Genomic DNA, 55,050 nt, shown 5'->3' on the forward strand with positions numbered 1-55,050 from the left:
CTTATTTTTCTTATCACGGGCGGGCCTTCCGTTGCCTAGGGTTAGTTCATGCCTCATATTCTATACCGGCTGTCAATGCGTAAGTTCTAATAAGTTAAGAACGGTAGGATGGATTTTTCCATAGATAAAATGCAATTACCCCAGCATCAACCCCTGCAAAACCTTAATCTCATCCCTAATCTTAGCCGCCTGTTCAAACTCCAGGTTTTTCGCATGCTTGTACATCGCTTCTTCGAGTTGCTTCAACTTCTTGCCGGCCTGTTTCGGCGTCATCGCCGCCTTGTAATCGGCCGGGAATTCGGCGACTTTGTCCAGCAGCTTGTTGCCATTGGTCATGCCTGCGCCCGGAATCGAGACTTGCAGAATATCGGTGACGGACTTGAACACGGTTTTCGGCACGATATTGTGCTCAACGTTGAATTTATGCTGTTTTTCGCGCCGGCGTTCGGTTTCGTCTATCGCCTGCTGCATCGAGCGGGTGATTTTGTCGCCGTACAGAATTGCTTTGCCGTTCGCATTTCGCGCCGCGCGGCCTATCGTTTGCACTAGCGATACGCTCGAACGCAGGAAGCCTTCCTTGTCGGCGTCCAGTATCGCGACCAGCGACACTTCCGGTATGTCCAAGCCTTCGCGCAACAGGTTGATGCCGACCAGCACATCGAAATTACCCAAGCGCAAATCGCGGATGATTTCGACCCGCTCGACGGTGTCGATGTCGGAATGCAGGTAACGCACTCGCACTTTGTGTTCCATCAGGTACTCGGTCAAGTCTTCGGACATGCGTTTGGTCAGCGTCGTGACCAGCACCCGCTCTTTTACTTCGACGCGCTTGTTGATTTCGGACAGCAAATCGTCAACCTGCGTGGTTGCCGGACGCACTTCGACGACCGGATCGAGTAGGCCGGTCGGTCTGACCACTTGCTCGGCGAACACGCCGGAATGTTCTTTTTCGTAAGGCCCGGGCGTTGCCGAGACATAAATCCGTTGTGGCGCTCTCGCTTCGAATTCGTTGAACATCAACGGCCGGTTGTCCAGCGCCGACGGCAGCCTGAAGCCGTATTCGACCAGCGTTTCCTTGCGCGAGCGGTCGCCTTTGTACATCGCGCCGATCTGCGGCACGGTGACGTGGCTTTCGTCGATGATGACGACAGCGTTGGCCGGCAGGTAATCGAACATTGTCGGCGGCGCTTCGCCCGGCCCGCGGCTGGACAGGTGGCGCGAGTAGTTTTCGATGCCGGAGCAATAGCCGACTTCAAGGATCATCTCGATGTCGAACAGCGTCCGTTGCTCCAGCCGCTGCGCCTCGACCAGTTTGTTCATGGAATGCAAATGCTCAAGCCGGTCTTTCAGTTCGATTTTGATCGCATCGACCGCGGACAATAGTTGCTCGCGCGGGGTTACGTAATGGTTTTTCGGGTAGATCGTGTAACGGGCGATGCGCTGGGTGACTTCGCCGGTCAGCGGGTCGAATAGCGACAGCCGTTCCACTTCATCGTCGAACAGTTCTATACGCAACGCCTCGCTGTCCGATTCGGCCGGGAACACGTCGATGACTTCGCCGCGCACGCGGTAGGTCGCGCGGCGCAGGTCGATGTCGTTGCGGGTGTATTGCATTTCGGCGAGCCGGCGCAGGATGTCGCGCTGATTGATCATGTCGCCTTTGACCAGGTGCAGCACCATTTGGAAATACGATTCCGGCTCGCCCAAGCCGTAAATCGCCGACACGGTCGCGACGACGATGGTGTCCTCGCGCTCGATCAGCGCTTTGGTCGCCGACAAGCGCATTTGCTCGATATGCTCGTTCAGCGCCGCGTCCTTGTCGATGAACGTGTCGGAGGCCGGGACGTAGGCTTCCGGCTGGTAGTAGTCGTAATAGGAGACGAAATACTCGACGCTGTTTTCGGGGAAGAATTCTTTCATCTCGCCGTACAACTGCGCGGCCAGGGTTTTGTTCGGCGCCAGGATCATTGCCGGACGTTGCACTTCGCAAATCACGTTGGCCATCGTGAAGGTTTTGCCGGAACCGGTCACGCCGAGCAAGGTTTGATGTACTTCGCCGTCGCTCAGGCCCTCGACCAGGGCTTGGATCGCGGTAGGTTGGTCGCCGGCGGGTTGGAAGCGGCTGTGGATTTTAAACTGCTTTTTCATCGGAGATTCACAATAGTAAATGTAGGCCGAAATGGGCGCTACGCGGGCAATAGTCTTCCAGGTTTTACGACTGCCATGGATGGCCCCAGTAAAAACCTGGAAGGTCTAATCGGCAGTTTATACCCATGTGGACAATGCCGGTTCTTGCTATCGCTTAAACCAGTTTACTTGTACTCTGTGGGTATTCCGGCTTATGTCCGGGTTTTCAGGCAGGAACTTGGAAACCAGCGTAAAGTCACGGGTACAATGCCAATAATTTAATACCTAATGTTAGTAAGCCATTATACATAATGTATAATTCGCTTTACCTTTGACATTGATTTTATACGGGCAAACATGAGCATCAAACTTTCAAACAGAGTCCAGGCAGTTAAACCATCACCGACTTTGGCGATTACCGCCAGGGCGGCGCAGATGCGTGCTGCGGGTAAAGACATTGTCGGCCTTGGCGCCGGTGAGCCGGATTTTGATACTCCGGATCATATTAAGGCGGCAGGTATTAAAGCAATCGAAAGCGGCCAAACCAAATATACCGCCGTCGACGGCATCGCCAGCCTGAAAAAAGCGATTATCGCGAAGTACAAGAACGACAACGGTCTTGATTATGAAGCCAAGCAAATCCTGGTTTCGTGCGGCGGCAAGCAAAGCTCGTACAACCTGTGCCAAGCCCTGCTGAATCCGGGCGACGAAGTGATTATTCCGGCGCCGTTCTGGGTATCGTATCCCGACATGGTGTTGCTGGCCGACGGCGTGCCGGTGATTATCGAAACCACCCAGGAGCAGCGTTTTAAGATTACGCCGGAACAACTGCGTGCGGCGATCACCGACAAAACCCGGCTAATTTTCATCAACAGCCCGTCCAACCCGTCCGGCATCGCTTACAGCCTGGACGAACTGAAAGCGCTGGGCGACGTGTTGAAAGAATTCCCGAACATTATTATCGCCACCGACGATATGTACGAGCATACGCTGTGGGAAAAAGGCACGTTTGTTAATATCCTGAACGCGCATCCCGACCTGTACGACCGCACCGTGGTCATGAACGGCGTGTCCAAAGCCTATTCGATGACCGGCTGGCGTATCGGCTATGCGGCGGGTCCTGCCGATTTGATCGAAGCGATGACGACAATCCAATCGCAAAGCACGTCGAACCCGACCTCGATTTCGCAGCACGCCGCCGAAGCCGCGCTGACCGGCGATCAAAGCTTTATCGACGGCATGTGCGCCGAGTTCAAAAAACGCCACGATTACGTCGTCGCCGAACTGAACAGCATCGACGGCGTCGAGTGCATGGAAACCGACGGTACTTTCTACGTGTTCCCGAACGTCGAGAAGCTGTTGGCCCGATTGGACAACATCAACGACGATCTGGCTTTTTCCGAATACCTGATCGAACACGCCGGCGTTGCGTTGGTGCCGGGTTCGGCGTTCGGTACGCCGGGACATATCAGGATTTCTATAGCCACCAGCATGGCGAATCTGCAAAAAGCGATGGAACGGATTAAGAACGCGGTCTAAGTTATTTCCATAAGATGGGTGGAAGCATTAGCCGAAGCCCATCGTAATTAACTGTCGTCAACTGATTTAGTGTGTTACAACAGGGCGCATTTTCGGGCCGGTAAATACACCAAGATAAGTTATTGCCAAGGATATACCTCAACCGGCAGTTAAAAATGCCTTAAATGGATATGCACGGCTCCTGAAGTACTAGAAAATAGAAATTTTACCGCGTTGAGAAAAACGGTATGTCAGCAGCAGGTCTCACCCGGTTGCTAACCTGAGCCGGCATTAAGAAAGTTGCCGGTCTTCCCATTAAACAGATTAAAGTATTGCTTTGAAATAAACCATCCAGATCGGAGATTTAAACCATGACGTTGAATTACGGCAAAGAAACTGATTCGTGGCCTATTCATTTGTGCAAAATAGCACCATTTGCTTCCGGCGAAGTCATTGATGGCCGGGTTAAAGACGATAGTCGCTTGCCGCTCCGTCCATCTGTGCTATCCAAATATTGCGTTGTTTTGCTTGCGATGTTACTTGGCAATCATATGGCCTATGCTTGGAACGTGACGGTGCAAACCGATGCGCCGAACGCTGCCGCCGTCAGCCTGGAAAACGATACCTCACTAAGCAAAGTCGACGTTTATCTGACGTGGCTGGATCTGGACGATAAAACAGAAACCGGATACCGTAGCTGGATTCCGGCTTTAGGTTGGCAAAATGGATTGGTGCCTGAATGGAATGGTAAGGATTTAGCCCCGTTTTCATCTCAACCGGTCACTTCCTTACCGTCCGAATGCCCTGCGCAGCATCGCTGTTTTTTAGCCTGGGTAGCAACGCCTAACGGCGCCGATCCTTTGGACTGGAAGCGTTGGCGGGCTTCAAGCTTATTGCCGTTGAATGCGCTGGCCGCCACTGCCAGGTTGCCGGGACAACATTTTTTCCTGGCCAATAATTCTGTAAGCAGTACTTTTTCTGTAACTGCCGGTATCGCAACGGATGCGGCAGGAACGGCAACAACGTCCACTATAGAAAAGCCCGACGTGTTTCATCTTGAGGGCACGCGTTTATTTTATGCCAACGCCCAAGCCCAACGTCTGCAAATCATCGAGACGGCCAATGCAACAGCGCCGCAATTGGTTTCTTCCACGGTTTTATCCGGTTTCCCAAAAGAAATCTATACCTTAGGCCAATATCATTTGGTATTGCTGAATTCGGCAACTTCTTCGGCCGGCGCGCAAATAAGCGTGTTTCGCGAAAACGGCGACGGCAGCCAGAGCGAAATCAGCACGTTCAAATTATCGGGCCAATTTTTAGAATCCAGACGCCGGGGCGACGTGATCTATACGGTCAGTACGCACTATGATCCCGAACTGCGTTTAGTCGTGCAGTCCTTGGTTATTGATGCTAACGGTCAGCTCAGCGAGCGCGCTAACCAAGCCTGGAACGCCTATGATCCGCATGTTGCGCTATTTGCGGATTATTTAGTGATTACAGGAGGCATCCCCGGCAATTGGACTAACACTGAATTGCGCGTTTTCGATTTGCGCGATCCGGCGCAGCCCTTACGGGCATTGCCGCAAATAAACCTGTCCGGCAGGGTGCCGTCGGAGTTTCATCTCGACGTCAGCGGCAACCAACTGCGCGTGGTTTACAGTGCCGCCGATGCCAATAGCGGCAGCGTTCTGAGCGTATACGACCTGAATGCGGAGCTGGCTCAACTGGGATCGGTTGGCGGCATTGCGCCGAAAGAAGCGTTGTTTGCGACGCGTTTTGCGGAAAATTTTGCTTACGTAGTGACTTATGAGCGCAAGGATCCTCTATGGGTTATCGGGCTCAGCGATCCAACGAAGCCGGTCATTCTCGGCGAACTGCAAGTACCCGGCTGGTCGGAAAAGTTGTTCGTTCATGGCGACCGCGTTTTTGGACTCGGCGTCGACGATCAACCTTTCGGTAGTGGAACTTGGGCAAGACGAGTCGCTGCCAGCCTGTTCGATGTTTCCGTTCCGGCTGCGCCCGGATTATTGGGACGATTCACCGCAGTGACCGATGACTCGGTATATTCCTGGTCGCAAGCCCTGAGCGACGAGCGCGCATTATTATTAGATTGGGAAAAACAATATGCTTTGTTGCCGGTTGAATCATGGGGCAACACGCCGGGCAGTTATCTGCAATGGGTCGATTTTTCTTCCGGCGTTCCAAAAGACGGCGGACAACTCAAACTCAGTACTCAAGCCGAGCGTAGCGTTGCCTTGAGTTCCGAATTGTGGGGCGTATTGGGCAACCAATCGTTCCTGACGGTAGGCCGCAGCAATGGCGTTCCCCAAGTGTTGGGACAAGTGGAATTAGCGCGTAATGTAAGCTGGTTGTATCTTGACGAGGGTGAATTATGGTCCGGAGTCTACGGCAATCAAGGCTATTACCGCCTGTACCGGCAAAAAACCGCCAATCCGGACGAAGCTGAAATGAAATGGAATTTGGATCATAACTATAACCAGATATTGGCCACTAACAGCCATGTGTTTTTCTTTCGTTGGCAACCTTTTACATTAGGCGCGTTGGATAGAGTGCGCGGCGAGTTGCTGCCCACGCTGGCTCCGACTAACGACAAAAACAGCGTTTATGGGCAGGCTTTCGCTGATGGCGACCGTTTTTATATCAGCAATTCCACTTGGCAGGATGTTAAAGCGCTCGACAGCCAGTTGGCTTTGCCGGACAAAACCGGTAATACCGGGTATCTGTCATGGACGTTACAAGGATGGCAAGCTGCGGCGGCTGGTATGAAGTTCGTGGCCAATTACAATATACCGGGGCAACCGATAGGATTTGCTTCGGCCGGAGGCTTGTTGGTCAGCGAGAACGGCACCGATACCGAACCGCTGCGTATCGATCTGCTGACATTGGACGCCAACGGCAATGCCAGCCTGCGCGACAGCCTGACTTTGCCTTGCCCCGCTTATAGCAATACCTTGCTGCAAGGCGATACGTTGTATATATCCTGCGGCAACGCAGTGATATACAGCGGAGCTAAGGTTGACTCCGCTAATACCGGCAATAAGCTTCATGCGTTTCGCGTTGACGGCGCAACACTGACGCCGAGCGGTGAATGGGCTTTCGATGAATGGCCGCGGCCGCTGGCTGCATCGAATAACGGACTGGTATTGGTCGGGGCTGGCTTTTATCCAATCTATTACACGGATGTTGTTGGGATTGCTGCTATGTCTATCGGCACATTTCCGTCATGGTCGTCTTCTTGCCGCTTGTACGACATGACTTCGCTGGTCCCGGTGTTGTTGGATACGTTTGACAATTGTCCGGCGGCGCAGGACGTCGCGATGGACGATAAAAACGTTTATTTTGCCCACGGCTTTGCCGGCATTGAAACTCACCAAATAAAGAGAAAATAGGCCGTTGCGTTCAGCCAAGGCCGGGTTCCGGCCTTGGCTTATTTCAGTTCTAGCGATTGAATTTGCGTGCAGAAACAATTCGAACCGTAGAGCGCGATAACGAGTACACAGTTAAAATTCACCAAGTCCCGGTATTTTCCATCGCCAGCCATTTTTCCGAAGGCAGCAACGGCGCGTCTTTCTGCAACAGCTCGATAGAGATTTTATCCGGCGAGTGAATAAACGCCATGCGTCCATCGCGCGGCGGGCGGTTGATGACTATGCCGGCATCCATCAATTTTTGGCAGGTGTCGTAAATATTATCGACTTCAAAAGCCAAATGGCCGAAGTTGCGGCCGCCCTGGTAATCTTCGGTGTCCCAGTTATAAGTCAGTTCCAGTAACGGCGCATGCATTTTGTCAGCCTGATAGGTATCCTCCGGCGCATACAGGTAGACCAGCGTATAACGTCCTTCTTCGCTGTCTATTCTGTTGTGTTCGATTAAACCCAGCTTGTTGCAATAAAAGTCCAGCGATTCATTCAGGTCATGAACCCGAACCATGGCATGTAAATAACGCATAGTGTCTCTCCTTATGAATACTTGGTTTTAATTTCGGCATGGCGGAAACAATCGACGGTGTGATCGTTAACCATGCCGGTCGCTTGCATGTAAGCATAACAAATCGTGCTGCCGACAAACTTAAAACCGCGTTTTTTAAGATCCTTGCTCATTAAGTCTGAAATTGGTGTGGCAGCCGGAACCTCGGCAGCATTTCTCCAGGTATTGTGCAGCGGCTTGTGATCGGCAAATTGCCAGATATAGTCGTTGAAACTGCCAAATGCCTGTTGGATAGTCAAAAAGGCTTGCGCGTTGGTCACTGCCGCATTCACTTTCAGCCGGTTCCTGACTATACCCGGATTCGCCAGCAGCTCGCCGATTTTTTTGTGATCGTAACGCGCAATTCTTTCCGCATCGAAATTATCGAAAGCTTGTCTGTAGCCATCGCGTTTGTTCAGAATAGTCGACCAGCTCAAACCAGCTTGGGCGCCTTCGAGAATCAAAAACTCAAACAGCAGCCGGTCGTCATGTAGCGGCACTCCCCATTCATGATCGTGATAGTGTTCTTCATTAGGGCTGGAAAGTGCCCATGCGCATTTTTTCATTGTTGCTCCCGGCGAAAAGTAGATTTATTGCTGTTCGGGGTGTGGTTTGCAGTTCTTGCTCAAGCTAATGCCCGGCGGGTTGACAATCCGGGGCTCAAACCGCATCATCGATTCAGTTTATCTCTATTAGCCATTTTATCCCATGAGTAATGACAATCTGCAAATCCGCCGTATCGCTATCGATACTTATCATGAAAACGTCGCTTATATGCATCGCGAATGCAGCATGTACCGGGCTGAGGGCTTTCAGGCGCTGTCTAAAATCCTGGTTACCGCCAACGGTTCCAAAGTGCTCGCCGTTCTTAACATAGTCGACGACAGCTCCATTGTACTGGCCGGGGAGCTGGGCCTGTCCGAGCAGGCGTTCCAGCAGCTTAATGTCGCCGAAGGCAGCCTGGTTACGGTTAACCATGCCGAAAACCCAAAGTCGATGGATGCGGTGCGCCGCAAGATCAACGGCGAACGGCTCGATCAGGACGACTTCAACGAGATAACCAACGATATTGTCGAAGCCCGTTATTCCAAAATGGAAATGGCCGCGTTCCTGGTCGCGACCGGGCAAAACAATCTTGACCGCGACGAGCTTTTTTTCCTGACCCGCGCGATGCTGCGCTCCGGCGACACGATGAACTGGCATGAAGCGCTGGTCGCCGATAAGCATTGCATCGGCGGCATTCCCGGCAACCGTACGTCAATGCTGGTCGTGCCGATTGTCGCGGCGCACGGTATGTTGATTCCAAAGACCTCCAGCCGCGCGATTACCTCGCCGGCGGGTACGGCCGATACGATGGAAGTGTTGTCCGAGGTGAACCTGAGCCCGGAACAGTTGCACGACATCATACGCCAGGAGCGCGGCTGTCTGGCCTGGGGCGGCACGGCCAAGCTCGCGCCGGTCGATGACATGCTGATTTCTGTTGAACGGCCGCTGGGCATCGATTCGCAGGGACAAATGGTCGCGTCGATTTTGTCCAAAAAGCTGGCTGCCGGGTCGACGCATTTGCTTATCGATATTCCGGTCGGCCCGACGGCCAAGGTGCGGCACATGAACCAGGCGCTGGCTTTGCGGAAGCTGTTCGAGTTTGTCGGCGACCGGCTCAACATACACCTGGAAGTGATGATTACCGACGGCCGCCAGCCGGTAGGGCGGGGTATCGGCCCGATACTGGAAGCGCGGGATATTATGCAGGTGCTGCAAAACGATCCCGATGCGCCGTTCGATTTACGCCAAAAGTCCTTACAGCTGGCCGGCAGGATCATTGAATTCGATCCCGACGTACGCGGCGGGCAAGGTTATGCGATTGCCCGCGACATCCTCGAATCGGGGCGGGCCGGCGCTAAAATGAATGCTTTGATCCGAGCTCAAGGCGCGAAGGTAATCGATTTGCATCCGGGCAGTCTCTGTCATGATGTTTTGGCCGATAGTGCCGGGATAGTGACCAGCATCGATAACTTTCAAATGGCGAAAATAGCCCGGCTTGCCGGTGCGCCGAAGATAAAAAAAGCCGGCGTCGATCTGGTCAAGAAATTAGGTAGTCCGGTGGAAAAAGGCGATGTTTTATACCGGATTTATGCGGAGTTTCCGACCGATTTTAAATTCGCCCAGGAGGCGGCGATGCAAAACAGCGGTTACACAATAGGCAGTGAGGAACAAATTATTAAATCGTTAATTGCTTTTTAACCCGGAACAATCTCAGCCCATGATAATACTTGCTTTCCCCGATTATTTAAGCCAGGCGCGCCGTTTAGCGGCCAAGCTTGACGCGCCGCTGGCGGAGGCGGCGCTGCATCATTTTCCCGACGGCGAAAGCCTGGTTCGGCTGCCGCCGTCGCTGCCCGGACATGTCGTTATTTGCCGCAGCCTTAATCAGCCTAACGATAAATTGGTCGAGCTATTGCTGTCGGCCGCGACCGCGCGGGAACTAGGCGCCAAGCGCCTGACTCTGGTTACGCCTTATTTGGGCTATATGCGCCAGGACATCGCCAACCGGCCCGGCGAGGCGGTCAGCCAGCGCATCGTCGGCAAACTGCTTGGCGAGCTGTTCGACGATGTGCTGACCGTCGATCCGCATTTGCATCGCATCTCATCCTTAAACCAGGCGATTCCGATTAAAAACGCGATTAGTCTTACCGCTGCCGATCAAATCGGCGCGTTCTTAAAACAACAATTCAAGCATGGCGTATTGCTGGGGCCGGACAGCGAGTCGAAACAGTGGGTTGCGGCTATCGCCAAAAATATCGGCTTCGATTACGCGATTGCCGAGAAACACCGGCTAGGCGACAAACAAGTGGAAATGACGCTGCCGGACGGCGATTACCGTAACAAGCCTGTGATTATTGTCGACGACATGGCCAGCACCGGCAGGACGATGGCTAAAGCGGCCGGGTTGCTGCAAGCCAAAGGTTGCGGCGATATTTACGCGGTGGTTACTCATGCCTTGTTTTGCGGCGATGCTTACGATCATATCCTTAACGCCGGCATCAAAAATATCTGGAGCACAGACAGCATCGATCATCCAAGTTCCTGTATCAAACTCGACGCTTTGCTGGCCGATGCGCTGAAGGCAATTACTTGAGCTTGCCCTCTCACGAAACTTACGCCCTTTGGGTATAAAGCTGAGTTGAGCAGCTTGCCCGCTCAAACGAAACTTATGCCCTTTGGGTATAAAGCGTTGACAGAGCCCAGGCCAGTTAATAGACTGAACATTGTTAGCCCCCGATTTAATAACTTCAATAGGACCCATTTATGCGCATTAAAAATTGGCTGATTGCCGCCTTGTTTCTCGTATCACCGTCACTGTATGCACATACCGGAGGACATATCGAGCACAGCTTGATGAGTGGTTTATTGCATCCTTTAACCGGCATCGACCATTTGTTAGTGCTGCTGGCTGTAGGCCTGATTGCAGCCAAGCAGGGCGGCAAAGCGTTGGTTGCGTTTCCTGCTGTGTTTTTCGGATTGATCGCAGCCGGTGCGTTGCTTAATGCCGCAGCGGTGCAAATCCCGTTTGTTGAATCGTTAATCGCTTTGTCGCTGGTAGCGTTCGGTTTGCTGGTTACGATTAGCCAAAAACAGCGCGCTAAAATGCTCTTTTTGGGCGTATCGTTTTTTGCGGTATTTCATGGCTATGCGCATGCCTCGGAAATTCCGGCTGATTCCAGCGCTCTGCTGTATTTCTCGTCGTTAATGTTGATGAGCCTGGTCATTTGTCTTGGCGGTTGCGTCATCGGCATGACAGGCGGCAAGCGTATGAACTATTTGTTCTCATTAGTCTGCTTAAGCAGCGGTTTGTATTATTTAGCTGCCGGCTAGTGAGCCGTTATTAAAAGCTATTTGTAACTTCAGCGTATTTCTAATGGAACACGGATGACACGGATCGGGCGGATTTATACGGATTTTTAACTCAAGCCAAGTAAATCCGTGTTCCATTTCTCTATGTGCTGAATAGTTCAACTATTTTTTCAAATACAGTCTGAAAGACTGTCATCGCATCAAACGGGGACTGCTTGTAATCCCCGTTATCTCCTAAAGCAGGATCAGTTACATTGTCTAAGTCCGATAAAGAAGTTGTTTCCGCAAGAATCGATTATATCGATGTCTGGCGGTTTTTGGCCGTGGTCATGGTCATTCAATCGCATGTTTTTGTTTATAGCGGCTTAAAAGTAGCATTCTTGGCGCCTTACTTGGACCAGTTGGACCGCTTGGGTGAGTTGGGGGTCTTGGTCTTTTTCGTGATCAGCGGTTTCGTTATTTGTTCCGGTCTTATTGCCGAAAAAAAACGGACGGGTAGCATTTGTTTATCCGCATTTTATCTGCGCCGGTTTTACCGGATCATTCCGCCGCTTTGGCTGTATCTGTCCAGTCTTTTACTGCTTAACGCTGCCGGCGTTATTAAAATTTCATTAAAACAGGCGCTAACCTCGGCCGCGTTTTTATGCAACATGCCGTTTCCCGATGGTTGTTCGTGGTTTGCCGGACATACCTGGACACTGGCTTACGAAGAGCAGTTCTACCTGGTTTTTCCTCTTCTGATGCTGTTTGTGCCGTTGATTAATAACAGTTTGCGCTTTGCGTTGGCGATAGCCGGCATGACTATTATTGCTGTGTTATTGAACAGGGCGGGGCACCTGCTGATTGGCGAATACTTCATGTACTTTATTTTCCTGCTAATCGGCTGTTGTTCGGCATTGTTGCCTGAAGAGATTATCGGCCGTATTCGCCGGATGCACGTTGGGGTTTGGCTACTCGTTATTGCGTTGCTGCTGATCGCTATCGGCTATGTGCCGGATGGCCTTCAACGACAGGTTAAGGTGTTGTGTTACCCAGTGTTGGTTTTGTTGATGGTGCTGGGCACGCCGACGCGGTTTAAAGCGGTTGCGCTGGTTTTTAAGAACCGGCAGTTGTGTTATCTGGGAAGAATATCTTATACGGTATATTTGTGGCAGGAGCTGGTCACAGGAAATTATCTCGGCTGGTTAACCTTCGTTAATATCGCTGCTGTTTTTGCGTTCGCAATGATTTCGTATCGGTATATTGAGTTGCCGTTGCAAAGAAAAGCGACTTTGTTGTCGGATGACTTGAAGGCGGCCGCCGTAGCGTCGTTTCCCGCCTAAAAACAAAACCCTCGTCCGTCAAGGTTGAGGGCTTTGTTGTTAACTAATCCGTTTGCGCCGCAAAACTGTGGACCCATACCAGCGCATCTTCTTGCCAAGTCATTCCGGCATGCATTTTTAAAATAAGATCCCGGTACATATCAAGACTGGGATAACCTTCCGCATTGGCGTCGGCATCGGTCATATCGCCTAAACGTTGGCGCTTTAAATCGGTCACAACGAAAGTCATTCCGTCCAGTTCAAAGGTTTCGCCGGGCCAGCCGTATACGCCGTTACGGCGTTGCTGTGTTTTTCTTCCGGCTTTTGTCGCTTCAACCAATTTTGCATGCGTCACCAAGCGGTCTATCGAACAGTTTTTTTCTGGGTAAGCTTCCATTGTCGATCCTAACTAAGTAAAAAATCTATTGTACACCAGCAAACTCGTCCTGTAGCTTGAGCCAACTGTCATTTTTTTCCATATTGGCTAATTTAATTTCTGCGGCGGCCGATAACGGGATATAGATAGATTTTATCTTGGAGATCAAAGCTCATGATTATAAAAAGTTCCAACATCCAGCTAAACAGCAGTCATCAATTTTTAAAAAGTACGGAGGAGTCCGAATCTTTACGTTTCTGGAAAACTCAACAGCAGCCGGTAAACAGAAATGCGTTGCCTTCAAAAGAATCGCCAACCGATGCCGTCAGCCTGAGTGCAACAGCGCAAACGCTTAAACCTGAAAAACAATCGCTTGATCTCAGCGAAGGACTCGACGCCAACCATGGCGCCATGTTTTTGATTATAAAAGAGATGATTAGGCGGTTAACCGGCAAGGAGTTCAAACTTTTTTCGCCGGATCAGCTGACAACCGACAGTGCCGATACCGCAACCGACGCTAAAAACGTAGAAATAACAACAACGCCACCTTCTGCACGGCAGCCGGCTTCCGCGGGATTCGGTCTTGTTTACGAGCATCGTGCAGTTTACCAGGAATCCGAGAGCTCAAGTTTTTCCGCAAACGGTGTGATTAAAACGCAGGACGGTAAAAGCATCGATTTTTCGGTTACATTGAACATGAGCCGCGATTTTCGTCTCGAAACAAACACTACTATCACGGCCGGCGATCCCGAAAAGAAAGTCGACCCGCTGGTGATTAATTTTGCCGGTAATGCGGCCGAACTGTCGGAAACGCGCTTTGAATTCGATATTGACGCCAACGGCACCACCGAACAAATCGCGATGCTAAAACCGGGTAGCGGTTTTCTGGCTTTGGATAAAAACAAGGACGGCGTCATCAACGATGGTTCCGAATTGTTCGGCCCGAATTCCGGCAACGGCTTTTCGGATTTGGCCCAGTATGACAGCGATAAGAATGGGTTTATTGATGAAGCCGATCCGATCTACGATAGCTTGAGAATCTGGCAACGCCACGAAGACGGCAGCCAACAGCTTATCGCGCTGGGCGATAAAAATATCGGTGCCATCTATCTGGGACATGCGACCACGCCTTTTCAATTACGAACCGCCGATAACCAGTCGCTGGGAGAAGTGACCGATACCGGCATTTATTTAACGGAAGACGGCAAAACCGGAACCGTCCAACAAATAGATTTGAGTGTGTAAAAGAGAACCATCAGGAAGAAATTATCGATATAGGTAGTCATACGGATAAACTCCGTCAGTTGACTTTGTTAATCTATACCCGACAAAGAAAGGCAGGATGCCATGTTTTGTCGCATTATCTCTCTTACGAGCCACCCGGGGTCAACCCCCTTTTTTCTCCGGGTGGTTTTTTTTGACTCGTATTTCTATCTTTCATCATTCTAGAATCCTTAGCGACCTGATCCTGTTGACAGCGGCGGCTATCTCGTATTTGCGCGGCATCGAAAGCGTGCCGGGATAATCGGGTTGTAAACAATCCAATCCATGGTTATTTATTTGATCCTCCAGCCAGTCTAACCAGAAACGGATCGTTTCAGTTTTATGAGCCGGTTGCGTTAGTTGATTCCGTAAAAGCAGCAGGCAATAGCCGATAGCCAGGAGTTGCGGGGGCTCGGCAATTTGTGGGATCGCATCCAGATTAACCAGGTCCATGCCGTACTCCAGCTGTCTTGGTGCGTTACGTAAATCTTTTATGCGTTTGGGCATTGTCTTGTTCAAACGCCGATTGATATAAACGGGATCGAAATTATCGGCTGCCAAACGCCGGGACACCGAAAAATCGGCGACCGGTTGATTCTCTTCCGCTAGCGGCCCAAGCCGGTCACGCACTTTAGCGCTAATGTCATCGCAACGGTAGTTATCCATCAGCAGACAGGTGTCGGCTTTTTGCAAAAAATACCCCAGACCGCCGACGACAAAGATCATTGAAATGCGGTGTTTGTTCCATAGCGACCGGACGGTTGAATAAAGCGGCTTGATCGGTTCCTGTTCCGCATCCAGGATTTTTTTGATTAATTCATCGCGCACCAAAAAATTGGTTGCGCAGCTGTCTTCGTCAAACAGCAGCAGGCGGCTGCCGCTCTCGATGGCTTCGATAATATTAGCGGCTTGCGAAGTGCTGCCGCTGGCGTTGTCCGACGAGAAGCACTGGGTTTTAAGGCCGTTCGGCAGGTCGCCGATAAACGGGCTGATGTCGACGTCCCGAATACTGCGGCCTTCCTCCGACCTGATAAAGACCGCATCGTCGCGAGTTACCGCATATTCGCGCCCGTCGCCCGGAATATGCGCATAAACCCCGGCTAAAATCGCCTGCATCAATGTCGATTTACCGTGATAACCGCCGCCGGTAATGCAGGTAATGCCTTCTTTAATGCCCATGCCTGAGATGCTGCGTCTATTCTCTAAAGGAATTGTTATTTGTAGTTGGGCGGGAGATTGAAACGCTTTGACCGATAAGGATGTTGAGGGGCTATCGTCGACGCCGCTTTGCCGCGGCAGTTTGGCATCGTTGGCGATAAAAGCGACCAGGTTATGTTGACGCATGAATTGAATAATTTGGGCTCGCGTTTTTTGTACGTCGGTAAACTGCTCGAGCAGCGTCCGGGTTTGCCTGTCGTAATGTTGATAAAAGAATGTCGCGTCAACAATTGCAGCCAGCTCTTCATTTAACATGATCCAGGCTTGCTCGGCATCGAAAACGCCACCGCCTTGGCCTTTAGCCGGAAGGCTGATCATAAAACGTAAATAAACCGCGTCGCCGGCAAACAAAACGCTATCCCTGCGCAGCATCTTTTGGCTCAAGGCGACGGTGTTGAAAGAACCGCTGCCGTCTTTACCGCGGTTTTGCCGGGCAAACCGGTCGATGCCGCCGCGAAAGCGCCGAATCAGAAAGTCGGCTACCGCCAGCTTGCATTCGGCAGTTTGTAAAAAAAGCTCAGGGATTTGGCTGTCCGCTAGCGATATTTTTACCGATGCAATCGAAGCAGGGTTGGCGCCGGGACTACCTTGCATTTTGATGAAGCTGAGTTGAAAGCCGGGAAAAAAGTAAGAACCGCGCAGTTTATGGATATGCTGAAAAGGCAGGTCGGCGATAGAAGCCAGTAAGTCATGTAATTTATTCACATTTCCTCCTGCCTTGAGTTTCAGGAAGCGGACAAATCAGCTTCCTTCAACAGTGTTGCCGTGAAAGTTCAAAGCCGCAAGCAGCCTCATGTCCACCGGGCCGGCGTCGATGCCTAACAGCTTGAAGGCAGCTTTTATATCGGCGGCTTTTACCGATTCAACCGAGCCGAACCTAAAACTGAACAGCTTGTTTTTCTTGCCTTCAGGAAAACCGGACATGATTTCATTAATGCGATCGTCGATAAGCTTCCTGGCTTTGTTCAACTCCGTAGCGACTTCCGGCTTTAGGCCGGGAAACAATGGCTTGTTAGGCAAAGGCTTGGCCTCAACCGCTAAATCCGGCTGAAGCCTTTTGCGAATATCCGCCAATTTTTTGCTTTGCCCGTGAGCTACCAACAGGTTACGTTCAGTAACGCTGACTTTGGGCCGGGCGGCGGGACTGCCGGATGTTTTTTTCATGAGTTAGAACGGGATGTCGTCATCGTACGGCGCGTCGAAATTATCATGGCTAGGGCCTTGTGGAGCAGAGGGCTGCGAAGGCTGATAGCTTTGTTGCGGCGCTTGATTTGAGTCGTTTCTTCTGCCGACCAAATCGATAATGTTGGCGTTAAGCTCCAGGCTGGTCTTAGTCGAACCGTCTTGCGCCCGGTATTCACTTTGACTCAGTTCGCCCGAAACAAACACTTGCTGGCCTTTTTTCAGGTAATTTTGCAGTTGTCCTTCGGCTCGTTTGCCCCACACCGCACACCTGATCCAGAGTGTTTGCTGCTTGTCGCCGAAGCCGATGTTGTTGGCTACGGTGACGTTCAATACCGCCTGGCCTGACGGTAAATACCGGACTTCCGCATCGCGGCCCACAGTGCCGGTAAAACTAAAGACATTGCTCATACTTTTCTCTTCGATAGTTGGATTAATAATGCCGCTATTATCGCCGGTTCGACCAAAAATAAAAATGCCAAACCTTCAATCGGCTTTGATTATTAGAAGCTGAAGTAAAAAATCTCGTAACTATTCAGCGCATGCCCAATAGAACGCGTATGACCCAGATCGTTAAGTACCTGAATATAAGTTTCTAACTAAGGTTCAAAGCTGGAGTGCAGGCTACGCCTGCTTTGCAAGCACCAACAGTAGGCGCTTTAGGCGGAGCTTGCACTCCAAATATATCCGGAAACTTTAGCCGGATTGAAGAACGGTTGCGGCTAAGTAAAAAGCTCTATACCGCAAGCCGTTGTTTTAACTTATGATCGAACGGCCTGACTCCTTAATTCCAATAACATGAGCCCGACTATGAATAGATTTCCAATCGATCTTGGCGTTTACCGGCGCATCTCGTTAAACGCGAACCATACGACGCTGACTGACGAGCAGCGAAGCAGTCTTAAAGCCAATATTCAACTGTGCCGCGACGCAATCGTCTTTTTCACGGCTACCGGTGCGGCAAGAGGCGTTGGCGGACATACCGGCGGTCCTTACGATACCGTGCCGGAAGTTGTTATTATGGATGCATTGTTCCGGGGCGAGGCCGATAAATATGTGCCTGTTTTCTTTGATGAAGCCGGGCATCGCGTGGCCACGCAATACCTGATGTCTACGCTTAACGGCGATCTGCCTGCCGAGCGTTTGCTGGATTATCGAGCCGCACATTCTCATTTACCGGGCCATCCCGAGCTGGGGTTTACGCCGGGCGTAAAGTTCAGCTCCGGGCGCTTGGGGCACATATGGCCCTATGTTAACGGCGTGTCTATTGCCAATCCGCACAAAGTGGTGTTTTGCCTGGGTTCCGACGGTTCGCAGCAGGAAGGTAACGATGCGGAAGCCGCACGCTTGGCGGTCGCCCAAAAATTGAACGTTAAATTGATTATCGATGATAATGACGTCACCATCTCAGGTCATCCGTCCCACTATTTGCCCGGTTGCTCCATTTCTAAAACTTTGGCCGGCCATGGGCTAACGGTATTTGAAGGCGACGGCGAAGATATTGACGATCTTTATCAGCGTATGTGTATGGCTATTAATACCGATGGCCCTGTCGCGGTGATTAACCGTCGCCCGATGTGCCCCGGAATTGCCGGCTTGGAAGGTTCAAATCACGGCCACGACGTAATCCCTGTGAAATTGGCGATAGAGTATTTGGAATTTAGAGGGCGGCAAGCGGCGGCGGATTATCTTAAAACTATTGAAGCGCCAAAGAACGAGGCTGTATTCTTGGGTTCCAGCGATAAGTGGGATGCCAACCGTAACGTCTTCGGCGATGCAGTCGTGGCGATTCTGGACCGGATCAGCGAGGCCGAGCGAATCGAAACTGTCCGCGTGATCGACAGCGATTTGGAAGGTTCCTGCGGCCTGTCCAAAATTCGTAGCTCTCATCCTGAAGTGTTTATTTCTTCCGGCATCATGGAGCGCGGCAATTTCTCGGCCGCGGCCGGTTTCGGGATGAAATCGGGCAAGCAAGGCATTTTCGCTACTTTTAGCGCATTTCTGGAGATGGTGCTTTCAGAAATCACGATGGCGCGTTTGAATCATTCCAATGTACTCAGCCATTTTTCGCACTCCGGCATTGACGACATGGCTGACAATACCTGTCATTTCGGCCTGAACAACCTGTTTGCCGATAACGGTTTGAGCGACGGCTATGCGACCCATCTTTACTTTCCGGCCGACGCGTTGCAAATGAAAGCGTGTTTGGAAGCGATCTTTTTTAATCCGGGCCTGCGTTTTGTATTCTCGACCCGGTCTAAAGTGCCGGCTATTTTAAACACTGACGGTCAAGAGTATTTTGGCGGCGAGTACAAGTTTATTTCCGGCAAAGACGAGGTCATTCGCGAAGGGACTCAAGGCTACATTGTCAGTTTCGGTGAGGCCTTATACCGGGCGTTGGACGCGGTCGAACGCTTAAAACAGGAAGGTATCGATGTCGGTTTAATCAATAAACCAACCTTGAATGTGATCGATGAAAAGATGATGGTCAAAATCGGTAAATCGCCGATGGTGTTGATTGTCGAGTCGTATAACCGCAAAACGGGATTGGGTAGCCGCTTCGGTTCCTGGTTGCTGGAACGAGGATTGACTCCGAGATATGCGTATATTGCAACGCATAAAGAAGGCTGCGGCGGTCTGTGGGAACAGTTTCCGCATCAAGGTATCGACCCGGCAGGGATTATGGCCAAAGTTAAGGACTTATTGAAAGCTTAATCCAATTGGATGCTAGCAGGGCGTATGGAGCGCTCTTTATTGATACAGTAACGCATTGTAAAATATCGGATTTTCGGTGCTATTTTATAACTTAGCAGTCAATAGAATAGCGTCCGACATTATCTTGGAAACGTCAAGCTCTGTAACGTGATGATAAAATCGGCCATTAGGCGCTATTTTTACAACAGGACCTTCAGCGCAATGCCCGAAACAGCAGCTCTCCTCGACATTAATTTCATCGCCTTCCGTTGCAGCCTGTAGTTGCTGCAATAGTTCTTTACCGCCACGCGCACCGCAAGACGGATGATTTAAGGAGTAGCGGTAGTGGGTACAAACTAGAAGCGTAACTTTACACATACCTTGTGTTCTGGAAATCGAGGTCGGCTAATTATTCTATCGCAGTCCGGCAGGGTTTATTGCTGAGTTTCAATATAATGACGCAACGGTATTAAGAGCAATTAAAATCGATCGGTTATTGTAACGGTTCAGGGTTGCGCTAAGCTTCGGTGTATCGGCCATTCGACCCCCGGCTAAGTTTGAAATTTAGGTATACCGAATCATTCAGTTTTTTGAATCCGGACACAATCTGTCGATTGCGTTTTGCTACCATGCAGTAAGCAATCAACAGACTTTCAAGGTGCCGGTGGCGCAAATTGTTAGATCACTTTTTTCTGCTAGAATTAGATAAGTCTATTTCAGCGTTAGTGAAAATGCTGGTTCGCTGAAGAAACTACCCCAAAACAACTATCAACTAGATGAGATAAATATATATGGCGACCATAATTGGTAAAAATCCTCTTGGAAAAACCGAAACCATTATTGGTAGTCCGGATAATGATGTGATCGATGGTTTTGGTGGTATTGATTATATTGACGGCGGAGCGGGGACTGACATTGTTATTTTTCACAGCGCTAAAGCCAATTTTGACATCACAACCATTAACGGGGTTACTAGAGTCGTTGCAAAAGTTTTAACAGATGGAGCAACGCCTCCAACAATATTAACAACTTTTTATTCTTCTGCTGCTGCAACAACTGTCGATACCCTGATTAACGTTGAAACTGTTATATTCGAATCACCAACAACGGGGATCCAAGAAACCGTTTCTCTTCCCCCAACTCCCTCCGACGTTTACTTTGCCAATTATGTGCTTACTGCCAGTGCAACCACGGCTAGTGAGAATGCCAATATCATAACCTATACGGTAAAAACGGGAACCTTGGACAATCCTACGATTTCTGCCGGCTTAAAAGTAAATTATACGTTGAGCGGCACCGGCATTACGGCGGCAGACATTGTTGGCGGTTCTTTGACCGGGCAGGTGACGATTACCGACGGCGCAGGTACATTCACGGTAGCGATTGCTGCCGATCATCTCACCGAAGGTGCTGAGTCGATGATAGTGACACTGACAAGCACTAGCGGCGCAACCCTTGCCATCGCGCCTGCGCTCACCATCAGCGATACTTCTTTAAGCCCGACCTATACGCTTACCGCAGGCTCATCCTCTGTCAATGAAGGTGCGAGCATTACTTACAGCTTGGCTACAACCGATGTTACTCCCGGTACGGTCTTTAACTACACGCTGAGTGGTTCCGGTATTACTGCCGCCGATATTGTTGGCGGTTCGCTGAGCGGTACGGTGACTGTAGATGCCAGCGGTACGGGCAAATTCACGGTAGCGCTTGCGTCGGACTACCTTCTTGAAGGTGCGGAATCGATGATTGCGACGCTGACCAACACTAGCGGAACAAAGCTTGCCGACGCGTCTGCGGTTAGCGTTAAGGATACTTCGTCGACCCCAACCTACAGTCTCTCTACGAATTTTGCTTCGGCTAGCGAAGGCGCCAGCATTACTTATAATCTGGCTACTGCCGGTATCGCTGCCGGCACGGTTTTAAATTACACGCTGAGCGGTTCCGGAATTACCGCCGCTGACATTGTCAACGGCTCTTTGAGCGGCTCGGTAACAGTGGGCTCCAGCGGTTCGGGCACATTCACGGTAGCGCTGGCTTCAGATCATACCACTGAAGGCACAGAGTCGGTGTTTGCGGTACTAACAAGTGCTAGTGGAGTACCGCTTGCTGTCGCGTCTAGTGTTGACATCAATGACACTTCCTTGACGCCGGCCTATACGCTCTCCGCAAACTCATCCTCGGTCAATGAGGGCGCAAGTGTTACTTATAACCTGTCCACAGTCGGTATTGATACGGGCTCGGTTTTAAATTACACGCTGAGCGGTCTTGGCATTACTACGGCAGATATTGTCGGCGGTTCTTTGAAAGGTACGGTAACAATCAATAACGGCAAAGGCGAGTTCACGGTAGCTGCCGCCGCCGATCATGTCCCCGAAGGCACGGAGTCGATGATTGCGACGCTGACCGGTGCTGACGGCACAGCCCTTGCCGTAGCTCCTTCAATCGTTATTAATGACACTTCAGCCAGCGCGGGCTCTGTTTCGAATCCAACCTATAAGCTCTCTGCCAGTTCGTCCTCGGTCAATGAGGGAGGTAGCGTGACTTACACCCTGACCACGACCGGTGTCGTTGCCGGCACGGTTTTAGACTACTCCTTGGGCGGTCTTGGCATATTTTCCGGAGACATTGTCGATGGTTCCGTAAATGGTTCCGTAACAGTGGGGGCCGGCGGCACCGGTACGTTCACGGTTGGCGTTGCTGCAGATAATTTTACCGAAGGCGCTGAGACGATGGTGGCAAAGATAAACTACAAAGGAGCACTTGTTGCCAGTGCCGCAGTCAATATCAATGACACATCCATGGCACTGGCAGGATCAGCAGGATCGGCTATTTCGAATGGGACAAGTTCTGCCGATAATTTTACCGGAACAGCGGGGAATGAGTTTATCGATGGAGGCTCGGGGATTGATACTTTAAGTTATGCGGCTAACTACTCATCGTTTACGGTAACGGCAAATCCTGCCGGATATACAACGTTAACAAGCAATCAATTCGGTACGGACAATATTAAAAACATTGAACGGATACATTTTTCCGATAAATGGTTTGCTAACGACATTTCAGGCAACGCAGGAGTGGCTGCCAAGGTAATTGTTGCGGCTTTTGGCGCTAAGTCAATCGATCAATACATGGCGCTCGGATTGAGTTTAGCCGATTCCGGAAAGTCGCTTAACGATTTATGTGAAATTATTACAAACGCGAAGATGATTGAGACTATTAGCGGCGATTCCTCGACTAAAGGATATGTTAACAGCTTATTTACTAATATTGTCGGCCGCGCCCCTAATGCCATTGAATCCATGACTTATGAAAGTATGATTAATAATGGATCAATGACCAGATTAGGTCTTCTTGAAATGGCTGCGACCACTAGTTTAACGCAAGACATTGTGAACTCACTGAATATTGAACTTTTGGGAATTCCTTACAGCCCAGGATTTTAGCCAATTCCGGTGTTTAATTTATCGGTTAAATATATTCTCCAAGCTTTTTTCCGGCCTTAGAATCCAGCCTGGAAAAAATACTTGTCTCGGAGAGAAGTGCTCTTGAGCATAATGTGTCCCTTGTTTCCAAATTAATTGTGCTACTTGACTCGTCCTGTTCTTACGCAGGACGGCGTGGCCGCTGGCCCAATGCCTGTCTGAAGACGCAAACCGCAAATGGTTAATAACTCGAAAGAATTGGTTGGAAAGGCGATTTATTCGGCGCTTCCTTATAGGCGGATAAGTTAATTTATCGATGGCTTATAGAGCGCCAACTTGTTCAGTAAGCATCTATAAGCTTATGTGGAAAATGTAAAAGGAAATTATTACGAGCAATAAAAAAGCCCTAGGTTATTGTCACCTAGGGCTTTGATATATGGAGCTGGCGATGGGAATCGAACCCGCGACCGGCTGATTACAAATCAGCTGCTCTACCGACTGAGCTACACCAGCGAAGAAGTTGTCATTATACGGAATAAATTATCTTTTGCAAATGTTTTTTTTATTATTTTGTATATTTTTTCTTTCTGTTTGCTGGATGCAGTTTGCTCTTCTTGCTATAGGTGTTGTCTTGTCCTGTGTGTTTTGTTTTAAAACGTTGAATTTTATCAGGTGTTTCAATCGTGCCTTTAGGTTGAAAGCTGGGGATTAAATGCTGTTTGCCATTGCCGATTAAATCGCTACGGCCCATGTCTTTTAAAGCTTCGCGTAACAGCGGCCAGTTTTTTGGGTCGTGATAACGCAGGAAAGCTTTGTGCAAACGGCGCTGCTTGACGCTTTTGGGGATCGGGATATCGGCGACGGTACGGCTGACTTTATGCAAGGTGTCTTTGCCGGAGTGATACATCGCGGTAGCAATGGACATTGGCGAAGGCAAGAATGCCTGTACTTGATCGGCTCTAAAACCGTTGCGCTTTAACCATAGCGCCAAATTGAGCATATCTTTATCGGTCGTGCCGGGATGGGCGGCGATAAAGTAGGGGATCAGGTACTGTTCTTTACCGGCTTCCTTGGAAAACTTGTCGAACATGCTCTTGAATCGGTCATAAGTACCCATGCCCGGCTTCATCATTTTGGATAGCACGTTTTGCTCGGTGTGTTCCGGTGCAATTTTGAGATAGCCGCCGACATGATGAGTGACCAGCTCTTTGACGTATTCCGGCGATTCTACGGCCAGATCGTAACGCAAGCCGGACGCGATAAAGATTTTCTTGATGCCGGGCAAAGCGCGGGCTCTACGGTAGAGCTTGATCAGAGGCGTATGATCGGTATTCAGGTTGGGGCAAATGCCCGGATAAACACAGGACGGCTTGCGGCAAGCAGCTTCGATTTTCGGGTCTTTACAGGCCAGTCGGTACATGTTTGCGGTAGGGCCGCCCAAATCGGAAATATGGCCGGTAAACGCGGGCGAGGTGTCGCGTATGGCTTCAATTTCTTTGATGATCGAATCCTCGGAGCGGTTTTGAATAATACGTCCTTCATGTTCGGTAATCGAGCAGAACGAGCAGCCGCCGAAACAGCCGCGCATGATGTTGACCGAATGCTGGATCATTTCAAAGGCCGGTACGTTCGCATTGCCGTAGGTTTTATGCGGTAAGCGGGAGTAGGGCAGGCCGAATACGTCGTCCATTTCCTTCGTTGTTAGCGGAACCGGGGGCGGGTTGATCCATACTTGCCGCGTTCCGTGCTGCTGGACCAACGGGCGTGCATTGCCGGGGTTGGTTTCTCCGTGCATGACTCTTGAAGCATGAGCATACAATATCGGGTCGTCTTTTACCGTTTCATAGGCTGGTAAGCGAATAACGGTTTTTGCTCTTTGATCCTTGATCAGCTGCCTGTGCGTTCCCAAGTTGGAGCTTGGGAACGAGATTACTTTTTCGTTAGCATCGGTATCAGGTTTTTTATCGCAAGCCGGCTCTTCCTGATACGGATTTTGCGGCGGCATGACTGCCCCCGGATGATCAATATCCGTGGAATCTTTTACAGCAAAACTTTCCGGTATTTGTTTAACGAAATGCACGGTGCCGCGTATGCCTTTCAAGTCGGATACCGCTTCACCGTTAGCCAAGCGATGGACGATTTCGACGATCTGGCGCTCGGCATTGCCGTAAACCAGCAGATCGGCTTTGGAATCCAGCAGCACCGATTTTTTAACTTTGCCGGACCAATAATCATAATGCGCGATGCGCCGTAAACTGGCTTCAATGCCCCCTATGATGATCGGTACGTCTTTATAAGCTTCGCGGCAGCGGTGCGAGTAGACATTAACCGCACGGTCAGGGCGTTTGCCGGCTTCGCCGTTTGGGGTATAGGCATCGTTAGAACGGATTTTTTTGTCCGAAGTATAACGGTTGACCATCGAGTCCATATTGCCGCCGGTTACGCCGAAAAACAGGTTGGGGCGGCCGAGTTTCATGAAGTCTTTGGCGCTGGTCCAGTCAGGCTGAGAGATAATGCCGACTCTAAAGCCCTGAGCTTCAAGCAAGCGACCAATCAAGGCCATGCCGAAGCTGGGATGGTCGATATAAGCATCGCCGGTGACCAGAATAACGTCGCAGGCATCCCATCCGAGTTCGTCCATTTCAGCTTTGCTCATCGGCAGCACAGGGGCAACGCCAAAGCGGTGAGCCCAGTATTTCCGGTAACTGAACAGGTTGGGTTCGTTTGATATGACGCTAGACATTATTTTTGTATCGATTTGTTGATGACGCTGACATTATGTTTGGCAATATCTCTTAAATAAGAGATAAATTCAATTTGGTAAAGCTGTTCGAGCACAATGGCCCGGGTTCTTAAATCTTGCATGCTATGAAGCGGCGCTTTTTCATTAAAGGCCAGGCCGATAATATTGCCTCTCCCCGTGACCGGAAGAAATAGGATCCTCCAATCGAACGTGCGGCCGAGCCACAAGGCGACTTGTTGAAATAGAGGGTTACTGGTGCCGCCCCAAAGGTTGATGACCAATATGCCGTCTTTTTTCAACAAGGCTTTACAGGCATCGAAAAACGCATGATTACTGATCGATGGCGCCATGCCTTCATGGTCGAACGCATCGATAAACATCAGGCTGTATTGTTCGCTTTGGCTTTCGGTGCGTTGGCGGACATATTTCGCGCCGTCGTCAATGATTATTTTCAGGCGCGGATCGAGCGGCAGGCCAAAATGGCTGCGTGCAATTTTGACTACGCTTTCCCTGTATTCAATAACTCTCAAACGGCAATCGGGAAAATGATGCAGCAGATGTTTGGTTAGTGAGCCTCCGCCCAAACCGATAATCAAGGCTTCGTCATCGAGCGTGGGTTTGAACAGCATCCAGCTGGTCATGGCTCGTACGTAATTGAGATACAGTTTATCCGGCTCGGCCAGCAACATGCTGCTTTGCCGGGGAAACGAACCGAAGTGCAGAGACCTTACGCCATCTTGCTCGACAACTTCTAAAACGCCGTCATCGTCGTGGCTTTCATAAATGACTCGACCGTCATATTTATACATAAACGCAATAAGTAGTTAAATGATTAGCGGCTCATTATACCGGAGAATAAGGCCTGACTTATACGGGGCGATACAAGTGCCGAGAATGGTTCAGAAACCGCAGTGGAAAATCAACTGTAGCTTGGCAAACGGAATGGAAATCAAGGTGGCCGCGGTTTCTCGGCAGGAGATTGTAAATGGGCTTCGCAGCGCGGCCCTTTTTTAAAAGGGTTCCGCGCCGGCAGTATTAGACTAATCAGCCGTCTTGGTTGATTTTTGCAATGATGTTTTTTAAATGTTCAGCGCTATCCAGGTTGTCGACTTGGCACGTTCCTGCATTCATATGGCCGCCGCCGTTATAACTGAGGCAAAGTTCGCCGACATTGGTATTAGAGGAGCGATTCAAGATAGATTTACCAATCGCAAAAACAGTGTTTTGTTGTTTAACGCCCCACATTACGTGAATAGAAATATTGCACTCCGGATACAGCGCATAAATCATAAAACGGTTAACGGCGTAGATGGTTTCTTCATTACGCAAATCCAGTACAACCAAATTATTATGAACGGTCGAGCAGCGCTGAATTTGCTCTTTAGCTGCCGCTTCGTGTTCTTTATACAACGTAACACGTTCTTGAACGTCAGGAAGCTGCAAGATGTCATCGATAGCATGGTTTTTGCAGTAATCGATCAGGTTCATCATTAATTGATAATTCGATACGGTAAAGTCCCTGAAACGGCCTAAACCGGTACGCGCATCCATCAAAAAGTTCATTAACACCCAACCTTCCGGATTCAAGATTTCTTCCCGGTTAAACTGGGCCGAATCGCCTTTATCGACAGCGGCCATCATTTCATTCCAGCTGGCAGGGAAGCGGGTTGCGCCGCCGTAATAATCGTAAACGACTCGTGCCGCTGAAGGTGCTTCAGGGTCTATGATGTGATTTTCGGCTTTTTCGTTACGGATGGTTTCGCTTAAGTGATGGTCGAATGCCAGATGTACGCCTTTAACATAAGGCAGGTTGGTGGTGATGTCGCGGTCGGTGATATTGATGATACCGTCTTGCATGTCCTTGGGATGAACAAAGGTAATATCGTCAATCAGGTCCAGTTCTTTTAATAAAACAGCGCAGATTAAGCCGTCAAAATCACTGCGAGTAACGAGTCGAAATTTTTGGTCTGTCATGGTGTTGCCTTTGATGAAAGGAAAATAAGACGGGAAGGCAGGGGAGGCCTTCCCGTTTGTGGTTAAAATAATCCGGTGATTTTGCCGTTATTATCAATATCAATTCTTTCTGCCGCAGGAACCTTAGGTAAGCCGGGCATTGTCATCATATCACCCGCAATTGCGACAATAAAGCCCGCGCCATTCGCCAAACGAACGTCCCTGATTTCAACGGTATGCCCGGACGGCGCGCCCTTGGCATTCGGATTAGTGGAAAACGACATCTGGGTTTTTGCCATGCAGATAGGGAACTTGCCGTAATCGGCCTCCCAGGCAGCCAACTGGCCTTTGACTTTGGCGTTGGCGGTGACGCTGGCCGCACCGTACAGCTTGGTCGCGATGGTTTCGATTTTTTCCCAAAGGCTTAGGTTTTCATCGTAAACATAGTTAAATTCCGGCTCGCGGTCAGCTGCTATGTTGACGACTTCTTGAGCCAGCTCTTCCGCACCGGCGCCGCCTTTGGCCCAATGTTTGGACACTACGCATTTCGCGCCCAGCGCTTCGCATTTTTGCTTTAATAAGGCGATTTCCGCATCGGTGTCAAACGTGAAGTGATTGATGCAGACTACGCAAGGCAGGCCGTAATGATGATTGATGTTGTGCAGGTGGCGTTCGAGGTTTTCAAAACCTTTTTCCAGCGCCGCCAGGTTTTCCAGGTTCAATTCTTCTTTAACAACGCCGCCGTGGAATTTAAGCGCCCTGACCGTTGCGACCAGTACCACGGCCGAAGGTTTCAAACCCGCCATGCGGCATTTTATGTCGATGAATTTTTCCGCGCCCAGGTCCGCGCCGAAGCCGGCTTCGGTGACGACGTAATCGGCCAATTTCAGCGCAGTTTTGGTCGCGGTCACCGTGTTGCAGCCGTGTGCGATGTTCGCGAATGGGCCGCCGTGGATGATTGCGATATTGTTTTCCAGTGTTTGCACCAGGTTGGGCTTGATCGCGTCTTTCAACAACGCCGCCATTGCGCCGTGGGCGTTCAGGTCGCGGGCGTAAACCGGCGTGACTTTGTCGGATTTGTAGCCGATCACGATGCGGCCCAGGCGTTCTTTAAGATCCGCGCGGCTGGTTGCCAGGCACAAAATCGCCATGACTTCGGACGCGACCACGATGTCGTAGCCGTCTTCGCGCAGATAGCCGTTGGCCGGGCCGCCCATGCCGACGACGATGTTGCGCAATGCCCGGTCGTTCATATCAACGACGCGTTTCCATTGAATGCGCCGGGGATCTATGTCCAGCTCATTACCGTGATTGATGTGGTTGTCGATTAATGCCGACAGCAAGTTATGCGCGACGCCGATCGCATGAAAATCGCCGGTAAAATGCAGGTTGATGTCTTCCATAGGCACTACTTGCGAGTAGCCGCCGCCGGCCGCGCCGCCTTTAACGCCGAAACATGGGCCCAGCGACGGTTCGCGCAGGCACATCATGGTTTTCTTGCCGATGCGGTTCATCGCATCGCCTAGGCCCACGGTCGTCGTGGTTTTGCCTTCGCCTGCCGGAGTCGGGCTGATCGCCGTGACCAGAATCAGTTTGCCGTCCGGCTTGTCGGCCAGGCTGTTGACGTATTCCAGCGACAGTTTGGCTTTGTAATGGCCGTAAGGGTCGAGATGCTCGGCGTCGATGCAGTAGCGTTCTTTTGCTAAACCGATGATTGGTTGCATGTGGGCTTGTTGGGCGATTTCTATGTCTGACATTGTTTTTTAGAAAAAGTTGGTTGATTTTAGTTGTTAATTATTTTTAGCGCGTGGATTAAGGTACGAAATCCAGCACGGCTATGTATTCTTGCGGGAGTTCGCAAACTCCCGGCTAACGGATTCAATTTGCCCCCAATCTGTAGCTGAAACAGAGGACATGACATCGCCTAATTCCTTTACTTGTTCGACAAATTGAGGAGGCGGTGCGCGGCGTTTTTTAGCTGGTTTACTGTCTTCTTTAATGGGGTGTGTCATCAATTTACACCAGTTCGAATCCTTGGATATGTAAGGTAACGTGAAACGATAAAATATAATGAGCTAAATGGTTACAAAAGCTTGGGCAGTACTTACAGTGAGTTTGGCCTGCTTTTTTCTTAACATCTCAACTTGCAATTGCTGAACTTCTGGTCCCGTTCTTGGCACTCTTGATGCAACAATATGACATGCCTTTTTAATTCCGTGATGTTCAGCAATAAATCTGTCGATAGTGGCAACTAGTTGCTCGTAGGCTTCTTGAATATGGCGGCCTTTCAGTTCTAAATAAATTACATTGCTAATTTTATCAGAAGCAGGATCATCAATAATTTCAAACATGTAATCGCAACGCTTGTTTGAATCAGTAATCAAACAGCCATCGACTTTGATTTTTCTTACCACTTTTGCCGATGGATTTTTTATTGTCAGTTTTCTGTTTTTTTCACTGGCTGTTATCAATTTGTTGGTTGTTTGAGTGGTGCATTTTTCATAATCCATTATTCAGCACCGTACAAAATTTCAGTAGCCACGCTAAACGCCGCATCGAACTCATCTGATACTGCATCAAGCAGATTTGCGCCAATCAATCGATTTTCCATATCAATGATGGACTCCAGCTTGCCTTTATTTAAGGTATAAGCAGATACGTCTTCTAAACGAATTAATTCATCAGTTGCCAGGACTTTTTCGAGCTTCTTTAGCTTATTTTTATCGCCATTGGCTTTGTCGTAGGCGTCATGTCCGACTACTAAATTATTTATAGCCGTTAATATATAAGGGCTATGCGTAGTAATAAAAAAGGAATGTCCGAAGCTGTTATATATTGTGGCAATCAGGCTGATAATTTGCTTCTGTGATACGGAAAACAGATGGGCTTCGGGTTCTTCTATGAAAAAGGTTTGATGTATTTTCTTTCCATAAAAAAAAGGCCAGGTTTTCAATATCAAAAGCATAGGTAATGATTCTTGCTGACCTGATGAAGCATTAGCCAAATTAGTTTTTTTACCTTTATTTAAAATCCAATCTTGCTCTTCTGCATAAACATATTCACCAACAACTATATCGCTAACAAGTTTATCTACTTTTTTCCTAGCTGCCACCTCACTAAGCTCATCATCGCGAAAAAAAACACCTTGATGAATCCGTCTCGATTGTTCGTAGCGAGAACCAAGCTCTTTAATAAAAGGATCTATATCGATATTATTAGCAAGGAATGAAAAAATGTGTTTTTGTAGATTAATAAAAAAAGATCGGCTTGCAGGAATAAAGATAGGCTTTTTATATATTTCACTAAATACGGAAGCATATAATTTGTCAGAAAATGTCCGATGGAAGATCATTTCTCTTGTTGGTGTGTTTTTCTCGTTTTTTTGATCAGCTCTCGCATCAAATTCATCCAAAGCCAGTTTGTAACTATTTTTTAATTCCTTATAGAAATCCGTTAGCTCTTTACCATAAGTAACCTTCAATATGTATTTGTTGCCTACTTTGGCTCTTATAATCGATAGCTCATAATTCTCATTTTTATAAATAATAGAAAATTCCTGATTCGCCCATGAATAACGAGGAAAAATTTGCTCAAACTGGATTAAACATTTCTTATCAAGGGTTCCCTTTGTCTCAAGTTTTTCGACTGATGGAATAAAAGTATCTTGAAAAAAGTTTTTAAAAAAATAGACAAGCTTGGCAATAACGCTTTTACCCTGAGCTTGCGCACCGATTAGGATATTGATTTTCTTTATCTCAAAATCTGCGTGATCTATGGTTAAAAAACCATTAATTTCGATGCGTTCCATTAATCTTTCCCGAAAACAATAAGCCGAAATGTCGGGCAACGAAAAGCAGTTGCCCGACCTACTCATTAACTATAAACCGGAAACCGCGCGCACAGATTGTGGACTTTCTCGCGCACGGCGGCGATGACGGTTTCGTCGTCGATGTTTTCCATCACGTCGCACATCATATTCGCGATTTCGATCATTTCCTGTTCTTTAAAGCCGCGGGTGGTTGGTGCTGGTGTGCCGACGCGGATGCCGCTGGTCACGAACGGCGATTGCGGATCGTTAGGTACGGCATTTTTATTAACGGTGATATGGGCTCTGCCTAAAGCTGCGTCGGCCGCTTTGCCGGTGATGCCTTTGGCGATTAACGAAACCAGCATTAAATGATCGTCGGTGCCGCCGGAAACCACGTCGAAGCCGCGTTTGATAAACACTGAAGCCATCGCTTGAGCATTTTTAATCACTTGTTGTTGGTAAGCGCGGAACTCGGGCTGCATCGCTTCTTTAAACGCAACGGCTTTGGCCGCGATCACATGCATCAGCGGGCCGCCTTGAATGCCGGGGAAGATGTTGGAGTCGAATTTCTTTTCCAGTTCCGGGTTGCTCTTGCACAAAATCAAGCCGCCGCGCGGGCCGCGCAGGGATTTGTGAGTGGTGCTGGTGACTACGTCGGCAATAGGCACAGGATTAGGGTATAAACCTGCGGCAATCAAGCCGGCGACATGAGCCATATCGACAAACAGGTAGGCGCCGACTTTATCGGCGATGTCGCGGAAACGTTGCCAATCCCAGACGCGCGAGTAAGCCGAAAAACCGGCTACGATCACTTTGGGTTTGTGTTCCAGAGCCAGTGCTTCCACTTGCGCATAATCGATTTCGCCGGTTTCGGGATGCAGGCCGTATTGCACTGCATTGTAAATTTTGCCGGAGAAGTTCGGTTTTGCGCCGTGCGTCAAATGGCCGCCGTCGGCAAGGCTCAAGCCCAGAATGGTGTCGCCCGGCTGAACCAAGGCCATGAATACAGCCATGTTGGCTTGCGAGCCTGAATGCGGTTGCACGTTGGCATAGTCAGCGCCGAACAGTTCTTTGGCGCGGTCGATGGCCAGTTGTTCGACTTTGTCGACGAATTCACAGCCGCCGTAATAACGCTTGCCGGGGTAGCCTTCGGCATATTTATTGGTCAGCACAGTGCCTTGCGCTTCCAGAACCCTAGGACTGGCGTAGTTTTCCGAGGCGATCAGTTCGATATGGTCTTCCTGGCGGTTGCGTTCTTCTTCTAAGGCTTGGAACAATTCGTCGTCGAAGCCTTCGATGGTCATGGATTTTTTAAACATGGTGTTCTCCTGGATTAAAATTTTTGTTTAAGGTGCGGGCTGGATCAGCAGTATTTGCAGATCGGCGACATTAGTGCCTGTCGCGCCGGTATTCAGTAAATCGCCGGATGCTTTTAAGGCGTGGTAGGAATCGTTGTTTTTAAGCCGCTCAATCGGACTGATGCCCGCTTCAGTCATGCGTTTTATTGTGTGGCGGTCGACGATGCCGCCTGCCGCGTCGGTGGGGCCGTCACGGCCGTCGGTGCCGCCGCTAAGGAATACCCAGTTGTCGGTTAAGTTGTATTTTTCGGCAGCAATCGCAAACGCCAGCGCTATTTCCTGGTTGCGGCCGCCGCGACCGTCGCCTTTCAGCGTGACGGTGGTTTCGCCGCCGGCCAACAGCGCGGTGGGTTTATTAATAGTCAGTGCTTTGGCGTGCAGAACCAACTTTTCAGCTTCTTCGCCGGCTTCGCCGCATAAATGGCCGCTGTAGAGTTCGGCTGCATAATCCAGCTTCCGGGCGCTTTGTAACATCGCATTGACGCTGATGCTATTGCTGCCGATCAGCGTATGTTCGGTATGGTTGAAAATGCTGTCGCCCGGTTTGGGCGTTTCGGCAATCGCTCCCGATTGGCCTTGCTCAAGATGCTTGCGAACATTGGCCGGTATCTGTTGCCAAATGTCTTTGGCTTTAAGAATATCGATTGCATCGGCGTAAGTGGTATCGTCGGCAACGGTCGGGCCGCTGGCAATCGCGCTTAAATCGTCGCCCAAGACATCCGATAAAATCAATGCATGCAGATGGGCCGGCGCGGCCATTCGCGCCAAGCCGCCGCCTTTTAGCCGCGATAAATGTTTGCGCACGCAGTTAATTTGATTGATGGTTGCTCCGGAAGCCAGCAGTAAATCGGTCGCGGCAATTTTTTCCTGTAACGTGATTTGATCGGCAGGATAGGGGATCAAGGCCGAGCCGCCGCCGCTGACCAGTACCAATACCAGTTCATGCTGTTGGGCATTTAGTACCCGCTCGGCAATGAGCTTCGCGCCGTTAAGCCCGGCGGTATCGGGCAAGGGATGCGATGCGCCGAACACGTCGACATTATCGACGTCGGTTACGTTGTCGTAATTGGTTACGGCAATGCCTTTGCCGGCCAACATTCCGGCGGGAACGATTTCCGCAGCGGCTTGAGCCATTGCGCAGGCGGCTTTGCCAAAAGCGATAAGATGGACTTTTGAATAACCGTTAAAGAGTTCCGGGGCAAGATGACGTTTAACCGCTTGATAAGGATCGGCTGCGGTTATGCCGGCCTGGAAAAGGCTCAAGGCATCTTGCCGCACGGATGCCAAACCAGCTGCTGTATCTGCTAAGGAATTCATCTCAGTATCGTGGAAATAGACGGTGTTTAGGCCATTTCCTTTGCCAGAGCAAAGATATTTTCAGCGTCGAAAACTTGCTTGTTGTCTTCAAATAGCTTTGCAATACAAGCGCGGTGCAAGGCCAACTTTAACGAGCCGAAACCGATGGCGCCCCAGATGATTTTGCCGTTGCGCACAACGCCTTTATCCATGACGTCTATGCCGCCAATGCCTAAAGGAGGCGTAGCGTTGGCGTCGGCCATCATTTCAATGTGGGGATTGTGCTGCCATTGCTCCGGGGTGAGCAGCTCTACGCCTGCCGCGCCGGTTGCAAAAACGATGTTGGCGTGTTCGATTGCTTTGGCGCGGGCATCGTTATCGAAAGCTTCGGCTGGAGTCAGGTTAACGCCGAAGCGGGCTTTCATATTCTCGCAAGCTTGAACGGCACGTTCCATTTTTCGGCCGGTCAATGTCACATCCGCGCCTTCTTTAGCCAGCATGGCCGCTGCGCGTTGACCGACCGGACCGGTACCGGCCAATACTACCGCTTTTTTACCGGCCAAGGTGCCGCTGGAAGCAAGTTTTGCAACGGCGGCGGCGGCTGTGGTATTGCTGCCGTTACTGTCGAGCATGACTGAAACTTGAAAGCCGGGGAAAAAGTGTTTTTGCACCGCTGTGAATAATGCCTGGCCGGCTATCATATCGCTGCCGCCGACAAAAATAGCGGTATTTTTCTTGTCTTTGGGCGCCCGGGTAAATATTGCGCCATCTACCAAAGCCGAGACGTTCTCGGGTGTTAATCCACCGTGTCCGATCACATGGTCCGCACCGCCGTCATAGGCTACAACAGTATCGAAAACTGAAGGGTGAGTGTCTGTATCGAATTGGAATAACAGTTTTTTCATTAACTTACTCGTGGTGGTTGTTCTGGTATCTATAAAATACGGTTATAAAACCGTCCTATTATACTCAATAAACAAAACGCTGCCTTATTTAGCCTGCTTCCCGTTAGTCATGCTTGGAATCTCAAGCATGTTTGTCGATAGGCTTGCTTGTAGATGCTTATCTTCGTTATTATCTGTGAAAATGGAATTATGCTGTGATTGTTTTGCGTTGTCGGGAATGGACTTAGTTGCGATATTTTCCAAGTGGTTCGGTAGTTTTGCCAAAATTGGCTTAGGAAAAAAATAATTTAAAGGAGAATCAGATGAAAACCCCCGTTCATATCGCTGTAACAGGCGCCGCAGGTCAAATCAGTTATTCTTTGCTGTTTCGGTTGGCTGCCGGTGCATTGTTGGGGCGCGACCAGCCGATCGTATTGCATTTGCTTGAGATTCCTTCGGCCATGAATGCTTTGCAAGGCGTGGTGATGGAGTTGAAAGATTGCGCTTTTCCTTTGCTGCATCGCATTGAAGTCACGGATGACCCGCGAGTGGCTTTCAAGAATGTCGATTATGCTTTTTTAGTTGGCGCGCGGCCGAGAGGGCCGGGCATGGAACGCAAGGACTTGTTGGAAGTAAATGCAGAAATTTTTGCCGTTCAAGGTAAAGCCCTGAATGATGTCGCCAGTAGAGAGGTAAAAATCCTGATAACGGGCAATCCGGCTAATACTAATGCACTGATTGCGTTGAGCAATGCGCCGGATTTAAAACCGGAGAATTTTTCCGCAATGACCCGCTTGGATCATAATCGGGCGCTAAGTCAATTGGCTGAAAAATGCGGCGTGTTGCCGGCCGACGTCAAGAATATGGCGATCTGGGGTAATCACTCGACGACACAATATCCCGATATTCATCACGCCAAGGTCAAAGGCCAGGATGCTTTATCCTTGGTTGACAATAACTGGTACGTTAACGAATTTATCCCGACTGTCCAGCAACGCGGCGCTGAAATTATTAAAGCCAGGGGGCAGTCCAGTGCCGCATCGGCTGCAAATGCGGCGATAGGGCAAATGAAAACCTGGGCATTGGGTACCGAGCCAGGCGATTGGGTTAGCATGGCCGTATTGTCGGACGGTAATTACGGTATTGAATCAGGATTGATTTTCTCTTTTCCGGTTACTGTTGCCGACGGTGAAGTTAATGTTGTCAGAGGCCTGGAGATTAACGAATTCGGCAGGCAGAGAATGCGCATTACCGAGGCTGAATTAAAAGCGGAAAGGGACGCGGTCAGGCATCTATTGCGATAAAGCCGCGGCTTGATCGCTCTTTTCAAGTGTATTGCTGTCGTCATAATCCAAGTTAGCGCAATCGCTTCATGTCTCCCATCATTCAATTTGACCGTGTATCGGTTACCGCCCACGAAAAAACAATCTTAGTAGACATCAGTTTTGCTCTTTTCGCCGGTGAAAAGGCTGCGTTATGCGGCAAATCCGGTTCCGGCAAAAGCAGCGTACTGAGAACCTTGCTGGGGTTGCACACGATAAAGTCAGGCGCGGTTTATTTTCAGCAACAACGGTTAACTGCATCGACCATCCAAGCCATTCGCAGTTGCACTGCGTATATTGGCCAAGAACCGATATTGGGTGCTGAAAGCGTGCGCGATGCGCTGTTGCTGCCTTTTCAATTCAAAGCTCATAGACAGTATCGTCCCACGGAAGCGCGGCTGATTGAGGCGTTGCAGCGCCTGCAATTGCCTGCGGATATTTTAAACCAGGAAAGCAGCCGTATTTCCGGCGGCGAAAAACAACGGGTTGCGTTGGCTCGTGGGCTGCTGCTGGGAAAGAAATTGTATTTGCTGGACGAGGTTACCAGCGCCTTGGACGCAGAAAGCCGGCAAGCCGTGTTCGATGTTTTTTCCGACCCTGACCTGACTGTTCTCTCAGTGGCTCATGACCCGGCGTGGCTGGAGCTCTGCGGTATTGTTCTTGAACTTGAAGCGGGGCGGTTGACACTGGTAAAACGCAATGGCAACGCTTGATATTGAACTGCCGCGAATGGCGTTGCTTTACGGTCTTTGTTTATTGCCGTGGCTGTTGCTTTGGCTGATTGGGCTGCGCTTGAGCCGGGACATCGTTGTCGGCGTGTTGCGGATGAGTATTCAATTGGCGCTGGTCGGCATCTACCTGAAAATGCTGTTCGAGCTTAACCAGCCTTGGCTCAACGGTTTATGGATATTGGTGATGCTGTTGGTTGCGGATTTAAGCATTCTGAGGCGCGCCGGGCTTAAGGCGCGCTATTTTACATTGGCGACTTTTATAGCTATCGCGTTTAGCATACTGCTCTCAACAGCTTATTTGGTGATTCTGGTTATTCAGCCCGCTCACTTTTACGATGCCCGCTATATTGTGCCGTTGGCCGGCATGATTCTCGGCAATTGTCTGCAAGGCAACGTTATTGCGTTGGAACGCTTTTATTCGGCGCTACGCAAGAATGAGAACGAGTATGCGACTTTCCTGATGCTGGGGGCGACGCGCTGGGAAGCGGTGCGTCCGTATTTTCGCGATGCAGTCAAAGCGGCGATCAATCCGACTATTGCCGGCATGGCGACAATGGGTTTGGTGTCTCTGCCGGGCATGATGACCGGTCAAATTCTGGGCGGCAGTGAACCGTGGATAGCGGTGAAGTATCAAATCGCGATCATGATCTGCATTTTTGCCGGCACCACAATGGCAAGCATACTCAATTTGAGGCTCAGCCTGAATATTGCATTCAATGCGTTTGATGTGTTGAGGGATGAGGTGATTAAAAAACCTTGATTTCTGTGACGATCCGGCTGCGCCTAGAACGCAGGCGCGATTGGGTTCACTAAACGACGCGGTCCGGCAGGCTTTCCCCGGCAAAGAATGCGGCCAAGTTAGCCAAAACTTTTTCTCCCATTGCTGTGCGGGTTCCTAACGTGGCACTGCCCAGATGCGGCAGTAGCGATACGTTATCCAGTGCCAGAAAACCTTCGTGGACATTCGGTTCGCCTTCATAAACATCGAGTCCGGCACCGGCAATCTGTTTGTTCTTAAGTGCGTCGATCAGCGCTGCGCTATCGACAACATCGCCGCGAGCGGTATTGATTAAATGCGCGGTCGGCTTCATCAGCTTTAACTTGTCGGCATTGATTAAGTGCCGGGTCGCCTCGCCGCCGGGGCAGTGTAGCGAAACATAGTCGGCTATTTGCAGCAGCTCTTCTATTGACTCGCAACGGGTCGCGTTAAGGTCGTCAACCACATATTCGTCGGCCGGGCTGGGTTTGAAATAGACGATTTTCATGCCGAAGCCGTGATGGGCTTTTCTTGCCATGGCTTGCGCGATACGGCCAAAGCCGATCAAACCCAAGGTTGCGCCGGTAACATCGCTGCTCAGCATCTGCGTCGGGCACCAGCCTGTCCATTGTTTGCTGCGCACTAGGCGGTCCCCTTCCGCGCCGCGGCGTGCGGACATTAACAATAGGGTCATCGCAATATCGGCGGTACTGTGCGTCAACACGCCGGGCGTGTTGGTTATTATCAAGCCTTGCGCTTTGGCTGCATTAATGTCGATATGATTGTAACCTACGCCGAAATTGCCGAGGATTTTGCAGCGTTTGTTGTCGACATTGATTACGTCGGCAGGAAATGAATCGCAAACGGTGGGGCAAACGGCGTCGTAGTTTTGTAGGGCGGATCTGAATTCGTCGGCGCTTAACGGTCGGTCATCTTCGTTTAAAGTGACATCGTAAAGGGCTTTGAGTTTTGCTTCGACTGAGGCAGGCCATTTGCGGGTAACAAAGACTTTTGGTTTGCTCATGGATTATCCTCATAAGGGTAATGCCGTTAAGTTAAGGATTCAGCATTATATTTAATGGAACACGGATGACACGGATAGGATGGACACTGATAACATAGCTTAAAAATCCGTCTAAATCAGTGTCATCCATGTTCTATTTTTTATCGATCAGCTTGCAGTTGAACGGTAGTATTCAATCGCCGCAGCAACGCCGGAACCCGGTTTGATATCAAAGCCGTTGTCCAGCATCGCCATTTCAACGCCGGCGATACAGCCCAGCATAGAAACGTCGTTCATGTCGCCAACGTGGCCGATACGGAACGCTTTGCCGGCAAGTTCGGACAAGCCTGCGCCTAAAGAAATATCGTAGCGGCTGAAAGCGGTGCTGATCACGTCCCTGGCATCTTTATCGGCAGGAACCATAATTGCGGTCACGGTATCGGATTCGAAGCCGGGCTGCGCGCAGATGCTCAAGCCCCAAGCCGCAGCGGCTTTACGGACGCCTTCAGCCAAACGGTGATGACGGGCGTAAACATTCTCCAGGCCTTCTTCCAGCAATAAGTCTAGCGCTTTGCGCAAGCCGTACAAAATAGGCAGCGCCGGCGTGTAAGGCGTATAACCGTCTTTGTTGGCGTTCATCTGGTCTTTCAAATCCAGGAAGCAGCGTGGATAGGTTGATGTTTCAACGGCTTTTAACGCTTTTTGGCTGAATGCCAGGAACGCGCCGCCTGCCGGCATCATAAAGCCTTTTTGCGAGCCGCTGATTGCAGCGTCCACGCCCCATTCTTCCATGCGGAAATCCAGGCTGGCGATAGAGCTGACGCCGTCGACGAACATGAATGCAGGATGATTTGCCGCACTCAGCGCTTTACGAACGCCGCCGATGTCGCTGGTCACGCCGGTCGCGGTTTCGTTATGTGTCGCTAAAACGGCTTTGATTTCGTGGTTGGTGTCTTCTTTTAAACGCGCTTCGAGTTTGTCTAAAGGAATACCTTTGCCCCAGGTTTCTTGATGAATTTCAACATCGAACCCCAGGCGTTTTGCCATTTCAGCCCATAAGTGGCTGAATTGGCCGAAACGGTAAATTAAAACTTTATCGCCGGGATTCAGGATATTGGTCAAAGCAACTTCCCAGCCTGCCGTGCCGGTCGCGGGAAATATAAAAGCTTGCCCTGTTTCTGTTCTAAAGATTTTTTTCAGATCTTGTAAAAGAGGTGTCAGCAATTTGGGAAACGCAGGAGAACGATGGTCTTCCATGGTGACATGCATAGCGTTCAGGATTTCGTTTGGCACATTGGTAGGGCCTGGAATATATAGATGGTTACGACCAGCCATTGCTTGCCTCTTTAAATATAGTGGTTGAGTGATTAACGCAGCTTGGATGTTGAAAAAGCCAACATCCAAAAACCGGCAATAATGACATAGCCGCTAAGAATCGGCAAGACTAGATTTGGGGCATAATTCGGAAAATACACGGTAAAAATTGACTTTGAGGCCTCTGAAAGTAAAATGTGCGGTTAATTTAAGTCCGGCTTAAGCCGTGTAGACCGGGTTTACTCTAGTGTGCCCGGTAAGTGAAAAATGTCGGGTTACGCTAACCTGTGCTGATTTACAACAATGAAATTAGGAAAGTACCAATGAGCCACACCTTATATGCAGCGTCAGTTCAACGAGTTCAACGCTGTGAATTAGCCGTTCCGGGATCTAGCCCCGAGATGTTTGAAAAAGCAATGAGAAGTGGCGCTGATTTTATTTTTCTGGATCTTGAGGATGCGGTAGCTCCGGATGACAAGTTACAGGCCAGAAAAAACATTATTGAAGCGATTAACGACCTGGACTGGAAGGGGCACGGCGTAACCGTTTCAGTACGTATCAATGGCCTGGATACCCAGTACATGGTGCGCGACGTGGTGGATCTGGTTGAGCAGTGCGGTGCAAAGATTGACACGATTTTGATTCCCAAAGTAGGCGTTTATTCCGATGTTTATATGGTAGAAGCCATGCTGAACCAGTTGGAAATGCAGCAAGGATTGAAAAACAAGATTGGTATTGAGGCCTTGATCGAAACTGCATTGGGTATGGCGAATGTTGAAGACATCGCCCGCAATGGCGCATCGGGCCGCCTTGAAGCCCTGCATTTCGGCGTGGCCGATTACGCTGCCAGCAATCGTGCCAGAACGACTAACATCGGTGGTTTGAATCCCGATTATCCGGGCGACCAATGGCATTCTGCGATCAGCCGGATGACGGTTGCCTGCCGTGCCTATGGTTTGCGCCCTATCGATGGGCCTTTTGGAGATATAAAAGATCCCGAAGGCTACAAATTGGCGGCAAGACGCGCGGCGGCATTGGGCATCGAAGGCAAATGGGCAATCCATCCATCACAGGTTGAGTTGGCCAATGAAGTATTTACCCCGCCTGCGGCTGAAGTCGACAAAGCAAAACGCATCTTGGCCGCTCTAAAAGAAGCGGCAGCGCAAGGTAAAGGCGCGGCAGCATTAGATGGGCGTTTAATCGACGCAGCATCGGAAAGAATGGCGAATAACGTGGTCAGGGCTGCCGAAGCTATCGCCGCAAAAAATCAATAAGGCATAAGGTGAAAGGCACAAGGCGAGAAAATATCGCCTTGTGCCTTCACCTTTTGTTTTTTTAACGTAATAAAAATCAACAAGGGAGATGCTGTGGATATTCATGAGTATCAGGCGAAAGAAATTTTAAGTGGCTATGGCGTTAAAATCGCTGAAGGCGGCATGGCCTACAGTCCGGAAGAAGCCGTGCAGCGCGCCAGAGATATTGGCGGGCACATTTGGGCCGTAAAAGCGCAGATTCATTCCGGTGCTCGCGGTAAAGCGGGCGGTATTAAAATCTGTAAAACGCACGACGAAGTTGAAGCGGCGGCAGAGGCCTTATTGGGCAAAAGGCTGGTTACTCATCAAACCGGTCCGGCAGGTAAAGTATGCGGCAGGTTATATGTTGAAGCCGGAACCGATATTGCCAAGGAAATGTATTTCTGCTTTTTGGTTGATCGCAGTTCGGAGCGCATTGTGATGGTCGGCTCCGCTCAAGGCGGCATGGAAATCGAGGAATTGGCTGAAAACAATCCCGATGCAATTACCAAAATCTACATTGAGCCTGCCGTAGGCTTGCAAGATTATCAAGCGCGCGAAATGGCCTTTTCATTGGGTTTAGATCCTGAGGTGATGAGCCACGCGGTTAAAACTATTAAAGGTTGTTACCGCGCTTTGCGTGACCTTGATGTCAATATGTTGGAAATCAATCCATTGGTTGTTACTCGCAGCAACGAGTTGGTGGCTTTGGATGCAAAAATGGGCTTTGACGATAACGCGCTGTTCCGCCAGCAAAAAATTTCCGAACTGCGCGATAAAACCCAGGAAGATCCGCGCGAAATGGCTGCCGCCGATCGTGGCTTAAGCTATGTCGGCCTGGACGGCGATATCGGTTGTATGATCAACGGCGCCGGTTTGGCGATGGCGACGATGGATATGATTAAACTGGCGGGCGGGGAGCCTGCCAACTTCCTCGATGTCGGCGGCGGCGCGTCGGCCGAGCGCACCGAAAAAGCTTTCCGCTTAGTATTGGCTGACAAGAACGTCAAAGCCATGCTGGTTAACATCTTTGCGGGTATCAACCGTTGCGACTGGATTGCCGAAGGTGTTGTTGAGGCGGTCAAGAAAATCGATATGAAAATACCGCTGATTGTCAGATTGTCAGGAACTAACGTTGAAGAAGGCCGCCGTATTATCGCAGAAAGCGGTTTGCCTATCATTACCGCGGAAACATTAGCCGAAGCGGCTGAAAAAGCGGTGCAGGCGCGTAATGAAGCGGTTGCAAAAGAAGCGGCACAGGGAGCATAAAATGGCTATTTTAATTAACGAAACAACTCGCATCATTGTTCAAGGCTTTACCGGAAAGATCGGCACTTTTCATGCTCAGGACATGATTAATTATGGTTCTAACGTTGTTGGCGGCATCACTCCTGGCAAAGGCGGCCAAACTCATTTAGGTTTGCCGGTTTTTAATACCGTGAAAGAAGCCGTCAACCAAGTTGGTGCTGAAGCGAGCATCATCTTTGTTCCTCCCGCTTTTGCGGCTGATTCGATCATGGAAGCTGCCGACGCAGGCATTAAATATTGCGTTGCGATCACCGATGGTATTCCGACTCAGGATATGATGACGGTTAAGAATTTCTTGCGCCGTTTTCCTGTCGAACAACGGATGGTGCTGACCGGTCCTAACTGCGCCGGCACTATCAGTCCGGGACGAGCCATGCTGGGCATTATGCCGGGGCACATTTATATGCAGGGTAACGTCGGCATTGTCGGTCGTTCAGGTACGCTGGGTTATGAAGCCGCTGACCAAATGAAACGTTTGGGTATCGGTATTTCAACGTCTGTCGGTATCGGCGGCGATCCAATCAACGGCAGTTCGCACCGCGATATTTTGGAAAAGTTCGAAGCGGATCCGGAAACCAAAGTGGTCGTGATGATTGGCGAAATCGGCGGGCCGCAAGAAGTCGAGGCCGGAATCTTTGCCAAAGAACATATGACTAAGCCGGTAGTCGCCTATATTGCCGGTTTAACGGCACCGGAAGGTCGGCGCATGGGTCATGCCGGCGCGATTATTTCATCGGCGGGCGAAAGTGCCGCAGAAAAGGTGGCAATACTCAGAGAGTTGGGTGTTACTATCTGTCCAACCCCTGCGGCTATGGGGGAAACGGTGGCGTCAGTGCTGGCCAAGCTGTAACTGAAATCTTGTGACATGCCGCGGTAACGTTGAGTTGGTGGATTTTTTAATACCTACAGGACATAAATGAAAATTCTTATTCTTGGAGCCGGTGTTACGGGTTCATCGGTTGCCGGGGCATTGGCAAGCGAAGAAAACGATATTGTCGTCGTTGATTTTAGGACGGAGCTGCTTGATGCGTTAAAAGAGCGCTTCGATATTGCTACGGTTGCCGGTAATGCAGCGCATCCTAAGGTGCTTGAGCAAGCCGGAGCCCGTACTGCCGATATGATTATCGCGGTTACCGATAGCGATGAAACCAACATGCTGGCGTGTGTAATCATTAATGCGTTATACAGCCGGCCGAAAACAATCGCGCGAGTTCGCGCCGTCGATTATCTCAATAATCCGCAGCTGTTCGGCCCGAACGGTATTCCGGTGGATATTGTTATCAGTCCGGAGCAAATCGTTATGGAAGCTATCCGTAATTTGATTGAGTTTCCCGGTGTTCAGCATATTTCCAATTTTGCCGATGGTTTGGTGCGCCTTTTTTCAGTTAAAGTGGTCGCGGACGGCTCTTTAACGGGTAAAAAAATCAAGACGCTGAAAGAGCGCCTGGTCGGCGGTAAAATTCGCGTAGTGGCTATTTTTCGGCAAGGCGTTCCGATGGTGGTAAACGGTGAGTCCGTTATTGAAACCGGCGATGAAGTTTTTTTCGTGGCGCCTCGTGAAGAAGTGCGTCAAGTATTAAAGGAATTGAATAAGCTGGAAGCGCCGTTAAAGCGAATTATCATTGCCGGCGGCGGCCACGTCGGCAAGCGTTTAGCGCTGGCGTTGGAAAATGACCATCAGGTAAAAATCATCGAAAAAGATCCTTGGCGTGCTCATAAGATAGCTAACGATCTTGACCATGCCGTGGTGCTTCTGGGGGATTGTGCCGACGAAGCGATGCTAATTGACGAATCTATCGATAGTACGGATTTGTTTTGTGCAATTACCGAAAATGACGGCGTTAATATTGTTTCCGCCTCTCTGGCAAAAAGCTTGGGTGCCCGCAAGGCGATCTGTTTGCTTAACCATGTTTCATATAGCAAGCTGTTGCCTGGAACGGGAATTGATGTCGCGGTGCTGCCTAATCAGGAGACGCTCGGCAGTATTCTAAAACATGTGCGCCGCGGCGACGTGGCGCAAGTCAGTTCGCTATGCGGCGGTACTGCTGAGGCTATAGAAGCGATTGCGCACCAAAGTAACGATTTGAACTCTGTCGTCGGGTTTCGGGTCGATTCTATTAATTTCCCTGAAGGCATTGTTATGGGGGCGCTGATTCGTAATCAGCAAGTTATTTCGATCCATCATGAAACGGTCTTTGAAGAAGGTGATCATGTAGTCATGTTTGCGATGGATAAAAAGTTAGTCGTAAATATTGAGAAAAAATTCCAACCTCTTTAATACGCAAGGTGGAAGGGGGCTCAGCATTAATATCTTTCCGTTGTACTTTGCTTAAACTGCAAGCGCACTCATGAATGTTATTTTAACGATCATCAATATTTTCGGTTTAGTTACTGTAGGATTTGGCGGTTTAATGGCCACTTGTTGGTTGACTTCTGCTATCGCTGATGACGGTGCTACGAATGCTTTTTATCAAGGTTTCCTGATTACTGCATTGGTCGGTGCGTTGATGTTTATTCCGACGTTACGTATTCCAAAAAAGGTAACTCGGCAAACAGGTTTCTTGCTGGTAGCGATTACCTGGTCAATAATTCCCGTATTTTGCACTTTGCCCCTGATGATGTACCTGCCGGGGCTTAGCTTTGTCGATGCTTATTTTGAGACTGTTTCCGGTTTGACTACGACCGGCGCTACCGTATTCAGCGGTATTGACCAACTGCCTATGTCAATTAATTTATGGCGGCATGAAATTTGTTGGATAGCGGGGATGGGTATCATCATTTTTGCGGTCGCTATTTTGCCTATCCTTGGTATTGGCGGCATGCAATTATATATTGCTGAATCGCCGGGAACGGTCAAGGAGTCAGACTTGCCGCCTCGCATAGCGCAAACCGCAAAAGCTTTGTGGTTGGTCTATGCGGGGATTACTTTCGCTTGCATTATTGCTTTGCGCCTAGCTGGTTTGGGCTGGTTTGATGCCATTTGTCATGCTTTCTCGGCAATGAGTTTAAGTGGGTTTTCCACGCATGACAGTAGTGTCGGATTTTTCAATTCCTTGCCTATCGAAATGGTGTTAACCACTTTTCAATTGTTGGCGGCAATCAATTTTGCCACTCATTTTGTGGCTCTTAGAAAACTTTCATTCAATCCCTATGTTGATGACAGGGAAGCAAGAGCTTTCCTTGTTCTGGTGTTGGGGAGCTGTCTGTTAGCGGCGTCTGTGCTGTGGCATGCGGGTACTTATCCGGACTTTTTTTCTGCGTTGCGCCATGCCACATTTAATTTGGTCTCTATCGCTACCGATTGTGGCTTTGCTACTCAAGATTTTAATCAGTGGCCTATTTTTGTGCCAATGTGGATGTTGTTTTTGAGTTGTATTTCGGCATCTTCAGGTTCCACCGGTGGCGGTATCAGGATGATTCGTACCATCATCCTGATGAAGCAGGCGCGCCTGGAATTGTTCAAATTTATTCATCCTTTTGCGGTTAGATCCATGAAAATCGGCGATACGGTGGTGAATAATAAAATTGTTACTTCTGTGACCGGGTTTATTTTCCTGTATTTTATTAGCATCGTTATTCTGGTATTCATGCTGTTGTTGAGCGGTATGGATTTTATAAGCGCTTTTTCGGCTATTATCGCTTGTTTTAACAACGCTGGTCCTGGTCTTAATCAAGTAGGGCCTGCAACTAATTATGCCGGCCTGAGCGATATTCAAACCGGTATTTGTACTTTCGCAATGCTCTTGGGGCGGGTACAGATATTTTCCATTGTTATTTTATTTGTGCCGGAATTTTGGAAAAAATAGAGCTGGGAGACTGTAAGGTTCTTTCAAACTTTTCGGGAGCTGAGGATGAAGGATGTTACGGAGAGCTTTGGCAGAGAGCCAGGTTGGATGCATGTCCTATGACTAGGTATTGATCAATAAATTAATTGTGTTTTGTAGGTAAAAACGCGGCTTGTAAAAACAAAAAACCCAGCTTTGTGCTGGGTTTTTTGGTGCTGCCAGAGGTTCTATTTATAGTTGGATAGAACTAGAAACTTTTTGTGCTGATTTATCTGGATCATCCAGGCAGCCAGATAAGCCAACAATCATTAATGTCATAGCTATAACAGATAAAATTTTATTCATTCGAATATCCTCCATAGGGGTTTCAATTATTTTTATTAATTTGCGCCATTAATTAAAGCACATGTATTTTATATCATGACTGGAATGATGATGCAATAATAAAAAATTGATTGATTGGCTACATATTAAAGCTGATTGATGTTATCAGGCAGGTCGTAAGAAATCCGGTTATCAGCCCATTTTGCCGAGCCGATAGTCGTCCAGGAAGAGGAAAGGTTTTTTTGTAACTGGTCATAAACCCAATAAGATGGCGCGCTAATTTTCTTAAGTTTTATATTAAAAACGACCTTGTCAAGATTTAAACCGATTTTCTGTCCCCAGAAAGCAGTGACTTTCATAATGAATTTGTGCAGGCGTTTGTTGTCGATATTTGGTGTTACAGCAATGTTCGCCCACATAGAATGAACACGGCCCCAGTTGGGAGCAAGGAGCCGGCCTTCTTCATTGACAAAAGGTAGCCAATGCTCTGCGCCATTTTGATCGGTGTAAGTAATCGCCAAAATATGGTCGTAGCCTGCAAAATGGTCGTGTAGATAAAGTGCGTGCGGAGTTATACCTAAAAATGTTTGTGAAACCATTAAAACAGCATTGCTGGCCTGTGAGATAGGATTCTGAGACCTGTCGGTGCTAAGTCTGTAAATCAGGCCGTAATGAATAGAGCTATTCAATTGTAAAATCAGTAGGGCGAGCAATAATTTTGTAAGTTTCCTGGAAAATGCATTAGGTCTTAGTGAGGCAGCATTTTCAAAGAATTGATGGTAAAGGGTGTTATCCGGCAAGACTTGTGGAACAAGGCAGTCAGACGTACATGGAATGCGGTTACGCGTGTCGGCGATAGACCGGTATTTTTTTAACGCAAGTTGATGAATTCCCGGAATACGTAAAATAACGCCGATAGGTAATAAATATCCCATCTTTATAAATATCCGGGCATAAGTGTCGACTCCTGAATAAATACGATTCTGGTCGTCCAGCGCGTACAAGTCGGTTAACAGCGTTTCATTGTTGATGCAGGCAAGTGCTGGGTATTGTGCTGCGTATTCTTGCGCGCTCTTAAAGTCGATCCGGCTGAATATGTCGAAATGATTAAGAATCAGGACGGTACGGTTACATAAAGGGCATAGCTGATCATAAAACACGGTAAGCGACGGCTTTTTTGCGGTAACAAGTTGACCAATACAGCGCCACCACTTAAACGGTATTAATAGGGTGTAAAAACTGAGCATTCCCAGGCCAAAAGGGTAGATATTAAAAGACAAGGTAATGCCAAGATGGAGTCCGAGGCCTATCAATAAATAAACTACGCGTAGCTGACGCCGGGTAAAGAAGAAGATAAACGTAAATTGGAAAACTAGAATGGTATAGCCAAGAAAGTTCTGCAGAGCCTTATTGTTCAGTAAGCATGACATGTCGATTGCTGAAACATAATAAGGTTGAGTTGCGGGTAACCAAGTACCAAGACCGTTACGCCAATGTTCGGCAAACATTTTATGAATCGCTGAATCGAAGTAAAGAAAGCCGAGGCAAATAGCGATGGGCAGGATGTAGGCAAGCGTTGAAACTGTTGGTCTTGGGTAGGTGCTGTAGTGAGTAAAAGGAGTGCTCAGTTTGCGTCGAAGACTATCTATAGAGAATGCCCTGTCCCCAGGCATAAAAAGCAGGAAAAATCCCGCCCCGATCATGAATAAATCAAAGCCTCCGTCAAAATCCCGCTGCATTGGCGTGAAATTAACAAAAATAATCCAGATAATATAATTGCAGGTCGCTGCAAATTGGTAGCGGTAACCAATCGTGACAAAAACAGCAACGACCGCCCAAAGACACAGGAAAAAAGGAATCATCGGGAATTCGACATCTATATAAGGGATAGGGTCGAAAATTAAATGATTAAAATACAGCAGGAAAGCGATCTCTTGCAGGGTGATTAAACCGTAGAGAATCCGAAACAAGCCTATACCTGTGACGGGAGCCTGCTTGGAATGAAGTTCTAGGATTTTACGGGATATAAATTTATACATTTCGTGATATAGAAAAACGAGAGAATGTATAAATTATATAAGAAATGTAGGGTTTATGTATTGAAACATGCGGACAAAACAAAGGCCGCACTCAATTCGCGAAGAATTGATATTTGCGGCCTAAGTTAAGGCTAAATCGGTTGACGACTTATTTTTCGTCGTCTGGGTGCTCTGCGAATACCCACTTAACAAGGGCGTAGCCAGCAGCTATAACTACAACCGCGCCGACCATACCGGCTGGTTCTTTTAACATTTCAGTGATATCTAAGATCGCTCCCATGGGATGTCCTACCTATAATTTTGTATTTTAAAAATATTGCTAATTACATAGCAAACGGAATGAGCATAATACTTTAGGGAGAGTTAAAGTCAAGGCTTATGTTGGTGTTTTTGCTGATGAGATGCAACTATTATGCTCGGTTGGAATTTATTGCTCGATAGGCGGTGTGGTATAGTTTAAAATCTGTTTTTGGGTGCTGATACATTTTGAGATAAGGAATTAGGATGAATAGATGCGTTAAAATATTACCATTGGTTACAATTTTCTTTACGTTATCGGCAAATGCTGACGTTCAACTAAAAGATAATTCTGAAATTTTAGGGACATGGATTCTTCATGATGAAGCGGTTTCGTTAACCAGCCCTAAAAAGGCTGTAACTCAGGAGTGGGAGTTTAAGAACGATGGAACTCTTATCTCGTCGGCAACGGATGTCGCCGGACGAATTAGTGCTTTAAAGATTTCGTTAAAGTATTCCATCGAAAATGGAGAAATCAAAAAACAGTCTGCTCCCGGACGGGAAAAATATGAATCCTGCAAAGTGATTGAAAAAGAGGGTTCAGACATGATATTAAAGTGTACTTATTTCTTCTTTCTAACAAAAAAATAATATAAAAAGGATATAGCTATGATAGGTGGCGTTGTAATGATTTTGGTGGCTCTCTGGATTTACCAGTCAGCTATGAGGGCAAATGTAAATAATGTAATGATGTGGGTCGCGATTGGCGCGGTAGCTTTTTTCGCGGTGCAGCTAGCGTTCATCGATATCAATCTCTACATTTTAGAAGCAATCAGAGGTGGTGAAGGCGGTAGTGACTATGAGCGTGATTTGACCACTATCGGCGATAGAAAAAATGAAGGCGGTTTTCAAGGATTTGGAGGCGTTCTGCTTTCAGTGTACTTGGAATTAATGCCGTCTATCGTTGGCTTTTTGGCAGCAGCCCTGATTCGGGTAAAATTTATTACCAAAGAAGCTATTACTGTTGGCAATTTATTTGGCGATCTTAAAGAAATGTTTGAAAGCATCAAACAAAGCTTTAAAGCGACCGCTGACAAGTAAAAACATAAAGTTGGTTATAGAAAAAAGCCCAAGTAATGCTTGGGCTTTTTTTTATGGGGATTGTTTTTAGACTATAAACCTGAGTTCTAAATGCTACTTACCTAAAATGCTGGAAACAAGAAATACCAAGCCCCATACAAAAAGTACGGTAAAAATCAATCCCCCAATAAGATACACCGGAAGATACCCTTCTTTTAAATCTCTTTGCCTGTTAGCGTCGCTCTGTATGCCGATAACGGCAGCTAGAACGCTTCTTACGACTTGAGTAATTGTTGGTTGTGACATGGTCATCTCCGGCAAAAATAGTAAAAATAATAGTGCTTGATTGTTTTTTAAGCAATGATTATATCCAAAACCACTAACACCTTGGCCGTTCCTATGAGCAAAACAGAATTATTAAAGCAGCAATTGTCCCAGCGCATTTTATTTCTCGATGGCGCAATGGGCACGATGATCCAAAGTTACAAGCTGGAAGAAAAAGATTATCGCGGCGAACGTTTTGCCCAGTGGGAAGTCGATCTTAAAGGCAATAACGACCTGTTGTCGATAACGCAACCCGACATCATTAAAGCGATACATAGCGCTTATTTTGAAGCAGGCTCCGACATCGTCGAAACCAATACCTTCAATGCGACCACGATCGCAATGGCCGATTACAAAATGGAATCGTTGGCCTATGAAATCAATGTCGCCGGTGCGCGCGTCGCAAGGCAAGCGGCAGACGAATACACCCAAAAGACCCCGGAAAAACCGCGCTTTGTCGCCGGCGTCCTAGGTCCTACCAACCGCACCGCATCGATGTCGCCCGATGTTAACGATCCGGGGTTTCGCAATATTTTCTTCGACGATCTGGTCGCCGCTTACACGGAAGCGACCAAAGGCTTAATCGACGGCGGCGCGGATATTATCCTGATTGAAACCGTGTTCGATACGCTGAACGCCAAAGCCGCGATTTTTGCGGTCGAACAATATTTCGAACAGATCGGCTACAAACTGCCGGTCATGATTTCCGGAACCATTACCGATGCTTCCGGCAGAACGCTGTCCGGACAAACCGTGGCCGCTTTCTGGAATTCCTTGAAACATGTGGAACCGATTTCTTTCGGTTTTAATTGCGCGTTAGGTGCTACAGAATTGCGCCAACATATCGATGAATTGTCGGGCATTGCCGACACCTATATTTCCGCCCACCCGAATGCGGGTTTGCCTAACGAATTCGGCGAATACGACGAAACGCCCGAAGCAATGGCCGCAGAGTTGGCCGACTGGGCGAAAAACGGTTATTTGAACATCATCGGTGGCTGTTGCGGAACCTCGCCTGCGAATATCAAAGCCATCGTTGAAGCATTACAGCATTACAGCCCCAGAAAAATTCCCGAAATACCAAAACAATGCCGCTTATCGGGACTCGAACCGCTGAACATCGGCCCGGACTCATTATTCGTCAACGTTGGCGAGCGCACCAACGTGACCGGTTCGGCGATATTCAAACGGTTGGTTGTCGAAGGCGATTTTGAAACCGCGCTGGATGTCGCTAAACAGCAAGTCGAAAACGGCGCGCAAATCATCGACATCAACATGGATGAAGGCATGCTCGATTCCAAAGAAGCGATGGTGCGCTTTCTAATGCTGATCGCGTCCGAGCCGGATATTGCGAAAGTGCCGGTCATGTTGGATTCGTCCAAATGGGATATTTTGGAAGCCGGCCTGAAATGTATTCAAGGCAAAGGCGTCGTAAACTCTATCTCGCTAAAAGAAGGCGAAGCTGCGTTTATCGAGCACGCCAAACTGGTACGACGCTACGGCGCGGCGGTTATCGTGATGGCTTTCGATGAAGCAGGGCAGGCCGATACCAAGGCCAGAAAAATCGAAATATGCCAACGGGCTTATAAAATCCTGACCGAACAAATCGGCTTCCCGCCCGAAGACATCATTTTCGATCCGAATATATTCGCAGTCGCCACCGGCATCGACGAACACAACAATTACGGCCTCGATTTTATCGAAGCCACTGCCGAGATCAAGCGCACCTTGCCTTACGCGCTGGTGTCCGGCGGCGTGTCCAACGTCTCGTTTTCGTTCCGCGGCAACAATCCGGTGCGGGAAGCAATCCACGCGGTGTTTTTATACCATGCGATCCAGGCCGGCATGGATATGGGCATCGTTAATGCCGGGCAATTGGCGATTTACGAAGACATTCCCAAAGTCCTGCGCGAAGCGGTTGAAGAAGTCATATTAAATACTCATGACGGTAGCGGCACCGATAAGTTGCTGGAAATTGCCGAGAAATATCGCGGCGACGGCAGCAGTTCATCGAAAGAGCAAGACCTGGAATGGCGCAGTTGGCCTATTGCCAAGCGCTTGGAACATGCGCTGGTCAAAGGCATTACCGACTATATCGACGAAGACACCGAGCAAGCAAGGCTCGAAGCCGAACGTCCGTTGCATGTTATCGAAGGCCCGTTAATGGATGGCATGAACGTGGTCGGCGATTTGTTCGGCGCGGGTAAAATGTTCCTGCCGCAAGTGGTCAAATCGGCACGAGTCATGAAGAAAGCCGTAGCGTATTTGATGCCGTTTATGGAAGCCGATAAAACCGCAGGCGACCGGCAAAGCAACGGTAAAATCCTGATGGCGACCGTCAAAGGCGACGTGCATGACATCGGCAAAAACATCGTTGCCGTCGTGTTGCAATGTAATAACTATGACGTGATCGACTTGGGCGTGATGGTGCCGGCCGAAAAAATTCTGCAAACCGCTCGCCTCGAAAACGTTGACATTATCGGCTTAAGCGGCCTGATTACGCCGTCGTTGGATGAAATGGTGCATGTCGCCAAAGAAATGCAGCGCCAAGGTTTTTCCATCCCGTTGATGATTGGCGGTGCGACAACCTCGCGCGCGCATACCGCAGTCAAAATCGCCCCGAATTACGACGGTCCGGTTGTTTACGTGACCGATGCGTCGCGCGGCGTCGGCGTTGCCAGCAACTTGCTCAGCGTCGATTTAAAAGACGAGTTCGTTAAAAGCGTCGGCGAAGAATACGAAGAAGTCCGGGAGCGGCACAAAGGCCGCGAAGCCAAAACCAAGCAACACCCTATAGAAGAAGCGCGGCGTAATAAATTCAACTGGGGCAACTACGAACCGGTTAAACCGTCGTTTTTGGACATCAAGGTCATTGATCGTTTTCCGTTGGATACGCTGGTCTGGTATATCGACTGGTCGCCGTTTTTCCAAACCTGGGAGATGGCCGGAAGCTATCCCAAAATACTCGACGATAAAGTCATTGGCGTCGAAGCCAGGAAGCTGTTTGACGATGCGCAGGACATGCTGAAAAAAATCATCAGGGAAGAATGGTTGAGCGCTCGCGCCGTGGTCGGTTTCTTCCCGGCCAACAGCGACGGCGACGACGTCGTGCTATACACCGACGACACCCGCACCCAGAAAAAAGAAACCCTGCATCATTTACGCCAGCAAAATGTCAAAGCGCCGGGCCGGCCGAATTACTGCCTGTCCGATTTTATCGCCCCGATTGACAGCGGCAAAGCCGACTATATCGGTGCTTTCGCGGTCACGACCGGCATAGGCATCGAGCAAAAACTGCAAGAGTTTGAACGGGATCATGACGATTACAGCGCAATCATGCTGAAAGCCCTGGCCGATAGATTAGCCGAAGCGTTTGCGGAATATATGCATCAGGTGGTCAGGAAAGAATACTGGGGCTATGCGAAAGATGAAGCCCATGATGCCGAGCAGTTGATCAACGAAGCCTATCAAGGCATACGGCCTGCGCCCGGCTATCCTGCCTGTCCCGATCATACCGAAAAAGGCAAACTGTTCGAACTGCTCAATGCGACCGAGCATACCAGCATTGAGCTGACCGAAAGTTACGCAATGTATCCGGCCTCAGCGGTAAGCGGCTGGTATTTCTCCCATCCCGAATCGCAGTATTTCAACGTCGGCAAGATAGACAGAGACCAACTGCACGATTACGCCAAACGCAAAGGCATCGCCGAAGAAGTCGCCGAGCGCTGGCTGGCCGCGCATTTGCATCATTGATATGCGCCTGATACTGTTTGGCACATCCGGCTGTCATCTTTGCGAAGAGGCGGAGGTCATCGTTAATGCCTGTGTATCGGAGGGTGTTGACTATGTCGATATTGCCGAGCAGGAGCAGTGGCAGGAACAATATGCTGTGCGGATTCCGGTTTTGTATGATCCGGAGACCAAACAGGAGTTGGGGTGGCCGTTTGATCAGATGAAGGTTGAAGATTTTATTCGTCGCGTAGCCTATATATAGGGTGGCGGAATACGGGATGATTGAAGTTATGAAGCCCCAGATTCCGCTGAAGCTTTATTTTATTAGATACACTAATGAGCACAAAGAAACGCAATCACCACTATGTGTGGCAGCACTATCTGTCGCCATGGACACATGATAAGAAAATCTGGTGCTTAAGAAATGGGAAGATGTTTCATACATCAACCGAAAATATTGCCCTGGAGCGCGATTTTTACAAAATCAAAGCCATAAGCCAGCGCGACATTGAGTTCATAAAAGCACTCGCTTCCCGCCAACACTTTGGTGCACTTAATGAGTTAAACGATTGGTGGATAGGTACGTTTAAGTCGATATCCGACTTGTATGCATGCTACGCCAACAACGAAAAACAAGCCGATGAGGTAGCTCATAAACTCGAAGTATTAGTGCACAATTTCGAAGAGGACTATCACGAAATTATTGAGCGCACTTCAACTAATTACATTAGAATAGAACTTACGCATTGACAGCCGGTATAGAATATGAGGCATGAACTAACCCTAGGCAACGGAAGGCCCGCCCGTGATAAGAAAA

At 49.1% G+C, this 55,050-nt stretch carries 44 protein-coding genes and 1 tRNA gene; 22 read left to right on the plus strand and 23 right to left on the minus strand.

Annotation, left to right across the window (positions count from 1 at the left end; genetic code table 11):
• Nucleotides 1–135: 135 nt before the first annotated feature.
• Complete coding sequence (gene uvrB / locus EKO24_RS11160; RefSeq protein WP_127029456.1) at nt 136–2,148, minus strand: excinuclease ABC subunit UvrB; 2,013 nt, start codon at nt 2,146–2,148, stop codon at nt 136–138.
• Nucleotides 2,149–2,484: 336 nt separating this feature from the next.
• Here uvrB and EKO24_RS11165 point away from each other — a divergent pair, with 336 nt between their 5' ends.
• Nucleotides 2,485–3,666, plus strand: a complete 1,182-nt coding sequence (locus EKO24_RS11165) for a pyridoxal phosphate-dependent aminotransferase (protein WP_127029455.1) — start codon at nt 2,485–2,487, stop codon at nt 3,664–3,666.
• A gap of 350 nt (nt 3,667–4,016) precedes the next feature.
• Nucleotides 4,017–7,055 (plus strand): beta-propeller domain-containing protein, encoded by a 3,039-nt coding sequence (locus tag EKO24_RS11170; protein ID WP_127029454.1) that lies wholly within the window; start codon nt 4,017–4,019, stop codon nt 7,053–7,055.
• Nucleotides 7,056–7,173: 118 nt separating this feature from the next.
• On the opposite strand, the gene EKO24_RS11175 is transcribed toward EKO24_RS11170, so the two are convergent.
• Complete coding sequence (locus EKO24_RS11175) at nt 7,174–7,614, minus strand: VOC family protein (protein WP_127029453.1); 441 nt, start codon at nt 7,612–7,614, stop codon at nt 7,174–7,176.
• An 11-nt stretch (nt 7,615–7,625) separates the two neighbouring features.
• Complete coding sequence (locus EKO24_RS11180) at nt 7,626–8,198, minus strand: DNA-3-methyladenine glycosylase I (protein WP_127029452.1); 573 nt, start codon at nt 8,196–8,198, stop codon at nt 7,626–7,628.
• A gap of 142 nt (nt 8,199–8,340) precedes the next feature.
• Between EKO24_RS11180 and EKO24_RS11185 the strand changes: the two genes are divergently transcribed.
• From EKO24_RS11185 to EKO24_RS11200, 4 genes are all read left to right on the plus strand, one after another.
• Nucleotides 8,341–9,876 (plus strand): thymidine phosphorylase family protein, encoded by a 1,536-nt coding sequence (locus EKO24_RS11185; RefSeq protein WP_127029451.1) that lies wholly within the window; start codon nt 8,341–8,343, stop codon nt 9,874–9,876.
• A 19-nt stretch (nt 9,877–9,895) separates the two neighbouring features.
• Nucleotides 9,896–10,771, plus strand: coding sequence for a ribose-phosphate diphosphokinase (locus EKO24_RS11190; protein WP_127029450.1), 876 nt, complete (start codon nt 9,896–9,898; stop codon nt 10,769–10,771).
• Between the two features lie 170 nt (nt 10,772–10,941).
• A complete protein-coding gene (locus EKO24_RS11195; protein WP_127029449.1) occupies nt 10,942–11,508 on the plus strand; it encodes a HupE/UreJ family protein in 567 nt (188 codons plus the stop codon).
• A 233-nt stretch (nt 11,509–11,741) separates the two neighbouring features.
• A complete protein-coding gene (locus EKO24_RS11200; protein WP_143733216.1) occupies nt 11,742–12,809 on the plus strand; it encodes an acyltransferase family protein in 1,068 nt (355 codons plus the stop codon).
• A 43-nt stretch (nt 12,810–12,852) separates the two neighbouring features.
• Here the strand turns inward: EKO24_RS11200 and EKO24_RS11205 are convergent, their stop codons facing one another.
• Nucleotides 12,853–13,185, minus strand: coding sequence for an ASCH domain-containing protein (locus EKO24_RS11205; RefSeq protein WP_127029447.1), 333 nt, complete (start codon nt 13,183–13,185; stop codon nt 12,853–12,855).
• 153 nt (nt 13,186–13,338) lie between these two features.
• Between EKO24_RS11205 and EKO24_RS11210 the strand changes: the two genes are divergently transcribed.
• On the plus strand, nt 13,339–14,409 hold the full coding sequence (locus tag EKO24_RS11210) for a hypothetical protein (protein WP_127029446.1): 1,071 nt from the start codon (nt 13,339–13,341) through the stop codon (nt 14,407–14,409).
• A gap of 195 nt (nt 14,410–14,604) precedes the next feature.
• Here the strand turns inward: EKO24_RS11210 and EKO24_RS11215 are convergent, their stop codons facing one another.
• From EKO24_RS11215 to EKO24_RS11225, 3 genes are read right to left on the minus strand one after another with little or no spacing between them, the layout of a single operon-like run.
• Entirely contained in the window at nt 14,605–16,350 is a 1,746-nt protein-coding gene (locus EKO24_RS11215) for an ABC-ATPase domain-containing protein (RefSeq protein ID WP_127029445.1), read from the minus strand.
• A 36-nt stretch (nt 16,351–16,386) separates the two neighbouring features.
• Nucleotides 16,387–16,809 carry a hypothetical protein gene (locus EKO24_RS11220; protein ID WP_127029444.1) on the minus strand — a complete coding sequence of 141 codons (423 nt, stop codon included), beginning with the start codon at nt 16,807–16,809 and terminating at the stop codon, nt 16,387–16,389.
• A gap of 3 nt (nt 16,810–16,812) precedes the next feature.
• Entirely contained in the window at nt 16,813–17,238 is a 426-nt protein-coding gene (locus EKO24_RS11225; RefSeq protein WP_127029443.1) for a single-stranded DNA-binding protein, read from the minus strand.
• 399 nt (nt 17,239–17,637) lie between these two features.
• On the opposite strand from EKO24_RS11225, the gene EKO24_RS11230 reads away from it, so the two are divergent.
• Nucleotides 17,638–19,542: a transketolase C-terminal domain-containing protein gene (locus EKO24_RS11230; protein ID WP_127029442.1), complete on the plus strand. Its 1,905-nt coding sequence runs from the start codon at nt 17,638–17,640 to the stop codon at nt 19,540–19,542.
• Between the two features lie 84 nt (nt 19,543–19,626).
• On the opposite strand, the gene EKO24_RS23620 is transcribed toward EKO24_RS11230, so the two are convergent.
• On the minus strand, nt 19,627–19,899 hold the full coding sequence (locus EKO24_RS23620) for a (2Fe-2S) ferredoxin domain-containing protein (RefSeq protein ID WP_127029441.1): 273 nt from the start codon (nt 19,897–19,899) through the stop codon (nt 19,627–19,629).
• A 413-nt stretch (nt 19,900–20,312) separates the two neighbouring features.
• Here EKO24_RS23620 and EKO24_RS11240 point away from each other — a divergent pair, with 413 nt between their 5' ends.
• Nucleotides 20,313–22,964 carry a beta strand repeat-containing protein gene (locus EKO24_RS11240; protein WP_127029440.1) on the plus strand — a complete coding sequence of 884 codons (2,652 nt, stop codon included), beginning with the start codon at nt 20,313–20,315 and terminating at the stop codon, nt 22,962–22,964.
• A gap of 416 nt (nt 22,965–23,380) precedes the next feature.
• Here EKO24_RS11240 and EKO24_RS11245 read toward each other — a convergent pair.
• The 11 genes from EKO24_RS11245 to EKO24_RS11290 all read right to left on the minus strand — a co-directional run bounded on the left by EKO24_RS11245 (nt 23,381) and on the right by EKO24_RS11290 (nt 35,006).
• Nucleotides 23,381–23,456: transfer RNA gene (locus EKO24_RS11245), tRNA-Thr, on the minus strand.
• Between the two features lie 52 nt (nt 23,457–23,508).
• Nucleotides 23,509–25,686, minus strand: coding sequence for a YgiQ family radical SAM protein (locus EKO24_RS11250; protein WP_127029439.1), 2,178 nt, complete (start codon nt 25,684–25,686; stop codon nt 23,509–23,511).
• Nucleotides 25,686–26,495, minus strand: a complete 810-nt coding sequence (locus EKO24_RS11255; protein WP_127029438.1) for a spermine/spermidine synthase domain-containing protein — start codon at nt 26,493–26,495, stop codon at nt 25,686–25,688. Before EKO24_RS11255 ends, EKO24_RS11250 begins: the two co-directional genes overlap by 1 nt.
• A 235-nt stretch (nt 26,496–26,730) precedes the next feature.
• On the minus strand, nt 26,731–27,660 hold the full coding sequence (locus tag EKO24_RS11260) for a DHH family phosphoesterase (protein ID WP_127029437.1): 930 nt from the start codon (nt 27,658–27,660) through the stop codon (nt 26,731–26,733).
• Nucleotides 27,661–27,722: 62 nt separating this feature from the next.
• Entirely contained in the window at nt 27,723–29,396 is a 1,674-nt protein-coding gene (locus EKO24_RS11265) for a formate--tetrahydrofolate ligase (protein WP_127029436.1), read from the minus strand.
• A 78-nt stretch (nt 29,397–29,474) separates the two neighbouring features.
• On the minus strand, nt 29,475–29,651 hold the full coding sequence (locus EKO24_RS22390; RefSeq protein WP_154671593.1) for a hypothetical protein: 177 nt from the start codon (nt 29,649–29,651) through the stop codon (nt 29,475–29,477).
• Nucleotides 29,652–29,714: 63 nt separating this feature from the next.
• Nucleotides 29,715–30,149 (minus strand): hypothetical protein, encoded by a 435-nt coding sequence (locus EKO24_RS11270; RefSeq protein WP_127029435.1) that lies wholly within the window; start codon nt 30,147–30,149, stop codon nt 29,715–29,717.
• Nucleotides 30,149–31,447 (minus strand): AAA family ATPase, encoded by a 1,299-nt coding sequence (locus EKO24_RS11275; RefSeq protein WP_161990598.1) that lies wholly within the window; start codon nt 31,445–31,447, stop codon nt 30,149–30,151. Before EKO24_RS11275 ends, EKO24_RS11270 begins: the two co-directional genes overlap by 1 nt.
• 65 nt (nt 31,448–31,512) lie before the next feature.
• Nucleotides 31,513–32,766 (minus strand): serine hydroxymethyltransferase, encoded by a 1,254-nt coding sequence (gene glyA / locus EKO24_RS11280; RefSeq protein WP_127029433.1) that lies wholly within the window; start codon nt 32,764–32,766, stop codon nt 31,513–31,515.
• A gap of 27 nt (nt 32,767–32,793) precedes the next feature.
• Entirely contained in the window at nt 32,794–34,122 is a 1,329-nt protein-coding gene (locus EKO24_RS11285) for a glycerate kinase type-2 family protein (protein ID WP_127029432.1), read from the minus strand.
• A gap of 26 nt (nt 34,123–34,148) precedes the next feature.
• Entirely contained in the window at nt 34,149–35,006 is an 858-nt protein-coding gene (locus EKO24_RS11290; protein ID WP_127029431.1) for an NADP-dependent methylenetetrahydromethanopterin/methylenetetrahydrofolate dehydrogenase, read from the minus strand.
• A gap of 302 nt (nt 35,007–35,308) precedes the next feature.
• Here EKO24_RS11290 and EKO24_RS11295 point away from each other — a divergent pair, with 302 nt between their 5' ends.
• From EKO24_RS11295 to EKO24_RS11305, 3 genes are all read left to right on the plus strand, one after another.
• Nucleotides 35,309–36,289 carry a malate dehydrogenase gene (locus tag EKO24_RS11295; RefSeq protein WP_127029430.1) on the plus strand — a complete coding sequence of 327 codons (981 nt, stop codon included), beginning with the start codon at nt 35,309–35,311 and terminating at the stop codon, nt 36,287–36,289.
• A 68-nt stretch (nt 36,290–36,357) separates the two neighbouring features.
• A complete protein-coding gene (locus EKO24_RS11300; protein ID WP_127029429.1) occupies nt 36,358–37,020 on the plus strand; it encodes an ABC transporter ATP-binding protein in 663 nt (220 codons plus the stop codon).
• Nucleotides 37,007–37,798, plus strand: a complete 792-nt coding sequence (locus tag EKO24_RS11305; protein ID WP_127029428.1) for an ABC transporter permease — start codon at nt 37,007–37,009, stop codon at nt 37,796–37,798. Before EKO24_RS11300 ends, EKO24_RS11305 begins: the two co-directional genes overlap by 14 nt.
• Nucleotides 37,799–37,847: 49 nt before the next feature.
• Here the strand turns inward: EKO24_RS11305 and EKO24_RS11310 are convergent, their stop codons facing one another.
• Nucleotides 37,848–38,819 (minus strand): 2-hydroxyacid dehydrogenase, encoded by a 972-nt coding sequence (locus EKO24_RS11310; RefSeq protein WP_127029427.1) that lies wholly within the window; start codon nt 38,817–38,819, stop codon nt 37,848–37,850.
• A gap of 147 nt (nt 38,820–38,966) precedes the next feature.
• The gene (locus tag EKO24_RS11315; protein WP_127029426.1) at nt 38,967–40,133 is read right to left on the minus strand and encodes an aminotransferase class V-fold PLP-dependent enzyme; all 1,167 of its coding nucleotides are present in this window, start codon (nt 40,131–40,133) and stop codon (nt 38,967–38,969) included.
• 302 nt (nt 40,134–40,435) lie between these two features.
• On the opposite strand from EKO24_RS11315, the gene EKO24_RS11320 reads away from it, so the two are divergent.
• The 5 genes from EKO24_RS11320 (at nt 40,436) to EKO24_RS11340 (ending at nt 46,518) form a co-directional block, all read left to right on the plus strand.
• The gene (locus tag EKO24_RS11320) at nt 40,436–41,386 is read left to right on the plus strand and encodes an HpcH/HpaI aldolase/citrate lyase family protein (protein WP_127029425.1); all 951 of its coding nucleotides are present in this window, start codon (nt 40,436–40,438) and stop codon (nt 41,384–41,386) included.
• A gap of 93 nt (nt 41,387–41,479) precedes the next feature.
• Nucleotides 41,480–42,673 (plus strand): malate--CoA ligase subunit beta, encoded by a 1,194-nt coding sequence (locus tag EKO24_RS11325; RefSeq protein ID WP_127029424.1) that lies wholly within the window; start codon nt 41,480–41,482, stop codon nt 42,671–42,673.
• 1 nt (nt 42,674) lies between these two features.
• Nucleotides 42,675–43,562, plus strand: coding sequence for a succinate--CoA ligase subunit alpha (gene sucD / locus EKO24_RS11330; RefSeq protein WP_127029423.1), 888 nt, complete (start codon nt 42,675–42,677; stop codon nt 43,560–43,562).
• Between the two features lie 66 nt (nt 43,563–43,628).
• Nucleotides 43,629–44,990 (plus strand): Trk system potassium transporter TrkA, encoded by a 1,362-nt coding sequence (gene trkA, locus EKO24_RS11335; RefSeq protein ID WP_127029422.1) that lies wholly within the window; start codon nt 43,629–43,631, stop codon nt 44,988–44,990.
• Nucleotides 44,991–45,060: 70 nt separating this feature from the next.
• Nucleotides 45,061–46,518 carry a TrkH family potassium uptake protein gene (locus EKO24_RS11340; RefSeq protein ID WP_127029421.1) on the plus strand — a complete coding sequence of 486 codons (1,458 nt, stop codon included), beginning with the start codon at nt 45,061–45,063 and terminating at the stop codon, nt 46,516–46,518.
• A gap of 449 nt (nt 46,519–46,967) precedes the next feature.
• On the opposite strand, the gene EKO24_RS11345 is transcribed toward EKO24_RS11340, so the two are convergent.
• Nucleotides 46,968–48,860, minus strand: coding sequence for a DCC1-like thiol-disulfide oxidoreductase family protein (locus EKO24_RS11345; RefSeq protein WP_127029420.1), 1,893 nt, complete (start codon nt 48,858–48,860; stop codon nt 46,968–46,970).
• Between the two features lie 504 nt (nt 48,861–49,364).
• Here EKO24_RS11345 and EKO24_RS11350 point away from each other — a divergent pair.
• Both EKO24_RS11350 and EKO24_RS11355 read left to right on the plus strand, forming a co-directional pair.
• Nucleotides 49,365–49,748 carry a hypothetical protein gene (locus tag EKO24_RS11350; RefSeq protein ID WP_127029419.1) on the plus strand — a complete coding sequence of 128 codons (384 nt, stop codon included), beginning with the start codon at nt 49,365–49,367 and terminating at the stop codon, nt 49,746–49,748.
• A gap of 18 nt (nt 49,749–49,766) precedes the next feature.
• On the plus strand, nt 49,767–50,198 hold the full coding sequence (locus EKO24_RS11355; RefSeq protein WP_127029418.1) for a hypothetical protein: 432 nt from the start codon (nt 49,767–49,769) through the stop codon (nt 50,196–50,198).
• Between the two features lie 93 nt (nt 50,199–50,291).
• Here EKO24_RS11355 and EKO24_RS11360 read toward each other — a convergent pair whose 3' ends face one another.
• Nucleotides 50,292–50,483: a DUF2970 domain-containing protein gene (locus tag EKO24_RS11360; protein WP_127029417.1), complete on the minus strand. Its 192-nt coding sequence runs from the start codon at nt 50,481–50,483 to the stop codon at nt 50,292–50,294.
• A 93-nt stretch (nt 50,484–50,576) separates the two neighbouring features.
• Here EKO24_RS11360 and metH point away from each other — a divergent pair, with 93 nt between their 5' ends.
• The 3 genes from metH to EKO24_RS11375 all read left to right on the plus strand — a co-directional run bounded on the left by metH (nt 50,577) and on the right by EKO24_RS11375 (nt 54,983).
• Nucleotides 50,577–54,254 (plus strand): methionine synthase, encoded by a 3,678-nt coding sequence (metH, locus tag EKO24_RS11365; protein WP_127029457.1) that lies wholly within the window; start codon nt 50,577–50,579, stop codon nt 54,252–54,254.
• A gap of 1 nt (nt 54,255) precedes the next feature.
• Nucleotides 54,256–54,495: a glutaredoxin family protein gene (locus EKO24_RS11370; RefSeq protein ID WP_127029416.1), complete on the plus strand. Its 240-nt coding sequence runs from the start codon at nt 54,256–54,258 to the stop codon at nt 54,493–54,495.
• 74 nt (nt 54,496–54,569) lie between these two features.
• Nucleotides 54,570–54,983 (plus strand): DUF4238 domain-containing protein, encoded by a 414-nt coding sequence (locus tag EKO24_RS11375; protein WP_127029415.1) that lies wholly within the window; start codon nt 54,570–54,572, stop codon nt 54,981–54,983.
• Nucleotides 54,984–55,050: the final 67 nt, after the last annotated feature.

This window comes from Candidatus Methylobacter oryzae, assembly GCF_003994235.2.
Classification (GTDB): Bacteria; Pseudomonadota; Gammaproteobacteria; order Methylococcales; family Methylomonadaceae; genus Methylobacter_A; species Methylobacter_A oryzae.

Bases quoted from the DNA above. Each gene is read 5' to 3' on its own strand.
- uvrB (WP_127029456.1), bottom strand. From the start codon at position 2,148: ATGAAAAAGCAGTTTAAAATCCACAGCCGCTTCCAACCCGCCGGCGAC.
- EKO24_RS11165 (WP_127029455.1), top strand. From the start codon at position 2,485: ATGAGCATCAAACTTTCAAACAGAGTCCAGGCAGTTAAACCATCACCG.
- EKO24_RS11170 (WP_127029454.1), top strand. From the start codon at position 4,017: ATGACGTTGAATTACGGCAAAGAAACTGATTCGTGGCCTATTCATTTG.
- EKO24_RS11175 (WP_127029453.1), bottom strand. From the start codon at position 7,614: ATGCGTTATTTACATGCCATGGTTCGGGTTCATGACCTGAATGAATCG.
- EKO24_RS11180 (WP_127029452.1), bottom strand. From the start codon at position 8,198: ATGAAAAAATGCGCATGGGCACTTTCCAGCCCTAATGAAGAACACTAT.
- EKO24_RS11185 (WP_127029451.1), top strand. From the start codon at position 8,341: ATGAGTAATGACAATCTGCAAATCCGCCGTATCGCTATCGATACTTAT.
- EKO24_RS11190 (WP_127029450.1), top strand. From the start codon at position 9,896: ATGATAATACTTGCTTTCCCCGATTATTTAAGCCAGGCGCGCCGTTTA.
- EKO24_RS11195 (WP_127029449.1), top strand. From the start codon at position 10,942: ATGCGCATTAAAAATTGGCTGATTGCCGCCTTGTTTCTCGTATCACCG.
- EKO24_RS11205 (WP_127029447.1), bottom strand. From the start codon at position 13,185: ATGGAAGCTTACCCAGAAAAAAACTGTTCGATAGACCGCTTGGTGACG.
- EKO24_RS11210 (WP_127029446.1), top strand. From the start codon at position 13,339: ATGATTATAAAAAGTTCCAACATCCAGCTAAACAGCAGTCATCAATTT.
- EKO24_RS11220 (WP_127029444.1), bottom strand. From the start codon at position 16,809: ATGAAAAAAACATCCGGCAGTCCCGCCGCCCGGCCCAAAGTCAGCGTT.
- EKO24_RS11225 (WP_127029443.1), bottom strand. From the start codon at position 17,238: ATGAGCAATGTCTTTAGTTTTACCGGCACTGTGGGCCGCGATGCGGAA.
- EKO24_RS11230 (WP_127029442.1), top strand. From the start codon at position 17,638: ATGAATAGATTTCCAATCGATCTTGGCGTTTACCGGCGCATCTCGTTA.
- EKO24_RS23620 (WP_127029441.1), bottom strand. From the start codon at position 19,899: ATGTGTAAAGTTACGCTTCTAGTTTGTACCCACTACCGCTACTCCTTA.
- EKO24_RS11240 (WP_127029440.1), top strand. From the start codon at position 20,313: ATGGCGACCATAATTGGTAAAAATCCTCTTGGAAAAACCGAAACCATT.
- EKO24_RS11250 (WP_127029439.1), bottom strand. From the start codon at position 25,686: ATGTCTAGCGTCATATCAAACGAACCCAACCTGTTCAGTTACCGGAAA.
- EKO24_RS11255 (WP_127029438.1), bottom strand. From the start codon at position 26,495: ATGTATAAATATGACGGTCGAGTCATTTATGAAAGCCACGACGATGAC.
- EKO24_RS11260 (WP_127029437.1), bottom strand. From the start codon at position 27,660: ATGACAGACCAAAAATTTCGACTCGTTACTCGCAGTGATTTTGACGGC.
- EKO24_RS11265 (WP_127029436.1), bottom strand. From the start codon at position 29,396: ATGTCAGACATAGAAATCGCCCAACAAGCCCACATGCAACCAATCATC.
- EKO24_RS22390 (WP_154671593.1), bottom strand. From the start codon at position 29,651: ATGACACACCCCATTAAAGAAGACAGTAAACCAGCTAAAAAACGCCGC.
- EKO24_RS11270 (WP_127029435.1), bottom strand. From the start codon at position 30,149: ATGGATTATGAAAAATGCACCACTCAAACAACCAACAAATTGATAACA.
- EKO24_RS11275 (WP_161990598.1), bottom strand. From the start codon at position 31,447: ATGGAACGCATCGAAATTAATGGTTTTTTAACCATAGATCACGCAGAT.
- glyA (WP_127029433.1), bottom strand. From the start codon at position 32,766: ATGTTTAAAAAATCCATGACCATCGAAGGCTTCGACGACGAATTGTTC.
- EKO24_RS11285 (WP_127029432.1), bottom strand. From the start codon at position 34,122: ATGAATTCCTTAGCAGATACAGCAGCTGGTTTGGCATCCGTGCGGCAA.
- EKO24_RS11290 (WP_127029431.1), bottom strand. From the start codon at position 35,006: ATGAAAAAACTGTTATTCCAATTCGATACAGACACTCACCCTTCAGTT.
- EKO24_RS11295 (WP_127029430.1), top strand. From the start codon at position 35,309: ATGAAAACCCCCGTTCATATCGCTGTAACAGGCGCCGCAGGTCAAATC.
- EKO24_RS11300 (WP_127029429.1), top strand. From the start codon at position 36,358: ATGTCTCCCATCATTCAATTTGACCGTGTATCGGTTACCGCCCACGAA.
- EKO24_RS11305 (WP_127029428.1), top strand. From the start codon at position 37,007: ATGGCAACGCTTGATATTGAACTGCCGCGAATGGCGTTGCTTTACGGT.
- EKO24_RS11310 (WP_127029427.1), bottom strand. From the start codon at position 38,819: ATGAGCAAACCAAAAGTCTTTGTTACCCGCAAATGGCCTGCCTCAGTC.
- EKO24_RS11315 (WP_127029426.1), bottom strand. From the start codon at position 40,133: ATGGCTGGTCGTAACCATCTATATATTCCAGGCCCTACCAATGTGCCA.
- EKO24_RS11320 (WP_127029425.1), top strand. From the start codon at position 40,436: ATGAGCCACACCTTATATGCAGCGTCAGTTCAACGAGTTCAACGCTGT.
- sucD (WP_127029423.1), top strand. From the start codon at position 42,675: ATGGCTATTTTAATTAACGAAACAACTCGCATCATTGTTCAAGGCTTT.
- trkA (WP_127029422.1), top strand. From the start codon at position 43,629: ATGAAAATTCTTATTCTTGGAGCCGGTGTTACGGGTTCATCGGTTGCC.
- EKO24_RS11340 (WP_127029421.1), top strand. From the start codon at position 45,061: ATGAATGTTATTTTAACGATCATCAATATTTTCGGTTTAGTTACTGTA.
- EKO24_RS11345 (WP_127029420.1), bottom strand. From the start codon at position 48,860: ATGTATAAATTTATATCCCGTAAAATCCTAGAACTTCATTCCAAGCAG.
- EKO24_RS11350 (WP_127029419.1), top strand. From the start codon at position 49,365: ATGAATAGATGCGTTAAAATATTACCATTGGTTACAATTTTCTTTACG.
- EKO24_RS11355 (WP_127029418.1), top strand. From the start codon at position 49,767: ATGATAGGTGGCGTTGTAATGATTTTGGTGGCTCTCTGGATTTACCAG.
- EKO24_RS11360 (WP_127029417.1), bottom strand. From the start codon at position 50,483: ATGTCACAACCAACAATTACTCAAGTCGTAAGAAGCGTTCTAGCTGCC.
- metH (WP_127029457.1), top strand. From the start codon at position 50,577: ATGAGCAAAACAGAATTATTAAAGCAGCAATTGTCCCAGCGCATTTTA.
- EKO24_RS11370 (WP_127029416.1), top strand. From the start codon at position 54,256: ATGCGCCTGATACTGTTTGGCACATCCGGCTGTCATCTTTGCGAAGAG.
- EKO24_RS11375 (WP_127029415.1), top strand. From the start codon at position 54,570: ATGAGCACAAAGAAACGCAATCACCACTATGTGTGGCAGCACTATCTG.